Source organism: Arthrobacter sp. ok909, from assembly GCF_900104405.1.
Taxonomy (GTDB): Bacteria; Actinomycetota; Actinomycetes; order Actinomycetales; family Micrococcaceae; genus Arthrobacter; species Arthrobacter humicola.
Window position 1 is genome coordinate 1 of the sequence record NZ_FNJS01000039.1, and the last position, 42347, is coordinate 42347.

Consider the following 42347-nt stretch of genomic DNA (forward strand, 5'->3'; position numbering starts at 1 on the left):
GAAGACACTGACCATGACCACGGCCAGCCAATAGATCCATGGAACGTAGCGGCGGGAAGCGAACTGCAGCACGAGCGAAGCGGCCAGGCCGCACCCACCCATGCCCAACGCCACGGCAGGGTCGAGGTGATGGACCAGGAAGTCCGACGTGGTTTCGCCCATCCCGGTTGTGAGCACCTTGGCGACCCAGAACCAGGCCGTGATTTCAGGAACCTTGACCCCGACCCGGCGTGCGCGAACGCCTCCGGGGGCCGGCACCCCTGCCTCCTGCACCCCGGACGCGGCGCCGATGCGTGAAATGTCCTGCTGTCGGGAATCTGTCATCCCGTGATTGTGCCCCACCGTCCCTACCTTTTCCTGAACATGACACTGCACCATCCGCCCCAACCACGAACGAACGGGGTTCCGAGGGCCAGCGCTGCCACGGCCGCACTGCGGTCAGTCTCTCGCAGCCGGGTTCGGTAAGGTCAGATGATGATCGATTCTGCGGCCGTGCCAGCTCTGGCGTCCATTCACTGGCTCGGCATCCCGATCGCCGCCGCCGGGGCGGTCTTGCTCGCGCTCGGAACACTGTTCCAGCACAAAAGCATCGATGACCAAGGTCCCGCCCCGGGGCGAGCAGCCGGAAGCATGGGCGGAGGACGCCTGCAGGCCCTCCTTCGGAAACCGGTATGGCTGGGCGGGACCGCCATGCTCGCCGCCGCAATACTCCTGCAGCTGACAAGTCTGAGGTTCTCGCCCCTGATCGTCGTGCAGCCGATCGGCGCGGTCGCCCTGGTCGTAACCACCTTAGCCACCGCACGGACGACCCGCAGGTCCCCCGGGCGCCGCGCCCTGACAGCCGTGGCGTTGTGCGTCGCCGGAGTGGGTGCCTTCGTTGCTGTGGCAGCCGTGTCCGCCCAGGACGTCGAGATCAGCGACCGGCACCTCATCACGATCTTGGCCCTCCTCGGCATCGTCCTCGCCGCACTCGGTACGGGTTTCGGTCGTTGGCGCCACCGATGGAGTGCCGTCATCTTTACCAGCGGCGCCGGGATTCTCTTCGGGTTTGTCGCAGCCCTAGCCAAGACCGTCATCGCCCGGCTGTTCCAGGGCGACTTCGAATGGCTGTCCTTGACCTGCCTGGCGGGGCTCGTCATTGCCGCCCTCTCCGGAACGTTCCTGGTCCAGAACGCGCACACCCGCGGCACACCCGAACTCGTCGTCGCAGGGCTAACAGTCATCGATCCCCTCGTGGCCGTCACCATCGGCATCGCCATCCTCGGGGAAGCCGACACCGCCCCTCCAATGGCCTTCGTCGCCTTCGTCCTCGCCGGCGCAACAGCCGTCACCGGCGTCATCCTGCTCGCCACAGTGAAAACCTCCCCGGCCACCACACCGGCCACCACACGGTGACGGCATCGCGTGCAGCAGAACGAGGCCGGGGCTTCACGCAAGGAACGCCCGAGAAGGCCCGGCAGGGAATCCTGGGGTTTCCCCGGTCCGGCCGGGCGCGCAGGCCCCGCAGTGGACGCTTATGGTCCTCCCAACCAGGTGTCGGAGACTGGCGGGGACATATTTGGCGAAACCAGTGCGCGAACAATCCTCCCGCACGGTGGCATCAGACTCCGGCTGCTTGTCGGCGTTCGAGAGGCGCGTCCGCGGCTGAACCCAGTATTCTGGAGTGCGCTACGTCCCCGGATGCGTCTTAAGTAGCCGCAGCCGTACTTGTCTCCGGTGATGGAGCGGCTTTTCTTCCGTGCGTTCCGGCCCTCCACTTTGAATAGGATGCACGCTCCCGACGGCGGCGCTCATGAACAGCGGTGAGCCGGTGGACTGTGCATCCGGACGGCAGGTCCGGGGTCTCCCCCTTGATGCCGGCCGCCCTGAAAGGAATCCTCGTGACCGTGCTGCCGCCAGATCAAGCAAGCGCGTCATTTTTCGCTTCCGGGCCCTTGAAGAAGTTGCGCGCCGCGCCGGTGACGGTGGGCTTTGTCCTGGCGTTCTGGGCTGCGGGAGCATTGTCCTCCTGCCTGATCTCCGGCCCGAGCCCTTCCCTGCGGACCCACGTGGCGGCGACAGCGCACTCCCTGCCGGGAAACTGGTGGGCCGTGCTGACGTGTGCGCTCTGGGCACAAAGCCTCGGCGGGTACATCCTGGGCACGGCGTTGGTCCTCGCCGTCGGAACCTCGGATGGGAAGCCTGAAGTTCGCCGCCGCGGGTCTGGCTTCACACGTTCTGGGCATCGGCGCAGCCCTGGGCTTCCTGGCCGTGACACAGCAAACGCTGAGGAGCTTGACCCTGGAAATGAGCGGGCATCTGTTCCTGGGGCCCAGCGCACTGATCGTGGGAGCCCTGATGGCCGGGACTGCCATGATGCCAACCCTGTGGCGGCGCCGGGTCCGCCTGGTCGTCTTCGCCTTGCTGATACTCCTGGCCCTCTACAGCGGGGGGTTCGCCCACCTTGTCAGGCTCGGCGCCGCGGCGACCGGAGCTCTTCTGGGTCCGATCCTGCTGGGCAGGCTTCCCACGTTCGGGCGCCCGGTGAGCTCCCGGCATGAAGGCCGGGTCTTGATCGCGCTCCTGCTGGCGGTTTCGGCCGTCGGCCCGGTCGTGGCTGGTCTTGTCCCGCATGCCGCCGGCCCCCTGGCGGTCCTGCGATTCCTGTTTACCAACATCCAACCAGTGGACCCGCAGAACCTCCAGAACCTGTGCTCCGACCCGGGCCAGGCCAAGGACTGTGCCGCCGCCCACCTGCAGCTGCGCGCCGGGGCCGGTGGCATCTTCATGGGAATCCTTCCATCGTTTCTGCTGTTGCTGCTTGCCGACGGCCTCAGCCGCGGCCGCCGCTTCGCTTGGACCGGCGCCGCGCTAATCCAGCTCGCGCTCTCGCTGCTGGCTGGCATCACCATTGCCGGGGTTCTCCTGCGCGCAGCACCGGACACCTCGGCCGTGGAGGGGATCGGCGCCATCGCAGCATCGGGGTACGCACACCCGTTCAGCCTGATGGTGCCGTTGCTGTTGCCAATCGCGCTGAGCCTTCTGTTGCTGCTAACGCGCAGGCTCTTCCTGGTGGCGGCTCCGCCGGGGACATACACCCGGCTCTTGTCACGGGTTCTTGCCCTGGGAGTGTCCCTTGGTGCGGTCTACGTGCTCGCGGGACTGGCTCTTGCCGGCGGCTTCGCACCCGTTCCCGGGCCGGCCGAACTGTTGGCGGATATTCCGGACAGATTCCTGCCGCTCGGATACATGCTGGACGTGTCGCCGGCGTTTTTTCCCCAAAGCACCGCAGCGGTTCTGCTGTACGAGGGCATCGGCGTCATCTTCTGGGCCGCGACCGCCGTTCTGGTGCTGAACACCTTCTTGCGTCCGGTCCCGATCCAGCCCAACGCCGGCGCTGCGCGCGCCCGGGACATACTGAAAACGCGGGAAGGCAGCTCGTTGTCCTGGATGACGACCTGGCCGGGCAACAGTTACTGGTTCTCCGCCACGGGCGAGAGCTTCGTCGCCTACCGCGTCATCGGCGGGATCGCCCTCACCATGGGCGTGCCGGTCGGTCCCGGGCCGGACCGCGAGGACGCCTTCGCGGACTTCACCAGCTTCTGCACCAGGGAAGGGTGGACTCCGTGCTTCTACTCGGTCCCCCAGGACCTGCGGGACCACGCCGCGTCACGGGGCTGGCGGTCCGTTCAGGTGGCACAGGAGACGGTCCTGCCGCTGGACTCGATGTCCTTCAAGGGAAAGAAATTCCAGGACATCCGCACGGCCATGAACAACGCCGCGAAGGCCGGCATTCGCGCGGAGTGGATGACATACGCCACCGCACCGTTCCCGGTCCTCGCCCAGATCCAGGAGCTCTCCGAAGAATGGGTGGCGGACAGGAAAATGCCCGAAATGGGGTTCACCCTCGGCAGCCTGGACGAACTCAACGACCCTGATGTCCGCCTGCTGCTCGCCATCGACGGGCATCACAGGGTCCACGCCGTCCTCTCCTGGCTGCCCGTCTACCGCAACGGGATCATCGAGGGCTGGACCCTGGATTACATGCGTCGACGCAGCACCGGGTTCCGTGCCGGCATCGAATTCCTCATCGCCTCCGCGGCACTCAGCTTCAAGGACGAAGGATGTGGCTTCATGAGCCTGTCCGGGGCGCCCTAGCCCGGGCGAATGTGACCTCACCTGACCTGGCCGCCCCGTCGGATCCGCAGACAGTCGGCGGCCTGGACCGGCTGCTGGACCGGCTGGGCGCAACGCTGGAACCCGTGTACGGGTTCAGGTCCCTGCTGGCCTTTAAGGCAAAATTCCAGCCTCGTTACGAACCCCTTTACATGCTCTATCCCGATGCGGCATCACTGCCCGCCATCGGAAACGCCGTCACCCGGGCCTACCTCCCCACCATCAATTTCGGCGAAAGCCTTGCACTGGCCCTGCGAATGGTTCACCGGCCCACCCGAGAGCGGCCCGCAGCGCTCCGCCATCCGGCGCCGGTCCCGGCCGCCAACCACATCGACGAGCCCAAGGACGAACGGCCCGGTGCCGTCACCTCCGGGTAACGTCTCGCGGACCGCCGGGACGATACCGCGGGCCGATGCGCACGGCGCGGCGTCGCCGGCGGGTGCGGTCCGGCGGCTGCGAAGTGACTGTTCAGGGCCGGGCAAGGCCGAACCTTTGGTCCAGCAACGGGAGCCCGGATCTGAGGCCGAAGTTAACGGCGTCCCCCAGATACCCGATCCCGGGCCCGACGAACCGTGACTATGACAGGTTTAGATGGCGTAGAGCAGTGATGTGTCGATGATATTGAGGTTGAAAAGCTGTTCCACCCCGGCTCCTCCTGTTTGGCATGGCCTGTGCTGGCAGTCCCGGTCGGGACAGATCCACGGCGACCCCCGGCAGCGGCTACCCCCGGGACTTTATAGCACCCCGGTCATCATGGACGCTGGGAATCCGTCTTCCCAGCCGGCAGCAATCTTGAGCCGCTATGATCAGCGGCGTGACCGGTCGGGCAGTCCGGGATGGGTTCAGGGGCCAAAGGGCCCCGGGACGCCGGACGATGCCGTTCCAGCGGAACGGTGGCCGCAGAATGTGGTCGATAGGGGACATGAAAAAATTCATTCTGGCTCTCAACATCGTTGACGGGCCCTTGATCGTCGCGGCATACGTGCTCAGCGCGGCTTTGTGCGCGGCCCTTCTGATGCGACGCGGGCCTAAGCCGGTCGCCATGACGGCACTCTGGGGCGCTGCCGGCGCCGTGGTCGGGGCCGTCACGTTAGTAGTGGCGGAGAAGATCCTGCAAGCATTCGGCAGTCCCCTCGACTGGTCCGTTCGTATCTGGGTCATAGTGTTCTTCACCGGCCTCGGCGTCTGCGGGGCGAACTTCCGGGGATCCGGCACCTGGCGGAAGGTGCTCGCATCCGTGGCGGCTCTCTGCTTTGCTGCCACGGCGACCCTGGGAATCAACGCCTACTACGGACTGAACGTGACGCTGGCCTCCTTCCTGGGGGTCTCCCTGGCCCCAAGGATTGACTTGGGACCGGTCCCGCCCCACGCCGCGGCCCCGCAGAAGCCCCTGTGGGAAACGTGGAAGGCGCCGGCCGGAATGCCCTCCGAGGGTTCAACCGCCCAGGTCGTCATCCCGCCCCAAATATCCGGGTTTCCCTCACGCCCGGCGGGCCTGTACCTGCCCCCGGCGGCACGGGTCCCCAATCCCCCGGCCCTGCCGCTGGTGGTCCTGATGATGGGACAACCCGGCGACCCGGACCCGCAGTACGCAGCCGCAGTCCTGGACGACTACGCAGCACACCACGACGGACTGGCACCGATCGTCATCGTCGCCGACCAACTCGGTGACCCCATGGTCGACAACCTGTGCCTCGACTCGCCCCTTCACGGACGCCCGGAGACCTTCATCAACCGTGACGTGGTCGACTGGGCACGAAGCCACCTGAACATCATTGACAACCCGAAATACTGGACCATCGCGGGCTATTCAAACGGTGGCCAGTGCGCCATTTCCTTCGCCGCCAAGTACCCCTCGGTCTGGGGCAACGTCTTGGACATATCCGGGGAAGAATACCCGGGGGCCGAGGACCCCGGGGACAACCTCCAGGACGTCTTCGGAGGCAACCAGGCAGCCTACGACGCCCAAAAACCGATCAACATCATGAAACAACAGAAGTACCCCGATACCCGCGCCATCTTCACGGCCTCAACCGACGACCCCGTCTACCTGGACGCGGCCCGTCACGTCTCGGCCGCGGCAGCGGCCGCCGGAATGACCGTCACCTACTACGAGGTCCCCAACGGGGGACACGTCATCGGGGCGCTGAACGGGGGCCTGAACAAAGGATTCGAAGTCCTCTACCCCCGGCTCGGCCTCTCCCGGCCCACCCCGTAAAAGAGCACCGGCCAGCACTTCAACGCGCCGGGGCCGCCGTGGGCATGGTCACCATCCTTCTACGAGCACTCGCTCGCTAGGTCAAGGTCTCAACAAAACCGGGGGGCAGCCCCAGCCGAAGATGCGTGGCTGTGAGAACGCGCCCAGCCGCAGTGAGGTGAGGTCGTTGCCTCTCCGAGTCAGGCCAGCTCCGGGGAATCCAACTTGCTGCAGGAACGATCGGGGCCCGGACCTTGGGGTGGGGTTCCGCCGAACCGCACCAGAGTAGTCCGAATATCCCGGTTCACCGCCTTAAGTCGGCCCACCGGCCACTATTGGGGACGGTCAACTCCGTGCCCGGGCACGTACGGGTATGATGGGCCGCCGAAGGCCCCTGCTAAATATCGGGAACCCAGCCCGGCTGCTCGGTGTCGGACCTGGCCGATCAGTGGATCAGGCCCGCGACGAGATTGATCGCTGCCCCTGCACCAGCCGCACAGCTTCAGTCCGGCTCAGACTGAGCTGACTCTCATGCATGATCACTCACCAAGCCTACGCACAGGCCGTGCTCGCCAACCGGCAGGCTTACCCGGCACCCCGCCGGGCTGCCGGCCGGAACGGGATCCCTCAGCGTGGGGATGTGAGAAGCGCTTTCGACCAAAGATCCCGGTGACGCTCTGCGTATTGATCCCTGCGAAGCTTGGGGCGCACAGTGCAGGTACTATGCTTCGATTTCTGACAGCCGCCCCCGTCCTTCGGGCGCCCTGGCAGGATAAAATCCATCATGGACGGGGGTTGCGGCTCTGGTTCGGGCTCGTCCGGAAACTCATCGCCGCGCCCCGTACCCGTCGCCGGATACCATCTGCCCGTGGCCCCCTGCCAGGACCCAGGCCTCAAGGCCAAACACTAAGCCGCCAGCACCGGATCCGGTCATCATCGCCCAGGGCCTACGAGGCGGCGCCGCGTTCTGGACGCTGGCGTGCAGGGAGGCCTGATGACGACCGACGGGGCCGGGTGCCCCGCCGCCGTGTCGTGGTCGGCCGCAATCATCAGAGATGTATGCCGAAGGCAACCCTTTTCCGCCGCGCGAGTACCGGGGTGATACTGGGTGCGTGGAAAGAATCGCAAACAGCGCCGCCGATGCCCAGGTCGATGCGGTCCTTCGGGCCGCCAACGTGCTGTTGCGCGTTGTGGCGCAGTCGGTCATCGAAGTCGAGGATGTTGTTACCAGCCCCCAGTTGCGGGTGCTTGTCCTGATTGCCAGCCACGGGCCGCAGAATCCCGGTGCGGTCGCCGCGCACCTGGGGGTCCATCCTTCCAACGCCACGCGCATCTGCGACCGGCTGGTCAATGCCGGGCTGGTCGCCCGGCAGGATGATCCCGGGGACCGGCGGTCCGTCGCGCTGTCCCTGACCCCGGCGGGCGCCTCTCTAGTCAACACCGTCCTGGAACACCGGCGCAGCGCCGTCGCCGCGGTCATGGCCCGGATACCGGAAGAGCTGCGCGGGGTTGCCGCGCTGGGCATGAACGCGTTTGCCGCGGCGGACGGTGGCGAAGGCCTCGAAGACGGCCGGTTCACCATCGAGCTCCACAACTGACCGTCGCTGCCGGTTTCGGGATCGCTATCAATTCCTGGGGGAAGACTATTCGCCCCCCGCCGCGAAGACCAGCGCCGGGGCTGCGTTAATGGCCGAGGACCTTCGATACCGGCCATGTAATGCGGGCAAACCACCATGCACGCGACGCGGACCCAACCCACGTAACCCCCGACTGGTGGCCAGCTGGGCGTGCGCGGGCCGTCAGGACTGAGACTGCATCTCCGACACGGAGCCGCGCGGCCGACCTAGGATCGGGCCATGGTGATCGCCGGCGCAATGAAGGCTCGTGAGGGCGCTCCCCTTCGACGGGACCTTGAGGGCAGTGCGGTTTGCCTGCACCTCCCATGGGCGCTGACCGTCGGTAAGGGGCGGCGCCCGGTGGCAGCTCGTCAATGACCGCACCAGCCAGAAATCATAAGCACGCTGTTATTTGCGCTGAAGCAAGTTATTCTGAACGAACAATACAATCAGCCCCCATTTGATCCCGGAAGAAGTGAACGCAGGTGGAATCGTTGCCGCTGACCGTGGTGCTACTGATCTTTACTGGGGCCGCGGCCGCCATCTGGGTGGCCGGCATTCACCTGTCGCGCCAGACCGACGTCCTGGACGTGAGGATGCACCTCGGATCCGCCTTGGGCGGTCTCATACTGCTGGCCGTGGCGACAAATCTGCCGGAGATCGCTATCACCGTGAGCGCCGCCTCGTCCGGGAACATCGGCGTCGCCGTGGGAAACATCCTCGGCGGAATCGCGATCCAGACGGTCGTGCTTGTCATCCTCGACCTCTTCGGCACCAAAGGGGCAGCGCCCCTGAGCTACCAGGCGGCCTCCTTGTCCCTCGTCATCGAGGCCATCACGGTCGTCGGAGTCCTCGGCGTCGTGATAGCCGGCAGCCAGATGCCGGGCTCCCTCGTTGCGTTCCGACTCACCCCTGCAGCCGTATTGATCACGCTGATCTGGGGGCTCGGCCTGGTTCTGGTCAAACGCTCGCAGAAGTCCCTACCGTGGCAGGAACAGGGACATGCCCCGGACAGCCAAGCCAAACCCCGCGGACATGCCAAAGCCCACGCAGCAAAGAACGGGACGACCCCGAGCACGGCCCGCTCAATCACCATCTTCGTGATCGCTGCCGCCGTCACGCTCGCCGCCGGAGTGCTACTGGAGCGCAGCGGAGATGCCATCGCCGGGCACATCGGTCTTTCCGGCGTCCTTTTCGGCGCCACGTTTCTGGCCTTGGCGACGTCGCTGCCGGAAATCTCCACCGGGCTGGCATCGGTGAAACAGGGCGACTACAAACTCGCATTCAGCGACATCTTCGGCGGGAACGCCTTTCTGCCCGTCCTCTTCCTTGTCGCCGTCCTGATCTCCGGGAAACCCGTACTGCCTCAGGCCCACGCAACCGACATCTACCTCACCGCCCTGGCCATCCTGCTTACCCTGACCTATATGCTCGGACTGATCTTCCGACCCCGGCGGAAGATCCTGGGTATGGGAACGGATTCCCTCATCGTTCTCATCTTGTACCTGCTCGGCATCGGCGGTCTCTTCGCCGTCGCCTCCACAGCATAGACCCGGCCTTCAGGACGTAGCTCGGCGCTCGGACCCCGCAGGCCATGCGCGGGCCCGTTCCGGGCGTCAGCACCGGACGGCGCCGGGCGGGGCAGTGCCGTCGAGAGGGGCTTAGCCTGCCATTATTCGTGGCCGTCTTCTGCCCAAAACTCCGGGCTCAGAACTGAGTCAGCCTCGATCGCCGGGAAAATTCAGGGGCGGGTCTCACGGGGAATCGACCGAGTCGGAAACACGGCGATCGTTGTCAGTTTTCGAAGTCGGCTGCGCCAAAGATCCGGAGCCTTCTGCACTACTGCAATGCCCTACGTTCTTTTTTCGGGTGGGTCGACATCAACGAAGGCACACACTGGGCATCGGGAAGCCCTACTCGTGGGTCATTAGCGCTACCGACTCAGAACCAGTGGCCCTGCGATTCGCACTGGTGGCTCCGCGAGTCGCGTCACTTTCAGGCAGGGGGCGGTGGCGGTCCCTCCTCTGGCGTAAAGCGACAGACGGGCGCTGTCCGGCTCTGGAAATATAAGCCCTGTCATGGTGACCCGGCCGTTTTGGGCGAAGACTTCCACTGAGCAGCGGTCGATAAAGAGGGTGAGAGTGTAGGACCCGTCGGAGGCCGGTTCTAGTGGTGCTGTATCGGTGGAAGCAAAGGCGTCGTGGAATTCCATATTGCCGGATCTTGTCCGGTCCATAATGAGCCGGTTGTTGGAGGGGCGGATGCCGATACGCGTGCCGTCGGTGCCCTTGCCTCGAATGATGAGCCCGAATTCCTCGGCGGATCCCGGGCTGAAGGTCACCTCGATGATCTCTACGGGTGCTCCCCCGTCCAGGTGGTGTATTCCTTCGTCTATTGGAAAATCAGACCAAGTGTTCACGGATAGTGAGTTGCCCTTTCGATACTCGTCGGCGACGCGTTGGGACAGCCGGGGCTGACCCCGGTCCGTGACCAGGGACATTTCGCGTACGAGTGACATGGAACTGCGCCAAGGCCAGGTCGGGATGGCGGCCCCATATTGCCAGTTGTTCATCCAGCCGACCATGAGACGGCGCCCGTCGGGTGCGTTGTTGAAAGACACGGCCGCGTAGTAGTCACGTCCCCAATCGAGCCAGTGGCAGGCGTCGAGTTCGGCCGTTTGGCTGCTGCCGTCGGTGACGGTTGTTTCGGATGTGAAGGCCACGCCGTCGAAGTGGCCGACAAAGTATTGACCGTCTGACCCGCCATTGGGTCCTCCCGGGTTGAGGTTCACAGTGAGAAGCCACTTGGTCTGCTCTTCGTCGCCGTCCAGTGGCAAAGGGAAAAGGTCAGGGCACTCCCAGACGCCGCCGGTGGCGTTGGCGGGTCCGAAGCTGCTGAGGTAGTGCCATTCCCGAAGGTTGTCGGAGCTATAGATGACCACCTTGTGCTCCTTGGCTTCGACGGCCACCATGACCCAATAGCTGCCCGGGGGCCCGTTGTAGCGAAACACCTTCGGATCGCGGAACTCTGCGGAGTTCCTGTCGAGGACGGGATTGCCCTGGTGCTTCGTCCAGGTGTAGCCGCCGTCGGAGCTCCAGGCCAGGGACTGGGCCTGTGTGCCCCGGCGGGCTGAGCTGGAAGCGGACCATCTCGACATCGGTTCCGATCTCGACCTCGACGAGCATCAGCTGAAGGAGCTCGTCGCTCGTCTCGAAGAGGACATGGGCCCCGTGACCTTTCCGCGCGAGGCATGGGCGTACCAGCGCAGTGAGGCCGGCGAGAAGACGATTGAAGTCCTCAAGAAAAAGCACGACGACGGCAGGTCCGACCCGATGGGCGTCGTGGCATTGACCCGAGGATCTGACCGGGTGCTTGCTGCTTTGCGCGCGGGCCTCTTCACGATCTCCCTCGACAGTGCGTACGGGCATCTGCCGATCCGCGCATACCCCGAGGCTCCTCTCGACGGGATCATCGTGCTGGTGAGTAGCCCTCCCCCTCAACCTGAATGAAAGAGCGTTGATCCAGCATCGGGTCACGATCCGCGAGAGGCAGCCATGATTGACGAGGCGATGTTCGGGGTTTGCACGTTGCGAGTCGAGGTGCAGCCGGAACACCTGCTCATCACGATCACTACGAGCCGCGCCCTCGATGCGAGCGCTCAGCGCATGCTCGTGTCGCGGCCGATTGCCGTCGCGTCGACGAGAGCGGCCCTCGAGCTCACGGAGGACTTCCTGCACTCGTTGGGCGTCTGGCAAGAGGGCGCGAACCGCTCGCATCGCGACGGACGCTGAGCGCCGCAGTCACCGCACCCGGCGTGCAGCACGTCGCGATCCACCTCGTGGAGCGACATGCATCCCTCGAGCCCCGGCGTGACGTCCAGTTCCACCAGATGGTTGCGCAGTACATTGCGCACGCCGGTTTCCCCCGCGACGGCGAGGCCGTAGGAGTCCGGCCGGCCGATCGCCACCGCGGTCGCGCCGGGGGCAAGCGCGATTATGCGTCGGCGCGGCCGTGCACACCCGAGTCGAAGACGACTGGCACGCGCCCCCCACCCGGCCGACGATGTTGCCGGCAGCCTTGCCCTCGGCGATCGTCGCGAGCCCCGCGGCCGCCTGTTCAAGGTCGAGCACGGCGGCCACATCGACGCGGACTGTCCCGGCTGCGGCGTGACCGAGCAGGTCTGCACGGTCTCCTTGACCGGGGAGGCGAACACGCCCGAACCGGTCAGGCCCTTCGCGGCGCTCGAGCACCTTTCGATCACAGGTACCCGAAAGGCGCCTGCGCGCGGAAGTGCGTTGAATAGTTGCTGTGCACAACGAGTCTCTGCCCCCTCATGTGGGACCAGAAACCTTGGTCAGTTGAGATTTCATTGCAACAGGTGCGGGGCTTGAACCCGCGAGCTCACGATCATGAGTTGGTTGACCCGGGCCAGGAGGTCCTTGATCGCAGTTGGTCGCAAGACCTCTCCGATGGAAGCGTCTTTGAGGTCCGCGGTGCGAAGGACCAGACCGAAGGCCAGCGCGGCGACATTCGTGTCCGCACAGTGGTGTCGGGCGGCGGCCGGAGACCGGCAATACAGAGGTCAGCGACCGTACATGCCATGCCGCCGCAAAGACCGTTGCCGGCGTCGCCAATCGACACGTTTCCGACTGGCGGCATGTTGCACGGCGTCCACCAAAATGCGGTCATTAGTGTTGACAGTGTCAACACCCGCTTTGGCAGGACAAACGAAGCGCCGGCAGCTCGCCGGACATCCCGAAAAGGCCTTCCAGGAAGTTCCGCACTACTGCCCGTTTCGTCATGTCGTCCCCGCTCCCCCGGCCCATGAATAGGTGCAGGCCACCCCGGGCCCACCCGACCAATCCGGAACGAGGAATCGACTAACCCCACCTCAGCAGGCGGAGGGCCCACAGCCAGGGCATCTGAACCCGCCACCCACACAACCGAACAGGCCACCGCGGCAGCCAGGACACAGGCCGCAACAACCGTCAGAGGGACCCGAACAGGGTCAATGTACACACGTTAAAGCAAAAACCCCCTCTGACGAGGGGGAATATTGTGCCCGAGGTGGGACTCGAACTGCATTCCAGGCCTTGCAAATACTGGGAACTTCCGAAAACATGCGGAGTCCGACACTTTCCGGCACCAGTACGACCCAATCTGAAGCCCGAAGTGTTGACACTGTCAACACCCCCGAATTCTCCCTTCCTCTTAGGCGTCGCGTAGTTTGACGAGGTCCCTTGCGCGGATCCATCCACATCGATCCGACAGAACGGGTCTGATCCTGCTGTGATTCGGTGGCACCGGTGCTTCCGCAAATTGGTTTAGCTGATGCTGAAAATCGCACTTTGGCCACAGTCCGCCGTAAGGGCTATGGAAAGCCGGCGTCATGGGATACCAAAATCCAAGCGATTACCAGAAAAACTTGAGATTGGTCTGAGAGACTGCGCCAGACCGAGCTGCCAGCGTTGGCGAGCCGGATCAAAGGAGCCACTCTATGGCCGGATCGAGAGGAGCTGATTGTGGAAGACAACGTAAAGTCGGGGGGCTCCGAGGGCGAGAATGGCAGCCCGAACGGTGGCCGGCTTATCCAGGCAACCTTGGTAATTCGAGTCTGGAGGGACACGGAAAGTCCCGAACCCTTCCGTGCCCGGATCATTGCGGGATCGCCAAACGGTGACGAACACACAATTAGTTATGCTCGCGACCGGGCGGAAGTGGTCGCAGCGGTGAACCGTTGGCTAGACAATCTGCCTGACGATTAGAAACTTGCCCGATTCCGCCTCGCCAAGCCCTGCGCCTACAGAACGTCGGCGACGAGCCGCCGAATGTCCTCCGACGGCGCTAGGCCCATGTCATCGTGAAGCTTCGCTCGATATGTTTCGAAGGCCCGAAGGGCGGCAGCATTGTTGCCCTGATGCCTTTGAGCCCGGATGAGAAGTCCGACCGCACTTTCATAGAGCGGTTCAAGTTCCAGTGCTGCCTCCGATGCCTCCAAGGCAACCTCAAAGTCGCAGCGCGCCAGCGACTCGCGAGCAATGATGTGGAACGCGTGGAGCCGGTCCTGCCGCAATCGGCTCTGTTCAAAGAGCACCCAATCGTCATACCAGCCCGGGAGCAGCTCGGCATCGCGAAGCAGGTTCAGGGACGAAGCGGCGTTCCCGTTGAGCCCGGTCTGGCTTAGCTCCCGAACGCAGGACCGGACCCGGTGCAAGTCGACGTCCACCAGATCGCTGAGGGAAAGCTCGGGGCCCCCGTTGACCAACAGGCCCGGAACCTGTCGTGAGACCAGGTGCATGCTCACCCGCAGGCTCTCCAGGGCCCGGCTCTCGCGACTCTCCGGCCACAGGAGCCCGACCAGGTAGCTTCGCGGGCGGGGACCGTGGATAGCCAAGGCGGTGATGAGCCGCTGTTGGCGCATCGCAACATGCATAGGGCACGAGTCCATGCAGAGTCTCCACGATTGGAAAAGGCTCAGCTGAAAATGGCAAAAGTCGCCGCTTCCCATTGGTACCCCCCAATCCAGCGTGACCGCGAGCTGGAACAGTTCTAGCCATGAGGATCCGCATTTCAGCCGGGCATGTCAATGGCCCGCCGAATCTGCCGGATTTATGAAGCGAAACGGAGTGACCTTGGCAGCCTGACAGCCCGTACACAACAGCAACCACCATTAGCCTTGTTCCTGGAATCCGGGCCAAATGGCCCTATTGACGACGTCTCTAGAGAGATCGCAGCCATCTTGAATTCTGCCAATGCCGCCGACTTTTGGATACCTGAATATAAGTACATGGGTTATTGCCCGCGCGCCAGCTTTTCCGGATTTACCGTTTCGTCGCCGGCGACGGTCGGCGTCGTATCCCGCAGGCCACAGCTGGCACGAACCTCCCCGCGAAGTAGGGAGCCTCACCACAGGGGGCACAAACCCACCAGGCTTCGTCACCTCTGCCGACCCTGACCTCGACGACCCCTGCCCACCGGCCGACTTCCGTTGACCCAGCAACCCGTGGCAGCGGATCAAACCGTGATTGTACCGTCGCCCCCGTTACCCTTTTTCGTAGCCCGTTCCTGTTGCGGTATGAGGGTGGGCTGACCTGCCTGCCCCGGCATGATTGCCGGCCCCAGTCGTCAATGGTCACAAGGGGGTGTTGTCACCGGGGTCCGGTGGGTGCCGGAGAGACCGCTGACCCTTCTATGCCTTGCGGTCAAGTCTCGGGCGCTGGTCAAACAACCGACGGCTGTTCGGGTTCGGCCAGGAGGCGGCTTAGGCAGCGGAAGAGTTGTCGGACGATGTAGCGCTTGAGGCAGCGGCGGATCTCCCGTCGGGTTTTGCCCTCTCTCAACCGGCGTTTGACGTATGCGCGGGTGGCAGGGTGATTCGACATGCGCACGCGTGCGATGATCTCGAGCGCACGGTTTAGCTGTCGGTCACCGCCGCGGTTGAGCCGGTGCCGGACCGTGTTGCCGCTGGAAGCAGGCAGCGGTGCGCCACCGGCGAGGGCGGGGAAGGCGGCTTCGGAACGGACTCTGCCCTTGTGGGAGTAGGCGGTGAGCACGATCGCTGCGCTGACGGGACCGACGCCGTGGATGTCCAGCAGCCCGGGCGCGATTTCGTTGACGTGGCTGGTCAGTGCCGCGTGATTGTCCTCCATCCGTCGGGTCAGATCGAGGACCGAGGCCGCGAGCCTGCGGGCTTCGTCGCGGATCGTCCGGGTGGGCGTGTCGTCGTCACGCCGGGCCCGCCAAGCGGCCACGGCGCGCACCTGGGCGTCGGTCAGAGGCTTCCTGGCATCGATGCCGAGATCGAAGCTGCGCAGCAGCGCGGTGAGCATGTTCCGGTCCCCGGTTCTGCGGCTGTCTACGGCGCGCCGAGCCACGAGCAAAACCCTCAATGCTGAGCGGATTCCGTCCGCTCTTGGGGCCGCCAGCGCTTCTGCCTCCGAGGCAAGGGCTGTGCGGGCCGCGGCCACGGCATCGATCTCATCCGACTTTCCTTTCCCGGTGCGGGAGGCACGTCTGGGCGGGCGGACGTCACAGACCGCGATGCCTTCCGCCCGGAGGGTGCGGGTGAGGTTTCCCCCCGTAGGAGCCCGTGCCCTCGATCGCGACCAGCACCTTCCCGGTCGAGCGTCGCTGTATCCAGGTCACCGCGCGGGCCAGTCCGGCCGCGTGCGTGGGGAACGTCGCCGAGCCCGCGGTGCGTCCCGTGCCGGCGTCGAGTATTGCGTAGGTGTGCGTCTGGGCGTGAGTGTCCACGCCGATGACATGTTGGTATTGCTCTGCCACGATGGTCAAGGCATGGCTCCTTCCGTGCCGAGGGATATTGCCGTACGGCGTCGGTCTGGACGAGGAGCTGTTGCGAGGCGCATCTCTAACGAGCCACGCGGGCCGGCGAACCTCCGGACGCGGGCAACCTTCTATCAAGCCATCGGAACAGGCCAGACCAACGCCGACCCCGCGACCCGGGCAAGTCAGCGGAAAGGCACCCCGGAGGGGCCAGATAGAGACCGAGCCACGCGAAGCGGGATCGGACGCCAGTCTGCCAGCCGGTCCCAGACCAGCCATCCACCATTAGAAATAGAGGCCGGACAGTTTGGGATCGTCGTGCGTAACGTGGATGCCGGACTCCGACACCGCGGACAGTCCAGCACTGGAATCAGCTGCTGTGACTGGGAGGTACAGGTGATCGAAAACCACAAAAACTTGATGTCTTCATCGGCCTGGATGTCGGCAAGGGCGAACACCACGCCATTGCCGTGGACCGGGCCGGTCCGGGAGGAAACTCTTCGACAAAGCCTTGCCCAACGACGAGGCCAGGCTGCGCGAAATCCTGGGCTCCCTGAACAGCGAAAACGGACGCCCGGGACGCGTTCAGCATCGCCGAAGCAGTCCGGACCGTGCCCCATTCCCCGCGCTCGATCCAGCGCCGACGAACAGCTCGCCGAACTGTCCATGCTCTGCGGCCTCGACGACGACCTGGCCAAACAGGCCGCCGCTACGTCGAACCGGATCCGCGGCCTGCTGACGCAGATCCACGCGGCCCTGGGGCGTGTGCTCGGCCCGCGCCTGGACCACCGGCGGTGCTCGATCTGCTGCGGACCTGGCCGACCCCCGAAGCCCGCCGCCATGCCAGCCGGCGCAGGATCGAAACCGGCTCAAGAAGCTTGCACCGCGGATGGGTGAGCGCCTCGCCGGCGAGATCATCGAAGCCAGCCAGCAAACAGTCACCATCTTGGGGACGAACGCTGCCGCGAAGGTGCTGCCTCAACTGGCGCGGGTGCTCGCCGATATCCGCGAGTCCCGGAATGCAGTGTTCACCCAGGTCCGAGTCCTCGTGGAGGCCCACCCTCTTCACCCGTCCTGACGTCACTCCCGGCGGTCGGCGCCAGAACCGCAGCACGGATCGGCCGGTGGCCTCTCATGGCCAGCGCGATCAGGGCGGCGGCGGTGAGCGTTAGCGCCGTGATCCGAAGCGTGAAGTCGGTCAGGCCGGCGATCAGGAGGGCGAGTGCCGCGAATTGGAGCCAGCGATCGCCGCCGATCGGTCGGCGCACCGATCGGAAGGCAAGGACCACTACGACTAGCGCGAACCCGATGCCAACAAGCCCGTACTCTACTCCCCACTGCAGGAACTCGTTGTGGGCGTGCGTAGTGATCCGAGCGCCGGGGAAGGCGGGGGTGAAGGGCGCTGGGGCCGGTCCCTCGCCCAGCAGCGGTTGGTCGGCGATACGCCGCAGAGCCGCTTGCCATAGGTCAGGCCGGTCCTGGTGCCGCTCGGTGGCGGTCCGCCAGATCACGACTGTCACAGCGACGGCGAGGCCTGCTACTGCGACCAAGCTTCGTTTCCAGCCCGCGTGGGTCGCGACGTATCCGATGAGAAGGATCGACGCGATCACGATGGCCGTGCGACTGCCGGTGGCCAGTAGCGCACAGCCCTGTAGAAGCAGCGTCGCCACGGGCAACCATCCACCGCGGCGTTCTACCTCGCGGGCGGCGAGGACGGAGGTCGCGACGAGCAGCATGCCGAGACCGTTGGGGGAGCCGAGCAACGCGCCGGCGCGAGGTGAAACCGACGGCTCGATCGCGACAGTCACCGTCAGCTCCACGAGCGCGATCATCGATTCGAGGCATCCCACGACGATCAGTCCGGTCACCAACGTGTCTCGTTCCCGGGCGCTCATCCGGCCCACCACGAGGACTGTGAGGGCTGCGATCACGACGAGGAGCGGCACTCGAACGGTCTCAAGCGTCCAACCCGTACGGAGCAGGCCGACGGTCACGAGCCAGCACGTCAGCGCTGCCGTTGCGGTCCACAGCGCCGCGTGCCGCCGCGGCCAGGCCCGACCCGCGATCATCGCAACGACCAGCAGCCCGGGCACGACGACCAGGTCCCGCACGCCAGTTCCTCCCCGCGATGCAACAGCCCACGCGAGCGCAGCCAGCAGCAGATATGCTGTCACGACGTCCGGTCGCCCGAACTATCGGCGGCGTCTTCCCCCGCCTTCCGCTTCTTCCACGCCGCCCAAAGTCCGAGGATGCTGATCGCGAGCGCCACGAACGGTGCGACGTACTGTACCGGCTGCTGGACTCTGTCCCAGAACGACGGGCCTGGTTCCGTCGCCCGCGCTGATGCCGCTATCGGGACTTTCCGCTCCAGGCGATGTGTCGCAGCCTGGCCCCTAACCGTCGCGGTGAAGATGAGGGCCACCTGCCCTGGCTTGTCGGAGGTCACGGTCCACCGTCGGGAGATGCTTTCCTCACCGGCTGCGGCCGGCTCCATTTGTGCGGTCGCGGGGGCTGCGGACACCTCGACGATGGTTACCGCTGCGGAGTTTTCGGCCGAGTCCAAATGGATCTCGGCGCTCACCGTGTCGGCGTGACCAGCCAGGGACATGGATGCGCTGACGAGGTATTGCTTGCCGACGACCATCTCGTCGGGGAGATCGGTCTTCATGTCGGCGGCGGCCTTCAGCACTTCGTCGAAGTCGCGCTGGACAGGGTGGACGTCGACCGTCACCGTGATCGGCCTGTTGATGTTAAGGAGGCCGGGAACCACTTTGCCCTCGACGACAACAGTGGGGAGGATACTGACGGTGAGCGTCTGTTTGCCGGGGACGAGGGGCGTCACATCCCAGGTCCAGGTGAGCTCATATCCCCCGTTGGGACGGTGGGTGCCGGCGTCGAGGAACTGACGAGACGCGGACGTCGGCTCGATGTCGAAGGTGCCCTCAGTCTGCGCTGCGAGAGCGGCCTCGTTACTCCAGGCGACCTTGACCGTCGGCAGGTCGGGGTTGGGTGACGACGTGCCGTAGATGATGGTGGCCCTGAAGGTGGTCGTCTCGAATTGCGTGATCGGCTCTGAATCGAACTTGGCGTCGAGGCTGGCGTCGGTAATTGCCTCATTGACCGTGTGGGCGTCCGGACCGGGATACACAATCGCGTAGAGGGGCGCCCCGACGGGCCATGCCAGGGCCAGCAGCGTGACGGCTACGACGACGACTGCTGCACGGACGCGCTGTCCTCTTCGAACTTCACCGTACATTGCGTTCCTCGAAATCAAGTATCTCGGCGTGACTAACCGCTGGTGCTGGGCATCAGACCCAGGATGGGATGTTGGAAACTGTCGTTCACCAGATACAGCAGTTCCGAGGGCGACTCGCTGGACAGAACGTTCACCGTCGCACGGTAGTCGGTGCCCTGACCGTCGTGCCGGTGAATCTGGTACTGCGGAGTGTTCACCGCCCCTTCGCGCCGCCGTGCTACCGCTCTGGCGGCCAAGGCACCATATTCCTTCAAAGGCATTTCTTCATCCGAGTTCGGGAACGCTTTCGACAAAACTCATCAACTTGCTGTTTCGGACCGCGGGGCCCGTTGCCCCAGGGCTCCGCAGTTTCGGGCCCCACCCCGTCGCGATCCTGCGGCCGTCGTGCTGGGCTGCTTCGGTATGAACGGCGAATGGATCTCAGGGCACACCGCCAACTCACAAATATTGAGGAGTTTACGCTCAAGTCCATGTGCCGTTGGAGGCTTTCTGGCATCCATGAATTCGGCTGCGTCCACCCCGGCGGGGCTCACCATCTCGTCTCCCTCCGCCATGGGACCCTGCCACCCCGTGCTGAACTCTTGCTCCATGACGGCCGCGCATCATGCACCCGGGAATGGGGCGTGCACGTTGCCACTGAGTTGATGGCCCATAGGTGCTACGGAGCCGCGTGGATGATTGTCACAGTCTCCTTATCGGTGCCAACGAAGACGTCGGCTCCGGCGACCTTCAACTTCTGCAGATCCTTGACCAGATGGCCGACATCATCGGCTCCTCTCGCTGATCCTGCACGGCCGCCTGCCACGGTTTCTGCTCGAAGGAACGCTGCCATCACGTTACCGCGGGCAGCCAACTGAGCCGCCGCGGCCGCTCCTCTGGCTTCAAGGTCACCGTGCACGAAGACTGCCAGTGCGATCGCCGATGCGGCAAGCACGAGCGATCCACCCGCGATGAAGGCCACGGTGACAGGTTCTCCCACCGCGTTTGTGAGGGGCTCGGTAGCCGCCCGCACATAGCCCACAATCATGCTGATCAAGGCCGTGACGCCACCCACACCCGATACGGCGGCCAGCCACCACTTCGTCATTTTCGTGACGCCAGACGAGATCAGTTGAAGAGATTCGGGAGTGTCGGCGCGCCAAGTGCGCTGGAAATTCCCGTCGCTGAGAGCGTTGTCATCGCCCAAGAGTCCGCTCCCCTGGAGGATACCCTTGAGGTCCAGCTGATCGGCGCTCGTTCCTGCCGCTGGCTGAGTCCATTTGAGTGCATCAATGCTATTGGCCACGGTTTCCCTCGATCGCCACTAGATAACAGAGAAACATCACCTCTCGGTTGAAGTTTGCTTCCTCAGCGACGAGGTGGAAGGAGTAGTTGGTCCCGGGTAATTTGCCGCAGGACCGCAGTACTGGGGCCAGCACGCATCATCCGATACTCGCCCACATCAAAGCATCATTATCGAGTCTGGGGCGACCAGGCCAAGGTCGAACCGTAGTGCGGCCTCCGGCCGTCCGCAAGATCAGGCGAAGACCAACACGAAGACGAGGTTCGAGCCAAAGGGATCCCCGTTGGATGCGACCCACACCCTCTTATTACCGAGCAGGGCATCTTTCGCGAGTGCGAACGCCCACTGCGGCCACGAAGATGAGTACCCACTTCCGTTCTGCGCGTTGAACTGGACGGAGTAGCTGCCTGATGCGTACTGGCCGGCGAAGGCGATCGTGCCGGTCGCGGTTTGGAGCCCCGCCCCGGCCGCCGCCTCGGCAATGTCGTGTGGAACGCCGAGAACATCGGTGCTCGTGGTTCGCAGGTCTGCCGTCATCTGCTCGATTGCAGCCGACGAGCCGGGTTCTGGAGAAGCGCTCATTGCTACCTCGATCTGTCGCGTCCTCGCACGCCCGCGGGGACTATCCTCCAAAGGAAGCACGCAGGCGTTATCCCAACGTTACGGATGGCAGATGTCGGGGGAAGTAACGCGGCCGTAACGTCTGACGGCTTACATGGTTATCAGTGCAAGGTTCCGAGGACGGAGCATCACCCGACGTCGGCCGGAATGGCTGTGTCGACGTCACAGACGCGCATCCGCCGCCCCCGCCCGACGAGGAAGGAGACATCATGAACACATCGGAGGAGTCGGAAGAGACTGTGCGCCGAATCGAGGCCGAGATCGGGAAGTCCGTTCTAGACGGCATCAACGAGCGAATCGAATCCGAGGTCAAAGGGCTCGCAGCAGGTCTAACGACAGCCTCAGCGTGGATCGACCACTACCTGCTGATCGACTTCGGCTTTACAGCGGGCGGGACGTACGAACCGAACAGCGTCCAGTTCTACAGCGCCTCCGGTTTCCTATGCTCCAAGCGCACTGATAACAATTCCATTCAGACCCTCGCGCCGATCCTGGCGTGCAAGTACGTAAGCGTCACATGGGACACGGCCACGCTGGAGTCCGTGCACATCTTTGGGATGCAACCCAAGCAGTGACGGTGCCCTGGAATGCTACGGCCCTCATCTCACCGACTGTCACGTCGTTATCCGCACCCGTTCGCGCCGACCTGGTCGAACAGATCCAGGCACTTAGCGCCGAACTCCTGACCCTGACCACCACGAAACAGGGCACCAAACCCCGGCCCGCCATCCGGGCAAAACCAAATGATTCCACGAAACAACCCAAGCGGGCATCTTGACATGATTCCCCGGGTGGCCCGCCGCCTCCGGCAGCGTTGTCAAGCGAAATACTGTGAGCTTGGCACCCTGACGGCTCGCGCAAAAACAGTGGTCGCCATCAGACTTTCCCCGGAAACCCGGCCAAAAGTCCCTAGTGACGAGGTTGACGGGCGGTCCGAGCGCATCGAATCCATCGAGCGTTAGCACCCGTTTGGGGATGTGCCACTGGGAGAGTTCCCCTGTGGATCCACGTCCACCGCGCCGGCCCGCGGGAGTTCCATGCCGGCGTCGTCCGCGAGTTTGCTAGCCGGGTCTTCCTACCCGTAGCGAAGGGTGCAAAGCCTGTAGTTTGCCAGGAAAACGAGCCGATCGAACTCGGTGGCTGCGATGGGCGTCATCGGCGGGCCGCCCAGTCGCGCGACGACGTCAGGCACGGTATTACTATGTCCGACGACAAGTGCTGTCTCGGAATTCGCCAGATGACGGATCGCGCCGGCAATCGACGCCGTGTCATCCTGGACGATTGCCGGCAGCCCAAGATCACCTGCAAGCGGTTGGGCGGTTGCTTGCGTCCGCTGGAGCGAACTCACGAAGATTGCAGTGACCCCGGAGTCGCCAAGCACGTGCCTCAGTGGCTGTGCACGGGAGGTACCGGCACCATTCAGCGGAGGATCGGCACCACCATCGAGCGTTACATCCGCGTGCCTGATCAGGATTACCACGGTCCCCAGCTGTTCCAGCCTAGCCCGGGAAGTCATCATGCCTCCCGTCCGACTTCAGATGAGCTACGAAACACCACCACACTGACCACCACGTCCTCCCCAGCAGCTCTCGGAGGTGAACACGGGCCACGACCAGCTATAACGGGCTGGAAAGCCATCACCAGAGACGAGAGAATCTAGCTCCACTGCGTTATCGCGGCGTTATTGACACTGACTGGCTGGGCGGCAGCGCAGGGGCAAACACCTGACCAGCGCGAGATGGCCCAATGGCTCAGGCGCGGGCAGGCGCTCGCCACCTCGATAACGGCTCAGTAACGCAGAGAGGCACACACTCGATCTGCGAGGCCGCGGTGAGGCAGGAGATATTGGCTGTCTTCATTCGGGCTGGACTGCACGAGCATGCAGGAGCTCCCTCGTGAGCGCCTTGCAGAGCGGAAAAATAGCGACAAGGAGATCATCATGTATGAAAGAACGCCGCGCGTCGGATCGAAACTAACCATCACTCGCCACTCGCTTGCCTGCATCCTCCCCCCAGATCTACTGATCGAACTGGCCCGGAGCGCTGAACCCGACCAGCGCGACGCGCTGTTGTCCACCCTGTCAATCGACCAAGGGCTCCGGCTCGCCAGGGCGGAGATCGCAGCTCGCACCCTCACGCGCCCCATCACGCTCCAGCCGACGCCAACAGCCGGCACCCCCAACCGCAGAATCTACGACCAGGCGCATTCCAGTGACCAGACTCCGGGAACCCTTGTCCGATCCGAAGGCGAACCGCCGAGCACCGACCAATCGGTGAACCAGGCCTATGACAACTTCGGTTACACATACGCCCTATACTGGGACGTCTTCCACCGTGACTCGATCGACGGCCAGGGCATGCCGCTCGAGGGATTCGTCCACTTTGGCACCGACTACGACAACGCCTTCTGGGACGATGCTGGCCACATGTTCTTCGGCGACGGGGACGGCACGACACTTACCGATACGACAAAAGGCATCGACGTCGTCGGCCACGAACTAACCCACGGCGTGACTCAGCACGAGGCGAACCTGATGTACTCCGGCCAGTCCGGCGCGCTCAACGAATCGTGCTCGGACGTTTTCGGCTCGCTAGTCAAGCAGTACCACCTCGGACAGACCGCGCAACAAGCCGACTGGCTCATCGGCGCCGACATCGTCGGACCGCTTCTCGCACCCGCCCTCCGCTCGATGAAGGCGCCCGGAACCGCGAACCATTACGACCACCAACCGGCGACGATGGACGGCTACGTCCAGACAACCACCGACAACGGCGGCGTCCACACCAACTCCGGCATCCCTAATCACGCGTTCTACCTCGTCGCCACGGCGATCGGGGGAAACGCGTGGGAGGCAGCCGGACAGATTTGGTACGACACCCTCGTTGACCCCCGACTGCGACCAAACGCAACCTTCAGCTCGTTCGCGAGTCTCACTCTCCGGTCGGCGCGATCCCGCTACGGGGCAACAAGCACCCAAGCAAACGCGGTCAAGTCAGCCTGGGATGCCGTCAAAGTAAGGGTCCGCTGAGCGGCTAAATGGACGAACTACACGTAAGCTACCAACGCTCGGGCGGGATCGCCGGAATCACCATGGCGGCAGAGGCCGCGGAGCCTGATCTGCCGGACGATGTCGCACTGATCGCCGTGAGCCTGCTCGGAGGTGCCTCAGACATGGGCATCCGTCCTTTTAGCCCGGCGGAGGAAGCCAACTCTCAGGCGTTGCCCGCCCCAGGCGCCGATCAATTCACTTACGAGTTGGAGGTGTCGCGCGGGAGCGAGAGCCAGACATTCCGCTGGTCCGACACGACGATGCCTGACCAGGTCCGACCCCTCGTCTACTCCCTGGCGCAGCGCTCTCAACCCATTCGACAGGCTTGACCCTATCTGACAAGTAGGAGGACGACGAAGGCGTCAAAGCCAATGGTGTCCTACGTCAGCGGATCGCAGCAACAGCTCGTATTGCTCGTGGAATCTTGTCAAGCTGGCACCGGCGTCGTCGTGCAAAGGAATGTTATGGCTTTCCGCGAGTCGTCCGATCGGGCGGGGCTGGTCCAGATCCATGAGCTGCGTGAGAGTCTCCCGGGTCAGGACACAGTGGTGGAGCTTGCGCGAGATTTTGTTCATATTCAGCGGTGGACGCGGGCCCGCGTCCTGGGAAGCCGCCGCGCTCAGGAGTCGGTCCCACAGCGCCTGGAATGTATCGTGGGCAGCTTTCGCCCGACCCGGGTACATTGGAATTCGGCTCGATGATGACGTCAACGGACTCATGGGGATCAGGGACATTTTGACCGCTGTCCCCGCCTGGAAGCGTCCCCGGCTTCAGGTTTCCCACGACGCGGGATTTCTTCGCCGGGTGATGGGTGCTAGGAAGTACGTCGCCGGCCATGGCGTGGTGCCGGTGCGGGCCGATAGAGAGTGAACATGTGGTCCCCTGCGTTCCAAGCCTCATCCCACTTAGCGAGAATATTTGCAGGTCACGTTGGCAGAATTCAAGACTTGATTGAGATCTGGCAAAAACTAATATCCCACCAAGTTGGGTACCGGATCATCGGAGCCCTTCAGCGGTGATGGGAGGACCCGGCCTCTTTCCGCCAGGCAGCCCGCGTACGCGCGGCTCGGCAGCGCAGCTGAGACCTCGAGTTTTATCGTGTGCCGGTCCCCCGTCGAGGCCCGTTCCCGGCCTGTGTTACCCAAGCCACCGTTCATCCGACGTTGCCTGGACCCGGCCCTCAGCATGGACACGGCCGGGCCTTTGGCTCCGATCCTGCCCTGTCATCCAAGCAGTGTCCGGTCCCGACGGGCCTTGTCAGTGAATGGCACACCTGGACGCGATCGCTCGGCTCCCGGAGCGCCCGTCGACAGTGCCCGGGGACGTTGAGCGTACCTCCTCTCTGCGCGAGGGCGGGAATGCATAGGCTGCATGGGCAGGGACGAAGAATGAGCCACTGAGCTGGACGCTGACGCCGAACGGCTGAAGGGATTGAGCCTGAAGGACCTCGGTAATGCCCCCGGGCCTCAGGACCTGTCCGCCAGCGGGCGGTCGGGGACGGACCCGGACGGGCTTTGCAGCAGGGAAGGAGCGATTTCATCGCGGCGTTGTCCACGCATTCGCGAATAACGGGGAAACGCCGGTGTTGGAGTTTTACTGAGGCTGGTGCCGATCCGATACCGGGAGGCGGCGTCCGGTATTCCGCTCGCCTTTCTGCCGTGACGAACCGGAGCTCAAGCTGTAACGCTGCAATAACGTGCTCAATGCCATTCTGTTCGTAGCCGACCCTTGGTTTTCTTATTCGTCATGCCATCCGGGTTTTCGTTGAGAGGCCTTGGCTCGCCAGCGATCCTCCCGTGCCCGCACCCGTCACCGGCTGCGCGTAGTGCAGTCGGGTGGTTCTGAGCCTGGAGGGAAGTCGGTCGCTGCTGAGATGGCCGGCCGCGCCTTCCCTTGTCACAAATGAGAGGACAAACCATGAGTGGCCCCACCGGTATCAAGAGAGTCGTTGTTTTCATCCAGGAGAACCACACGACTGACAACTACTTCGGTGGCCTTGCCCCGTATGGAGCCAATGTCGCCACGGGGTGGCCGGTCCAGCCCAACCCGCCGCTGGCGGATCCCCGCCACGACCGCGTTTCCTATGATCGGTGGCTTACGGGTGGAGGGACAGCGAGCCACACACAGTTCGATACGGTCAAAGACCTCCCCTTCTACGCCTACCTCGCGCTGACCGGTGCGTTTTTCGAGAACCATTGCTCGGGATTCGGGACGAACTCGACTCCCAATCATCTGCTGCTGGTCGGAGGGCAGAGCCCAACGCTGAAGAACCCTTCCCGCCGGCAGCCTCCGCCCCTGTGGGACATGCCTTCGGTGCCCGGGCTCGCGGACGATAATGGCCTCAGCTGGAGGTGCTATACCGGCAGCGGCGACTATCCTGCCGGCTTCTACCAACAGCTAAAGGGCTCACCCAACCTGGTGCCGTCATCAGACTTCGTCCGTGATGCCCAAGCCGGGGAACTTCCGGCCCTCAGCTACGTCTGGCACAACTCCCCCGAAGATGAACATCCCCTCGCCGACGTCTCGATCGGGATGAACAAGATCTGGGAGAGCGTCGATGCCGTCGTTCAGTCCGGCGGCTGGCAGGAGACTGTTTTCTTCCTGACGTGGGACGACTGGGGCGGCTGGGATGACCACGTGGCTACCCCGAATGTCGAGCACACCGGCGACGGGGTGCAGCTGGCCTATGGGCCCCGCGTAGCCTTGTTGGTCTTCGGCGGGCAGGTGAAGCAAGTAATTGACAGCCGATGGTCCTCCCACGTGGACGTCCCCAAAACCGTCATTCAGCTCCTGGGCCTGCCAGCGCTCGGCGTTCCCCGCGTGGACTCCAGCGAAGGCCTCGCGGACGTCACGGACCCCTCGCTCCAGCAACCGCCGCCTCCATCACCCGGGTCAGGAATCACGCTGCCAGATCCGCCCAATCCGGCACCGCAGCCCCGGCCGCTCCCTCCCTCGCCTGGCCCGTCCGAGCTGGTCGGCCGCGTTTTGCTCCGAAATGGATCAACTCTACCGCCGCCCAACGACGTCACCCTTTAAGGACCACCGCACATCCGAGGAGACAGAGCAGGCCCAACGGCACGCGGGAGACCGCGCCGTCCACGCTCATGAGGACCTGGACCAAGCGGCCCTCACTCCTCACCGACACCGCCACAGCATCCTCGACGAGGAGGCCGACGCAAGGTCCTTGACCGCATCCTGAGCACTGTCATCAGCCCACTCGGTCCTCCCGTGGCGAAGGGGCGAAGAAGTCTCGCCTCGAACGTTCGGAGGTGCTCGTCAAGGCCAAGATCTGGGTCAGCGGTGCGTATGCCGATTGCGCTGTGGCTGACAGCAACTGCGCGACGTCGCTGTTCGTGCCCTAAGAACCTGGTCACGGCCGCAGTGTGCCCAGCCAGGCCCAACCTCGGCGTGACGGTTACCCCGGCATAATCTGAGTTAAGCCGAATTCGGCTTAACTCAGTTACAGGCAGCCAATACACCTCCATCCGGTACACCGACACCCTGGCCCTGGAGGGCCTGCAGCCCTCCATCGGCAGCGTCGGTGACGCTTATGACAATGCCGCTGCCGAGACCGTGATGGGGCTCTTCAAGAACGAAGCCGTCGCGAAAGATTCACCCTTCCGCAGCGGCGCGCTGAACCAGCGCCTCCATTCCGCACTCGGGCACCAGACGCCCGAGGAATGCGAGCAGGCATACTATGCTCGAGAATCCGGCTCGTTACCCGACGACGCCGCCAACAAAACGGCGGCATGATTCCCGGAACGGTTCAGCCGGCAACGACAGATGTTTGGTGCGAGTCAAAGTCTGGCGAACCGAATCGCAGGCATGCACCGACGTGCGCACCACAATGGACAACCTGAAACAGCGGATTGACGGCCTTGAGTCGTCAAAGGACGGACACGACCCGAAAAAGGACAAAGCGGTGATCAAACGCATCGACAAGCTCATTGCTGAAGCCGAACAGGCGGTCGTTGCAGCCGAAGCACGAAAAGCGGAGCTTCATTGCCGGTAGGTTTCGATAGCCGAACCAGCCGCTTGCGACTCGACGCCAGCCGCGGCCGGAACTGTGGACGTAACGGTGTACCCGGCGGCATGGCTAGGGCAGAGGCAATGCTGACCCCCGGTGGATATTGAGGTCATTGACCGGCCAGCTGGCCCGGGCTGAGCGCACGGTCTGTCGTTACTGGCGGCGAGTCACTCCTCCGCCCGCTGGCGAGAAGGTCCGCGATGGCCGCGTCGACTGACTGGCCGCTGCGGTCTTGGAAGAACGTGAATCCGGGGGATGGGTTCATTTCGAAGCAGTACCAGTTTCCCTCAAGATCTTTCATGAGGTCCAGACCTGATACCTCAAGGCCTACTTTCCGCGTCAGGTTTATTGACATCGTTTCGATATGGCGGGGGAGAATGCACGCCTCTACACGGCAAGCAGAGTCGTAACGGTAATCGGTGGACTTGCTCGTGATGCTGCAGGCAAATGCCTGGGAGCCAACGACGTGTACACGGTAGTTTGTGCCGATGATCCTACGCTGAAATTGTGTGGGACAATTTTCCACGTTGTGTAACCGGTCATCGTGCTCCGATGTGAGCGTTCGCACGACGCTGCGAACGCCACTGATTGACTTATAGACGATTTCACCATGCTGGTTTTGGAAGGCTTTAACGGCTGCGGGGTCCGTTGTGACCAAGGTTTCGGGGACGGAGAAGCCGATCGACGCGGCCTGGGCTGTTTGGAATGGTTTAGAGTTGTTGGCGGCCATCGCCGAGGGCCGGTTGACGACTAAGGCCGGTGTCACTTCTGCCCAGGTACTCGTAAGTTCCTCGGTTCTTAGGGCGTAGTCGGTCAAGGATTTGTTGTTCGTGGCGTTCACCACCGCTGGCAGCTCGCGGCTGTCATACGGGCGCATATAAAAAGACCTGACTGTGTCGAGATCTGCAAACCAGGGGCCGAAGCGCAGATGCCCATGGATCCCTGCGCCTGATTCCAACTCGAGGGCTGTGTCCCTGATACGGCGTTGATCGATGACGAAGACTGGAGCGCCAAGTTTCCGCAAGCTCAGCTCGACGCGGGAGAGCGTTGTTTCAGTAGGTATGCCCCAAAGGAGAACAGCGTCGCCGGGGACCCGCCTCGTCACGATTTCTCCAGCAGCAGCAGATCGAGGAGCGCATCTGCAATGAGGGGATTGCGTAAGTTCAACCAGGGGACGCATTCCAACAATTCTGGTGGTCCGTTCGCCGACGAGGGTGCGAAGAAGGCCGTCATGGATTTCATCTCCGCCGCCGAGCCGAGATCAATGAGTTTTTCGCACATTTCAGGTGATCCTCCAAAGCAGCGATTGCCCACAACACTGACAGCAACGCTGTTAGGTGGTAGTTCAAGTAGCCATGCGGCGTGGGACGAACGGTGAACGGGCCGCATTTTGAGACCCAAGGGTCCTGCAAGTTTGCTCAGCTCTTCCGGTGACCATACCGTGCCCGCCAGGCACCGCGGCGTGGCACGGTTCATGACCGTGCACGGGAGGCTAGCGAGCCAGGCGACGAGGAATGCGTTCACCTCCTCAGCGGCGTAACTTCGGTCCTCCGAACGGATGTGAGGCAAATGCTCACTTGTTATGGCGCCAATCCGGGTGTGTACGGCATGGACGCTCGCAACTTGTAGTCGCCGACCCTCGGCGATCAGTTGTCCGGCCAGAGGATCGGCGGGATTGAACACCCATCCGCGGCGCCCGAGGTCTCGGGGGGTCACCAAGTACGCAGGAATTCGTCCGGACCAGTTCTGTGCGGTGCGCCTTGCATCGGCGTCGTCATCGCTGCAAATGATCAGGACACATCCGTCCTCCTTGATACTCAGGATTCATCCCTCAACACGCCGCCGCCAACGTCCGGGCGTTCAGTCGGCTCAATGAAGGAAGGTAGGCTTCCACTGCCGGACTCGAGGGCCGCGAGGCGTCGTGACACTTCGTCGAGCCTAGTCATCACGCCTTCCAAAGTTGCGGCAACGGGCGGCTGGTCACGGTCCTTTTCCTTGGCGTCTTTTTCCTTCTCCTTGCTGTCCTTAATTTCCTTGCGGTCCTTCCGGTCTTTGATGTCCTTGTCCTTGTCCTTGCGATCTTTGGTGTCTTTGGTGTCTTTGTCGGATTTCACGATCGGGTCGGTAGGCACGACGCATTGTCCGTCAGCGTTGGACCAGTATCGTTGGACGATGACGCCGTCGACGATGGCGGTGTTGCCCCCGCACACGTCCCCGATCTCGCACCAGCCGCCTTGATTGCACACGTTCCCTGTCCAGCCATCGCCTTCTGGGTCGGTTGCAGCTTCCACGAGCTCGTGCGAAAAGATCGACGTCACCGAATTAAGGGAACCGTTGTTGGTGACCCAAGACCAATGCGCGCGGACGCCGGCAATCGTGCTGTACGTATGCTCACCAATGAAATTCGCATTGGTGTTTGCGGTGTTCGTGGGGGTGATGACACAGTAGAATAGGTTGCCATCGTTGGCCGGTGAGGGCACCCGCCCCGCCGAACATAACTCGTTGATCACCTGGTGGACGTCACCGTCGCTGAACGGGTTGGGTGGACTTGCCGGGGCACTCCCAACGGCAGAGGTTACGTACGCCACCTGCTGCAAGGACCCGCGGCTGATCCCCCGGTACTGACGAAGCGAGTCGGTGTACTGTCCCGTTGCAATTGTGCTGACGGCGTCGGCAATTTCCCCGGGGCTCGGAATTGGTGGTGGGATAGACGCCCACGCGCTCCCCCAAAATATCAGCACGACTTTGGGACTCTGGATGATTCGGCCGCCGTGGTCGGTGAAATCATTCTTCGGCGCGCCCCCCTCGGCGCCTCCTGGGCTGCTTGTCGTCGACGGGATTTGCTGTTCTGTCGATCCTTTGTGTACTGCGACACCACCGCCCACTTCGGGCCCATCGAAGTCCATGACCGAGTCCTTTCAACTTGGCAGTTTTCTTGATGATGAAACCGCTGGCGTTACCCAAGCGTTATTGCGCCCTGTTCACTCTGGCGCACCCCGGATCACTGCTCTGACCCTGACCATCCCCGACGCCATGGAAGAACGGGCCGAACGCCGCGGCTGGGTCTATTCGGCTGATCGAGATCGAAACGTCATCGGGAAGCTCGGTGGGTCCAGTTCCGGACTCGAGCTCGCGGATGCGAGTCCCCCGCGCCAATTTCAGCAACGCGGACGCTATCAAGGCCATCGTGGCGTCGGTGACGGGTTGGTGACGGGTCTCGGCGGGGCGGGTCTGCTAATGGTTCGCCGACCGCGTCAAGGAGGACCACTCCTTCGTCGTTGAGAGCGAGCGTTGCCGTTGGGCCGGTCCGCGAAGCCTCCTTAACGACGCGCACGCTCGCTGAGTTCCGGAGGGCCTCAACGACGAAGGGCAAGTCTGGATGCGCGGCAGGCGTCACCGCAATGGGTCTATGTCCAAGGCTAACCTCGATCGGGTAAGCCAGCACACCGTCTCCAACTGGCATCGTCAAAGGTTGTTCGAAGCTCAACCGGCCGCGATCACCAACGACAACGTCGATCACACCCTTGGCGATCGGGTGGGTAAGATCGCCACCGGACCCGGCGAGGGCATAACTGTCACCGGGGCCACCCCGGACGGCGCCGCCCGCTCGACCCACATAACGCCTTGTGATTCGACGATGCTGAGGACCCCGGAGGTATCCTTCTCGGTCAGCGGCGGACCAGGTTGAGAAGGCGCGTTTGCGCCCCCAGTTAGAGGTGAGTGAGGGCCGGTTGAAGAAGACCGAGGCAGCCCTGGAGCTGATGGGAAAACTACAGGCGTTCTTAGAGAACGCCTCAGAGGATATGCCGGACGGGCCCCGGTCCAAGAAACGCTGATGGCCACCTACCGGTCGATGCTGGAGCTAAAGATCCCCACGCGGAAGGCAGCATCATTGACCGGTGTTTCCAGGACGACCGCGAACCGGAAACCGGCCCCGCCGCGAGATGAAGTGCCGGTGGTGCCGCAGAACAAGCTCAGCGCCGCTGAGCGGGCAGAGATCCTGGCTGTGCTGAACTCGCCCGGGTTCGTGGACCTGGCACCCCAGCAGGTCTACACGAAGCTGCTGGATCAGGGGATCTATCTGGGATCCTTGTCGACTTTCCACCGCGTGCTGGAGGAAAACAAGCAGGTCAAGGAACGCCGCCGGCTGGCCAAACACCCGCCCCGGGCGGTTCCGGAACTGGTCGCTACGGCCCCGGGCCACATGTTCACCTGGGACATTACAAAGCTCGCGGGCCCGGTCAGGGGGAAGTATTTTGACTGCTACATGATGGTCGATATCCATTCCAGGTTCATCGTCGGCGCGCATGTCCACGCCACCGAATCCGGAGTGTTGGCTGTGGAGATGATGAAGGGGATCTTCGGCATCCATGGCATTCCCCAGGTCGTGCACGCGGACCGGGGCACGTCCATGACGTCTAAACCGTGGCCGCGCTGCTCTCGGATCTGGAGGTCACCCGGTCTCACTCCAGGCCCCGGGTGTCCAATGACAATCCGTACAGCGAGGTGCTGTTCAAGACCCTGAAATACGGTCCGGAATTTCCCGAACGCTTCGCCTCGGTCCATGACGCCGGGGCATTCATCAGCGGATTCGTGGATGGTACAACCATCACCACCAGCACTCTGGAATCAGCTTCCACATGCCCGCGAACGTGCACGGGCCGCTATAAATGGATGCCGATTGCCGGCGGCGTCATGGTCGCAATCGCCTTGGTGCTGCTCTCCACCCGTAAACCGGCCTCAGCGCTGTGGGAGTTCTCCGCCTGCCTGGCCGTCATAGGCTGCTGATCGTCCAGGACTCGTTCCCACTCCGCGAGGTGGGCGCCGGCACGGCGTCGAACGACTTCTTCCGCCACATCGGTGCTACCCTCGGCTCGGCCGTCGTCGGAAGCCTTTTTGCCAGCAGGCTGGTGGCACTACTCGCCGAGCGGTTGCCCGCCTCGGCCACCGGCGGGGGGACTCCCGGAGGATCGAACTCCCTGTCTCCGACGGTGGTCAGCAAGCTGCCCGCACCGGTCAAGGATTCCATCATTGACGCCGATCTTCGTCTGGATGGTGCCGCTGGCCCTGGATCGCCGCTGCACTGATGTGCTTCGTCAAGGAAAAGCCGTTAGCCGCGGCCGTCGAACACGACGTGCTCTCTGAGTCCATCTTGGAGGGAAACATCCTGATCAGCGTGTCCGGGATGTCGAGTCGCCTCGACGCGCAGATGCAACCCAGGATCTGGTGGAGGGCTACCCGACGGCGTTCGGGTAGCCCTCAGGGCGCTTCACCCGTGGGGCGACCCGTCCTCGGCGGCCCGCCTACCGCGGTGAATCTATCCGGGCCTGAGTCCGCCCGTGGGCTGCCCGGCGGGAACGGGTCATGAGGGTGTGGATGAGCAGGGTGATAAAGACCACGGCGCAGAGTACGGCGGCGATCGCGAATGTCGCATTGATTCCGGCGCCGGTCGGGTGGAGATCCGGGGCCATGTTCGCTGCCAGCACCGCGCCCGAGACGGCGGTGCCGAAGGAGCTTCCCACGGTGCGCAGGACCTGGTTGAAGCTCACCGAACTGCCCAGCTCTTCGGCGGCCACGCTGCGCGCAATCAGTGCCGGCATGGCGGCATAGCTGGCACCCGTTCCCAGACCGAAGACCAGCATTCCGATCAGGATCTCCCAGAGTCCGGTGTGGGCGAACCAGAGCAGCATTCCGGCTGCGGCTATCATGCCGGCACCGATCGGCAACAGTGTCGTCAGACTGATCCGGCGCGAGAGGCGGCGCACCAGACGATTGGCCACAAAGCTTCCCACCGACAGCGGGAACATCACGAAACCGGCCCAGAACACCGGCAGCGCCATGCCGTAGCCGGTCGAGGCAGGAGCCTGGGCAACGAGGCTGGAAATCGAAAGGCCAATGTACATCGCGGCTCCCAGTCCGATTGCGGTGCCGTTGGCCAGCAGCACTTCCCCGTTGCGGAGGACCCGAAGGTTGATCAGCGGGTGCTGCGTCCGCAGTTCGGCCCCGATCCAGGCTGCCAGGCCGGCCGCCGCGACGATGAAGGCACCGATGGTCCACGGCGAACTCCAGCCCCAGTTCGGCGCTTCGCTGACGGCAAGGAGCAGGGTGCCGAGGCCGAGGCCGAGCAGACCGGCGCCTGTGTAGTCGAAGGATACCCGGGGGGCCTGTTCGTCGGGTCCGGCCGGAACGGTGCGGAAGACGACCACGATGGCCGTGACCACGAACAGTGCGGCGAACCAAAATGCGAACCGGAAGTCGAAGATCCCGGCGATGATCCCGGTCAGGGGGTAGCCGATCCCGATCCCGGTGGCCACGGTCACCGACAGGCTGGAGATGGCGAATTGCACCTTATCGGCGGCGACATAGCGGCGGGCGAGGGCGATCGTCACCGGAACGATCCCGTAGGTCAGGCCCTGAAGCGCCCGTCCGATCAGGAACACCGTGAAGTTTGGCGCCGCCGCGGCGACGACGGATCCGATGAGGATGATCGTCAGTGACCACAGCAGGAGCCGTTTCTTGTGCGGTCCGTCGCTGAGCCGGCCCATGACAGGGGTCGCGATCGCGCCGACCAGAAGGTTGATGGTGAGCATCCATTGCGCCGTGCTGACCGAAACTTCCATCTCGCGGGAGATGGTGGGCACCAGCAGCATGCCCAGCGAGCTCACGATCGCCGTCGAGAGCGCCGCGTAGACCAGTGCCGGCAAAAGGCGCAGGCGATCGGCCGGCTCAGTCAACGGAGGCCTCCGATCCAAGCTTCCGGAGAATCGGGATGACCGCTTCCAGCGCCTTGCGCTCCTCCGTTGTCAGCCGCTCCGTAATGGCCCGGTCAAGCCAGCCCTGACCGGCCGCGGACTCCTGTGCCAGCTTCTGCCGCCCCGCGTCGGTGAGCTCGATCCAGGCCCGGCGCCGGTCCTCGGCATCGGGGACACGCATCACCAACTGCAACCGTTCCAGTTCCCGCGCGGCAAGCGAAATGGCCTGCGGGCTCACGTGGACGACGGAGGCCAGCTCCTCCGGCAACGCTTCACGGGGTTTAGTCATAGCCACAATGATTCTCCAATCATCCAGCGACTACAGCCCTCCTACACAAACAATCTGACACCCTCCGCCAAACGCCCGCTCACCTCTCCCCGGCCAAGAAAAGGGACGAATCGAGGACGAGAAAATCTCGCAGAAACTTCCCTCAGGTCATGTCATCACCACAACTCCCGGACATGAATAGGTACAAGGCCGACCACGTCCGACACAATCAGCAAGGAAGGAGGTCCAAATGATCCCAAGCCACAGCAAGTCATGCAGTTCCAAGCGCTCCCGGCCATGAAGGAGTAACCAGCAACACCACTGTCCAAGTCAAGAGTAGGAGCCGCCAGACCAGCCACCACCAACAAAAAATGGGCCCCCGCAGGGGCCCGCAAAAGGAGATTTGTACACATTCAGAGGCCCACAAGCCCCTGAACAGGGAAAACACGTGCCCGAGGTGGGACTCGAACTGCATTCCCGCCCCTGCAAACGCTGGGAATTCCCGAAAACATGCGGAATCCGGCCCGATCCAACCCATGTACGGCCCAGTCCGAGGCCAGGAGTGTGGACATTGTCCACACTCCTTTTTCCCACCTGTTAGACCTCGCTGTACGGGCAAGACGACTGCCGTCGCTGATCGCTTCGGGTCGTTTCGTCAGGCGATCTGGATCCGTTCGTCGCCCAGCTCTACCTCGACACGAAGCCGGCCGCCGAGCGCCTCGACGTATTTCCGCAAGGTGTCGACCTGGGCACGATCAATGTCACCGTGCTCGATGCGAGAGACCCGGTTCTGGCTGACATGCAGGCGCCCAGCCAGCTCGACCTGCGTTAGCTCAGATGCCTCGCGGAGCTCCCGAAGCCGGTAGGCCCGGACCTCATCGAGCATCCGCTTCTTGTGGGCATCCACAGCTGCCCGGTCCACCGGACGCTTGGCCAGTAGTTCTTCCATAGACTTCGCCACTATGCCTCTCCTTTCAGGATCCTCAGATGATCATCGAACAGGTCATCCGCAACCGGAATGTTCGTCGTGTACCACTTGCTCCAGTTGCCCGCCTTGTCCCCGGCGACAAGCAGGATCGCCCGCCGCTCTGGATCAAAGGCAAACAGGATTCGCAGTTCCGACCGCCCGCTCGATCCCGGCCGCAGTTCCTTCATGTTCTTATGCCGTGAACGGACCACTGTGTCGACCAATGGACGACCAAGTTGAGGTCCGCGCTCGGCGAGAAGCTCTAATGCAGCAACAATCTGCTCATATGAGTCTTGGTCAAGACCTAACAGCCACGGCTCCACGAGTCCCACGTCAACATTCCACATCGAGGCCATCATACAACTCAGGTGTTCTACAACTCAAGTGCTATATTGCTGCCGCCACTTGTTGGACGTGCAGGAGGGACGAGCCGTCACACCCATTCGGTTGTGGCCAGGCAATGCGTCGCAGACAAGAAGACCTCGCAAGGCGATGACGTGGTCTTATCGAGGCGACAACTCAGGCATCCTAAAGGCGTTTCAACACCCCGGCCTCATGGCTCTTAACGAAGTCCCGGCCCGCGCTGATTTTTTGCATGTGCCGGTGACGCTGGACGTCCTAACCGGCGACTTGACCAAGAAACTCCGACTTGGGGGTGTGCGCCATGGCATTAGGCTCATCCGGACGGCGGTCACCGCCTTCTGAAACACGCAGGTTCATGTCCATGTTCGCTGATACTAAGCGGTATCAGGTAGTCCACTGGCGTGAGACGTATCCGGCTGCCCGAAGGTGACCTCTCAAGAATACGGTTCCGAGGATTTGTGGCAACGCAGGCACCCGCCATCTACGGTCTTGGGAACGCTGTCATCTGTTTTTTAGCTTGCGCGGATCAGGGAACCCGAGCGAGACGTACCCTGGCGCCCGTTTATTCAGGGACGCTGCCAGTACGGGTGTGGATTCGTCGTAGTAGTCGTGAACAGTCGAGACAGTTTTACCCGGGTACGGCCGGATAACCCGGCCGACGTACTGGACCAATCTGCCTTTGAACGACACAGGCGCTGCCAGGAACAGGGTATCCAGTTTTGGGCAGTCAAAGCCTTCTCCAATGTATGAGCCGGTGCCCAAGACCAGCAGAGGCTGCGCATCATCAGTGGTGGCAAGAAGGTCGACGGCGGCCTGTCGTTCCTTGGCTTTCATCGCCCCAGTGAAAACCACCGGATTCAGACCAGCCGCCTCGAACCGGGACCTCAGGGACTCAAGATGTGCTTTCCACGTAGTCAGTACAAGGATTCGGGAGTTCTGTTCGTAAGCTTCAATGACGTCGTCGTAGATTTGCTGCAGGCGTTCCTCGTTGGCGATCAAGTCCTTGTAGATGGCAGAGATCCCGCCCGGCTCGCTGGGGTCTGCGGCGCCGTCGTACACGTATGAGGTCCGGTGCAGTTCCAAAGCCAGCGCCGGTTCGGCAATCTCGTGGGCGTGCGTTGGCAGCTGCTGCGGAACAGCTGGGGAAATCGTGTGGGAGATTTGGCCGAGCTGGTGATAGATCAGCGAGTCCAACTTGTCGCGGCGGTATGGCGTGGCCGTCAGCCCCAGCCAGTACCGGGCCTGAATCTGGTTCATGACGTGGGTGAATGCTGCCGCCGGGACGTGGTGACATTCGTCTACGATGACGAAACCGTAGCCGGCGGTCAGCTCGGCAACATTTTCCCGCCGGGCCAAGGTAGGCAACAGCGCGACATCGACCCGTCCCGTCGTCTTGGCACGGCCACCTCCGATTTGGCCGCACTGCTCGTCCATGAACTGGCGGATGCGGCTGCGCCACTGCTCCGCTAAGGCTTTACGATCAACCAGAATGAGAGTTGAGACGCCGCGCAGTGCCATCGCAGCACACGCCATCACAGTCTTTCCCGTGCCGGGCGGGGCTACCAGGACTCCGTGCTCGGCGGCAGTGGCGGCGTCCAAGCCGCTTTGTTGTTCGGAGCGCAGGCTGCCCGAGAACTCGAAGCTTTGAGCCGTGCCTTGCGCCCGTTGATCGTCAATGCGCAGCGAGCTGCCACTCGATTCGACGAGTTGCTGTAACAGGGGCAACAAACCACGGGGCAAGATAAGGTCGCCGTCAAGCGTTTCGTCGTAGTTGCGCAGGTATCGAGGAATGTTCCAGGTGGACCGCCTCTGGCGTTGGCGTTCATAGAACTCCGGGTTCGGCATGGACGCGGCATGCTTGACGGCCGAGATCATTGCTGGTCCAAGGTCCGCGGCTTTGATCGTCAGACGTGACGCGAAACCTGCACGAACAATCAGTGCGGGGCGCGGAACAATTTTGGACGATTGGGGCAATTCCAGCCGGCGAACTTCATTTCCCAGCCTAACTGCCGGCAGTCTGCGGATATGGTCGCGAACTTCACGATCCGAAAGCCGATCCAGACTGGACAGGTACGCCCATTGGTCTTCATATGGTTCGAGGGTCGTTGTGTCGAGGAACAGGGTGGTGCCATGCTGGCGGCGCTTGCCGTTCAGCGGTGCGGCTATCAGGTTCCCCATACCTTTGCCCGAGTGAACGTCTTGGGCGGGAAAAAGCCTGTCGTAACTTGCCAGGCTCATGCTGCCGCGAAGCGCCATCGCCTCATGAATGAGGCCGGTGCCAAGCTGGCGAGCTGCGGACGCCGGTATGGCGGTGCTGAAGAAGATCCACACATGGGCGCCACGCCCGGACTGGGACACTTCCAGGGCCGCGGGAATACCTCGAAAGCGAGCAGCCTTAGCGTACGCAAGTGCATCGAGCATTGCGGCGCCGCCGTCAAAGTCCGCGGCGACCCACCAACAGGTGTCCTGTTCAGTCAAAGGATAGAGGCCAATGTGCTGCTCTCCGCGCAAATGGTCGGCAATGACTATTGGAGTAAGCGGCAGGAATCTGGCGCCTGCGATGTTCGCGCCTTTACGCCAGCCACCGGCGACGGCAGGGACCCAGCCGGAGCGGCCGTCACGCGAGTCTTCCCACCGGACTGCGTACACATCATTGCGCGCCCTGAACAAATCCTGGAACAGCCGGACTTTCGCTTCCGGAGACGAATCCATGGTGACCGGACCATGGTGCACCACTGAAGGAAGTACAGCCTGAGCCAGGTGGGCTGCCTTTGACTCCGGTTCCGTGAGTTCCAAGAGCTTCCGCAGTCTGGCATTGTCCAGACGAAGCTCCTCGAGCTCACGTCTTAACGCCCTGTCTGCCGCAGTGGAAAGGCCCGGCAATGCAGTTTGCCCACCAACTTCAGGAGTGTCTTCAATCACGGTTCCATTGTGGTCGGCAGAGGCCACCATGCCGAAACAGAAGAAGTCATCCACCACCATGGTGACGGCGAATGGACCGCCACTGCGCACGTGCCAACACTGAGACGAGTCATGTAGCTGCCACCCACACGACTTCACAGCTAACCGCGGCCCTGCCCGTGTGGGCGGTAGTGGCTTTGAGGATGTCCTCTTGAGAGTTAGTTCTGACCTCGGTGCGGTTAAGCGGCGCGGCAAAGCTGCAATGCGGCCACCATTGGGGCCAGCTCATGTCGATTTCGGCAATGATGTCCCACGCGCACTGGAGGGGCAGGTAAGTGCCAGGGGGAGTTGAGGTCGAAGAGACGCGGAGGCATGTAGCTATTTTGGCACTTAAGGGTATTAATACGTTTCATTCGGCCGGCGCGGTGAGGGAGGCGAAACATTGTCCTCTCCGAATGACCGCTCTTCGGCGGCCGAGCTGTCAGCCGGGGCCCGGGCAGTCTGAGGGAAACCCGCCCCCGGCCGCACTCGTTCCCGATACCCGGACCGCCAAAGCCCCGCGGGGGCTTCCACAGCTGCCGCCAAGCGTGCTCCGAAGGTTGCCGCAGCTACTGCCGACGCGGACGTGGCGGAACCCGCTGTGCTACCGAGATACCCTCGTCCGTGCGTCTTGCCAGGTGCCGGCGTAGCCCTGGTCCGGGATGGAATAGTCGTTCGGATTGGCTAGAACAGCTGCTTGCTCGCTACGAAGTGCCGCGATTTGCTGAGCAGCGTCTTGCGGTTTCAAGCTATAGGGGTTCCAGGAACACGGCGCGTTCAGGACTACCCAATCCAACCGGCCGCCCCTGTTCACTATTACGCCGCCGATCGTGCCTTGGGGGATGAGTGGTATGAGCGGTATGTTGCAGTCCCGTCCGCCATCCCACGGGCCGCGATTACTGACCGATGGAACGTGGATCCAGCCCACCAGAGGATGGCAAGGGCAGTCCGTGATGTAGTAAGCACCGTCCTGACCCAAAACCCCCTCGACTGTAGGTGTGCCCAAACTCAGCGAAAACCCCTGAGGGTAAAAGACGACCGTCGTATTTACGGCCGGAGTTTTGTCGGGCCACATGACGATGCCGGCCACTGTCCCTGCATCTGCTGGCGTCTGAGGCGCAGGTGCTTGTTGTTCCGTGGGCGGTGCTACCGGGGTCGGAGCCGCAGATTCAGGCTCGGGAGGCTGCGTCGTCGGCTCCACGGAGTGGTTACGCGACAATGTGTCAGGTGAGGTTGTGGCTGAGCTGTTCGTTTTGGGTCCTGAACAGGACGTCAAAGCTAGGCTGAGAATAACGAAGAGTGAGACAAATAGCCTGCGATACATTCGGCGCCGCCTTGCAGGAAATCCTCTTTGACCCCCAATGCGCAATAGGATAGACCTGCGTGCGATGGGCCGCAATCCTCCGCGTTGACTCGTGGAAAACCTCCGCGTAGCCGGATACGTTGCCTCAGTTGAAAACCTCCGCCTGGTGGCGTGGTTGACGGTGTTGGCGGCGGTTGCCAGCTATGCCCGTTTTCATGGAGCTAACGATGGCCCAACGGCAGGCTGTGACGAAGAAGAAGGCCCTCACGTATCAGGGCGCATCGCGGAAGGGGAAGTCCCGGATCCTTGATGAGCTGGTTGAGCTGACCGGGTGGCATCGCGACTACGCGCGTGCGGCGTTGCGTGATGCCCTGGTCCTGAAGATCATCAAGCCCCGGCCGGGCAGGGCGCCCGTGTACGGCCCTGATCTGCTGCCGGCACTGATCAAGTGCTGGGCGGTGCTGCGGGCCCCTGCCGGCCGGCTGCTGGCACCGATGCTGCCCCGTTCTGGTGCCGCTGCTGCGCCGCGATGGAGAGGTTGAGCTCACCGACGAGCAGGCCGGCCTGCTGATGCGCATGAGTGCCGCGACGATCGACCGCAAACTCGCGCCGGAGCGCGCGAGACTGATCCCGCGCGGACGGTCCCACACCAAGCCCGGCACCTTGCTGAAGGCCCAGATCCCGATCCGCACCTGGGCCGAGTGGGACGACGCGGTCCCGGGCTTTGTGGAGATCGACCTGGTCGGCCACGAGGGCGGCAACAGCTTCGGCGAGTTCTGCTTCACCCTGACAGTGACCGACATCGCCACCGGCTGGACGGTGAACCGGTCCGTGCGGAACAAGGCGGCCAAATGGGTCTTCGAGGCCCTCGAGCACGTCACCGCCGTGTTCCCCTTCCCCATCATCGGCATCGATTCGGACAACGGATCCGAGTTCATCAACGAGCACCTTCTCGCATACTGCCATGCCCGCCGGATCACGTTCACCCGGTCCCGGCCCGGCAACAAGAACTGTGAGGATTGGTGTGGCTGGTCTGGGACTGGCTGGCAGAGTAGGTGCTGGCCGTTCCGCCCTGTGGTCGCGACTCAAACAAGAACTGGCCCCCGTCGGGTGCCCTTCCGTCGACTCGTCCGTCCATGGGGTGGGCGGCCGATACCTGCCCGGCCCACATCGGTGACTTGATCAGAAGGTTGCCCGCCCTGTTTGACGGGGCGTGGCTCGTCACAGTGCTGTTCCGAAGTGACCTCTACCCGGACCGGTACCGGCCG

General features: G+C 63.2%; 32 protein-coding genes and 7 pseudogenes. 20 read left to right on the forward strand and 19 right to left on the reverse strand.

What is annotated here, in order from left to right; all coding sequences use genetic code 11:
• A pseudogene (locus tag BLR03_RS20975) lies at nucleotides 1–324 on the reverse strand (hypothetical protein); the annotation flags it as partial.
• A 147-nt stretch (nucleotides 325–471) separates the two neighbouring features.
• Here BLR03_RS20975 and BLR03_RS20980 point away from each other — a divergent pair.
• From BLR03_RS20980 to BLR03_RS21000, 6 genes are all read left to right on the forward strand, one after another.
• Nucleotides 472–1395, forward strand: coding sequence for a DMT family protein (locus BLR03_RS20980; protein WP_091256240.1), 924 nt, complete (start codon nucleotides 472–474; stop codon nucleotides 1393–1395).
• A 777-nt stretch (nucleotides 1396–2172) separates the two neighbouring features.
• Nucleotides 2173–4137 (forward strand): bifunctional lysylphosphatidylglycerol flippase/synthetase MprF, encoded by a 1965-nt coding sequence (locus BLR03_RS20985; protein ID WP_254788627.1) that lies wholly within the window; start codon nucleotides 2173–2175, stop codon nucleotides 4135–4137.
• A gap of 11 nt (nucleotides 4138–4148) precedes the next feature.
• Nucleotides 4149–4532: a phosphatidylglycerol lysyltransferase domain-containing protein gene (locus tag BLR03_RS25005; RefSeq protein ID WP_254788628.1), complete on the forward strand. Its 384-nt coding sequence runs from the start codon at nucleotides 4149–4151 to the stop codon at nucleotides 4530–4532.
• A gap of 545 nt (nucleotides 4533–5077) precedes the next feature.
• Entirely contained in the window at nucleotides 5078–6373 is a 1296-nt protein-coding gene (locus tag BLR03_RS20990) for an alpha/beta hydrolase (protein WP_091256241.1), read from the forward strand.
• A gap of 1091 nt (nucleotides 6374–7464) precedes the next feature.
• The gene (locus BLR03_RS20995; RefSeq protein WP_254788629.1) at nucleotides 7465–7950 is read left to right on the forward strand and encodes a MarR family winged helix-turn-helix transcriptional regulator; all 486 of its coding nucleotides are present in this window, start codon (nucleotides 7465–7467) and stop codon (nucleotides 7948–7950) included.
• Between the two features lie 503 nt (nucleotides 7951–8453).
• Entirely contained in the window at nucleotides 8454–9518 is a 1065-nt protein-coding gene (locus BLR03_RS21000) for a sodium:calcium antiporter (protein ID WP_091256243.1), read from the forward strand.
• A gap of 383 nt (nucleotides 9519–9901) precedes the next feature.
• Here the strand turns inward: BLR03_RS21000 and BLR03_RS21005 are convergent, their stop codons facing one another.
• Entirely contained in the window at nucleotides 9902–11125 is a 1224-nt protein-coding gene (locus BLR03_RS21005) for a glycoside hydrolase family 32 protein (RefSeq protein ID WP_091256244.1), read from the reverse strand.
• Between BLR03_RS21005 and BLR03_RS21010 the strand changes: the two genes are divergently transcribed.
• Together BLR03_RS21010 and BLR03_RS25010 are read left to right on the forward strand one after the other, a co-directional pair.
• Nucleotides 11085–11477, forward strand: a complete 393-nt coding sequence (locus BLR03_RS21010) for a hypothetical protein (protein ID WP_139184626.1) — start codon at nucleotides 11085–11087, stop codon at nucleotides 11475–11477. The genes BLR03_RS21005 and BLR03_RS21010 overlap by 41 nt on opposite strands.
• A 45-nt stretch (nucleotides 11478–11522) precedes the next feature.
• Complete coding sequence (locus BLR03_RS25010) at nucleotides 11523–11759, forward strand: hypothetical protein (protein ID WP_254788635.1); 237 nt, start codon at nucleotides 11523–11525, stop codon at nucleotides 11757–11759.
• A gap of 83 nt (nucleotides 11760–11842) precedes the next feature.
• On the opposite strand, the pseudogene BLR03_RS25015 reads toward BLR03_RS25010, so the two are convergent.
• From BLR03_RS25015 to BLR03_RS21025, 3 genes and pseudogenes are all read right to left on the reverse strand, one after another.
• Nucleotides 11843–12109, reverse strand: a pseudogene (locus BLR03_RS25015) (alpha-hydroxy-acid oxidizing protein); the annotation flags it as partial.
• A 1659-nt stretch (nucleotides 12110–13768) separates the two neighbouring features.
• Nucleotides 13769–14389 (reverse strand): AfsR/SARP family transcriptional regulator, encoded by a 621-nt coding sequence (locus BLR03_RS21020; protein WP_254788630.1) that lies wholly within the window; start codon nucleotides 14387–14389, stop codon nucleotides 13769–13771.
• A gap of 799 nt (nucleotides 14390–15188) precedes the next feature.
• A pseudogene (locus tag BLR03_RS21025) lies at nucleotides 15189–16260 on the reverse strand (IS110 family transposase).
• A gap of 322 nt (nucleotides 16261–16582) precedes the next feature.
• Between BLR03_RS21025 and BLR03_RS21030 the strand changes: the two are divergent.
• A pseudogene (locus BLR03_RS21030) lies at nucleotides 16583–17370 on the forward strand (transposase); the annotation flags it as partial.
• Nucleotides 17371–17564: 194 nt separating this feature from the next.
• On the opposite strand, the pseudogene BLR03_RS25380 reads toward BLR03_RS21030, so the two are convergent.
• The 5 genes and pseudogenes from BLR03_RS25380 to BLR03_RS21055 all read right to left on the reverse strand — a co-directional run.
• A pseudogene (locus BLR03_RS25380) lies at nucleotides 17565–18320 on the reverse strand (O-antigen ligase family protein); the annotation flags it as partial.
• A 101-nt stretch (nucleotides 18321–18421) separates the two neighbouring features.
• Complete coding sequence (locus BLR03_RS21040) at nucleotides 18422–19507, reverse strand: hypothetical protein (protein ID WP_091256247.1); 1086 nt, start codon at nucleotides 19505–19507, stop codon at nucleotides 18422–18424.
• A 32-nt stretch (nucleotides 19508–19539) separates the two neighbouring features.
• On the reverse strand, nucleotides 19540–19767 hold the full coding sequence (locus BLR03_RS21045; protein ID WP_091256248.1) for a DUF2278 family protein: 228 nt from the start codon (nucleotides 19765–19767) through the stop codon (nucleotides 19540–19542).
• 398 nt (nucleotides 19768–20165) lie between these two features.
• On the reverse strand, nucleotides 20166–20693 hold the full coding sequence (locus BLR03_RS21050; protein ID WP_139184627.1) for a hypothetical protein: 528 nt from the start codon (nucleotides 20691–20693) through the stop codon (nucleotides 20166–20168).
• Nucleotides 20694–21023: 330 nt separating this feature from the next.
• Complete coding sequence (locus BLR03_RS21055; RefSeq protein WP_091256250.1) at nucleotides 21024–21371, reverse strand: hypothetical protein; 348 nt, start codon at nucleotides 21369–21371, stop codon at nucleotides 21024–21026.
• 248 nt (nucleotides 21372–21619) lie between these two features.
• Between BLR03_RS21055 and BLR03_RS21060 the strand changes: the two genes are divergently transcribed.
• Nucleotides 21620–21985 (forward strand): hypothetical protein, encoded by a 366-nt coding sequence (locus BLR03_RS21060; RefSeq protein ID WP_091256251.1) that lies wholly within the window; start codon nucleotides 21620–21622, stop codon nucleotides 21983–21985.
• Nucleotides 21986–22485: 500 nt separating this feature from the next.
• Here the strand turns inward: BLR03_RS21060 and BLR03_RS21065 are convergent, their stop codons facing one another.
• Nucleotides 22486–22890 (reverse strand): SixA phosphatase family protein, encoded by a 405-nt coding sequence (locus tag BLR03_RS21065; RefSeq protein ID WP_175460650.1) that lies wholly within the window; start codon nucleotides 22888–22890, stop codon nucleotides 22486–22488.
• A 459-nt stretch (nucleotides 22891–23349) separates the two neighbouring features.
• Between BLR03_RS21065 and BLR03_RS21070 the strand changes: the two genes are divergently transcribed.
• The 5 genes and pseudogenes from BLR03_RS21070 to BLR03_RS24165 all read left to right on the forward strand — a co-directional run bounded on the left by BLR03_RS21070 (nucleotide 23350) and on the right by BLR03_RS24165 (nucleotide 28471).
• Nucleotides 23350–24438 (forward strand): M4 family metallopeptidase, encoded by a 1089-nt coding sequence (locus BLR03_RS21070; RefSeq protein ID WP_091256253.1) that lies wholly within the window; start codon nucleotides 23350–23352, stop codon nucleotides 24436–24438.
• 8 nt (nucleotides 24439–24446) lie between these two features.
• Complete coding sequence (locus tag BLR03_RS21075; RefSeq protein ID WP_091256254.1) at nucleotides 24447–24788, forward strand: protealysin inhibitor emfourin; 342 nt, start codon at nucleotides 24447–24449, stop codon at nucleotides 24786–24788.
• A gap of 1588 nt (nucleotides 24789–26376) precedes the next feature.
• The gene (locus tag BLR03_RS21085; protein WP_091256256.1) at nucleotides 26377–27495 is read left to right on the forward strand and encodes an alkaline phosphatase family protein; all 1119 of its coding nucleotides are present in this window, start codon (nucleotides 26377–26379) and stop codon (nucleotides 27493–27495) included.
• A gap of 417 nt (nucleotides 27496–27912) precedes the next feature.
• Nucleotides 27913–28098: pseudogene (locus tag BLR03_RS25025) on the forward strand (IS3 family transposase); the annotation flags it as partial.
• 58 nt (nucleotides 28099–28156) lie between these two features.
• The gene (locus BLR03_RS24165; RefSeq protein ID WP_139184628.1) at nucleotides 28157–28471 is read left to right on the forward strand and encodes a hypothetical protein; all 315 of its coding nucleotides are present in this window, start codon (nucleotides 28157–28159) and stop codon (nucleotides 28469–28471) included.
• A 124-nt stretch (nucleotides 28472–28595) separates the two neighbouring features.
• Here BLR03_RS24165 and BLR03_RS21090 read toward each other — a convergent pair whose 3' ends face one another.
• The 3 genes from BLR03_RS21090 to BLR03_RS24170 form a co-directional block, all read right to left on the reverse strand.
• On the reverse strand, nucleotides 28596–29591 hold the full coding sequence (locus BLR03_RS21090) for an ATP-grasp domain-containing protein (protein WP_091256257.1): 996 nt from the start codon (nucleotides 29589–29591) through the stop codon (nucleotides 28596–28598).
• The gene (locus BLR03_RS24755; protein ID WP_091256258.1) at nucleotides 29588–29767 is read right to left on the reverse strand and encodes a hypothetical protein; all 180 of its coding nucleotides are present in this window, start codon (nucleotides 29765–29767) and stop codon (nucleotides 29588–29590) included. The genes BLR03_RS21090 and BLR03_RS24755 overlap by 4 nt, the downstream gene beginning before the upstream one ends.
• A gap of 536 nt (nucleotides 29768–30303) precedes the next feature.
• Entirely contained in the window at nucleotides 30304–31392 is a 1089-nt protein-coding gene (locus BLR03_RS24170; protein WP_139184630.1) for a hypothetical protein, read from the reverse strand.
• A 503-nt stretch (nucleotides 31393–31895) separates the two neighbouring features.
• Here BLR03_RS24170 and BLR03_RS21105 point away from each other — a divergent pair.
• The 3 genes and pseudogenes from BLR03_RS21105 to BLR03_RS21115 all read left to right on the forward strand — a co-directional run bounded on the left by BLR03_RS21105 (nucleotide 31896) and on the right by BLR03_RS21115 (nucleotide 33573).
• Nucleotides 31896–32174: a hypothetical protein gene (locus BLR03_RS21105; protein WP_091256260.1), complete on the forward strand. Its 279-nt coding sequence runs from the start codon at nucleotides 31896–31898 to the stop codon at nucleotides 32172–32174.
• Nucleotides 32152–33144: pseudogene (locus tag BLR03_RS21110) on the forward strand (transposase); the annotation flags it as partial. The gene BLR03_RS21105 and the pseudogene BLR03_RS21110, both read left to right, overlap by 23 nt.
• 90 nt (nucleotides 33145–33234) lie before the next feature.
• Complete coding sequence (locus BLR03_RS21115) at nucleotides 33235–33573, forward strand: hypothetical protein (protein WP_139184631.1); 339 nt, start codon at nucleotides 33235–33237, stop codon at nucleotides 33571–33573.
• 216 nt (nucleotides 33574–33789) lie between these two features.
• Here the strand turns inward: BLR03_RS21115 and BLR03_RS21120 are convergent, their stop codons facing one another.
• From BLR03_RS21120 to BLR03_RS21145, 5 genes are all read right to left on the reverse strand, one after another.
• Nucleotides 33790–35220 (reverse strand): MFS transporter, encoded by a 1431-nt coding sequence (locus BLR03_RS21120; protein WP_217639826.1) that lies wholly within the window; start codon nucleotides 35218–35220, stop codon nucleotides 33790–33792.
• Entirely contained in the window at nucleotides 35213–35527 is a 315-nt protein-coding gene (locus BLR03_RS21125; RefSeq protein WP_091256262.1) for a MarR family winged helix-turn-helix transcriptional regulator, read from the reverse strand. Before BLR03_RS21125 ends, BLR03_RS21120 begins: the two co-directional genes overlap by 8 nt.
• A gap of 634 nt (nucleotides 35528–36161) precedes the next feature.
• Nucleotides 36162–36467 (reverse strand): helix-turn-helix domain-containing protein, encoded by a 306-nt coding sequence (locus tag BLR03_RS21130; RefSeq protein WP_091256263.1) that lies wholly within the window; start codon nucleotides 36465–36467, stop codon nucleotides 36162–36164.
• Nucleotides 36467–36805 carry a type II toxin-antitoxin system RelE/ParE family toxin gene (locus BLR03_RS21135; protein ID WP_254788631.1) on the reverse strand — a complete coding sequence of 113 codons (339 nt, stop codon included), beginning with the start codon at nucleotides 36803–36805 and terminating at the stop codon, nucleotides 36467–36469. The genes BLR03_RS21130 and BLR03_RS21135 overlap by 1 nt, the downstream gene beginning before the upstream one ends.
• Nucleotides 36806–37337: 532 nt before the next feature.
• Nucleotides 37338–39848: a DEAD/DEAH box helicase gene (locus tag BLR03_RS21145; protein WP_254788632.1), complete on the reverse strand. Its 2511-nt coding sequence runs from the start codon at nucleotides 39846–39848 to the stop codon at nucleotides 37338–37340.
• Between the two features lie 1458 nt (nucleotides 39849–41306).
• Here BLR03_RS21145 and BLR03_RS25030 point away from each other — a divergent pair.
• Both BLR03_RS25030 and BLR03_RS25035 read left to right on the forward strand, forming a co-directional pair.
• Complete coding sequence (locus BLR03_RS25030; protein ID WP_254788633.1) at nucleotides 41307–41621, forward strand: hypothetical protein; 315 nt, start codon at nucleotides 41307–41309, stop codon at nucleotides 41619–41621.
• On the forward strand, nucleotides 41590–42261 hold the full coding sequence (locus tag BLR03_RS25035) for an integrase catalytic domain-containing protein (protein WP_254788634.1): 672 nt from the start codon (nucleotides 41590–41592) through the stop codon (nucleotides 42259–42261). The genes BLR03_RS25030 and BLR03_RS25035 overlap by 32 nt, the downstream gene beginning before the upstream one ends.
• The last annotated feature ends 86 nt before the right edge of the window (nucleotides 42262–42347 follow it).

Coding starts and splice junctions, on each gene's coding strand:
- BLR03_RS21040 (WP_091256247.1), bottom strand. CDS start 19,507: ATGTACGGTGAAGTTCGAAGAGGACAGCGCGTCCGTGCAGCAGTCGTC.
- BLR03_RS25010 (WP_254788635.1), top strand. CDS start 11,523: ATGATTGACGAGGCGATGTTCGGGGTTTGCACGTTGCGAGTCGAGGTG.
- BLR03_RS20985 (WP_254788627.1), top strand. CDS start 2,173: ATGGGAAGCCTGAAGTTCGCCGCCGCGGGTCTGGCTTCACACGTTCTG.
- BLR03_RS21105 (WP_091256260.1), top strand. CDS start 31,896: ATGTCCAAGGCTAACCTCGATCGGGTAAGCCAGCACACCGTCTCCAAC.
- BLR03_RS24165 (WP_139184628.1), top strand. CDS start 28,157: ATGCTCGAGAATCCGGCTCGTTACCCGACGACGCCGCCAACAAAACGG.
- BLR03_RS21075 (WP_091256254.1), top strand. CDS start 24,447: ATGGACGAACTACACGTAAGCTACCAACGCTCGGGCGGGATCGCCGGA.
- BLR03_RS24170 (WP_139184630.1), bottom strand. CDS start 31,392: ATGGACTTCGATGGGCCCGAAGTGGGCGGTGGTGTCGCAGTACACAAA.
- BLR03_RS21125 (WP_091256262.1), bottom strand. CDS start 35,527: ATGACTAAACCCCGTGAAGCGTTGCCGGAGGAGCTGGCCTCCGTCGTC.
- BLR03_RS20980 (WP_091256240.1), top strand. CDS start 472: ATGATGATCGATTCTGCGGCCGTGCCAGCTCTGGCGTCCATTCACTGG.
- BLR03_RS21070 (WP_091256253.1), top strand. CDS start 23,350: ATGTATGAAAGAACGCCGCGCGTCGGATCGAAACTAACCATCACTCGC.
- BLR03_RS21085 (WP_091256256.1), top strand. CDS start 26,377: ATGAGTGGCCCCACCGGTATCAAGAGAGTCGTTGTTTTCATCCAGGAG.
- BLR03_RS21020 (WP_254788630.1), bottom strand. CDS start 14,389: ATGCGCCAACAGCGGCTCATCACCGCCTTGGCTATCCACGGTCCCCGC.
- BLR03_RS24755 (WP_091256258.1), bottom strand. CDS start 29,767: ATGTGCGAAAAACTCATTGATCTCGGCTCGGCGGCGGAGATGAAATCC.
- BLR03_RS21045 (WP_091256248.1), bottom strand. CDS start 19,767: ATGCCTTTGAAGGAATATGGTGCCTTGGCCGCCAGAGCGGTAGCACGG.
- BLR03_RS20990 (WP_091256241.1), top strand. CDS start 5,078: ATGAAAAAATTCATTCTGGCTCTCAACATCGTTGACGGGCCCTTGATC.
- BLR03_RS21005 (WP_091256244.1), bottom strand. CDS start 11,125: ATGTCGAGATGGTCCGCTTCCAGCTCAGCCCGCCGGGGCACACAGGCC.
- BLR03_RS21055 (WP_091256250.1), bottom strand. CDS start 21,371: ATGAGCGCTTCTCCAGAACCCGGCTCGTCGGCTGCAATCGAGCAGATG.
- BLR03_RS21060 (WP_091256251.1), top strand. CDS start 21,620: ATGAACACATCGGAGGAGTCGGAAGAGACTGTGCGCCGAATCGAGGCC.
- BLR03_RS25030 (WP_254788633.1), top strand. CDS start 41,307: ATGGCCCAACGGCAGGCTGTGACGAAGAAGAAGGCCCTCACGTATCAG.